This window comes from Gammaproteobacteria bacterium, from assembly GCA_029884425.1.
In the GTDB taxonomy this organism is placed as follows: Bacteria; Pseudomonadota; Gammaproteobacteria; order S012-40; family S012-40; genus JAOUHV01.
Map to the genome: position 1 here is coordinate 1 of JAOUHV010000021.1, position 44,522 is coordinate 44,522.

The window sequence follows — 44,522 nt, forward strand, 5'->3', positions numbered from 1 at the left end:
CAAACATCGCGTTGCCGGCAAAATGATTACCGGCGCCGTCGACCGTGTATGCCTTGCCGCTCAAATCCACGTTGTTGGGAAACACCACCGATGCATGGCGGGTCGGCATCATGCCCTGTTCACTGTCGCAGCCGTGCCCCAGGCTGATCTGCAGGTAGGCAGAGCTGCCCTCTTCAAACGAACGACCGCTGAACGCATCCAGATTGTCTTTGGGCACAATGCCAGCGTGTGCCCACACGCCATTGCTGCCTGCCAACATTGCCACTGTCATCGCTGCCCCAAACCACACTTTATTGCTGTACATCGTTACTTCCTCGCAAAAGAATCGCCTTCGCTAGGATAGCAGCACACATGCCAACTAAAATTTCGTTATTTTTCAGACAAATAGCCAACAACGACAACGACAAACTGCGTGAAACCACCCGTTCACTGTGTGGTTTCACACAGTTTTGCTAACGCCGCTTCACCAAACCCACTAGAAACACCAGCAGCGCTATCCCCAAACAGAGCGCAATGCCCGAGTACTTTGCCGTGGTGGCCACGCTGACGATGGTCGCCACGCTGACACTGGGCTGGGCATAAGATGTCAGCAGCACGATGGTGGCGAGGTTCTCCGTCATGTCCAGCAACGCGACAACTACAGGCAGCACGTTGAGGCGAGACCACGCCGACGACGGCTCAATGTTGGCGAAGGCCGCCGTAATCAGCAGCGCCAACGTCCAACAGTACAGCGGGATAAATACAAAATCCGCCCGCAGAAAATTCATGTACACCGCGCGACCTTCGTCACCGTACAAGGCCATCGCCGCTATCGCCTGCTGCGGCGAATAATAGGGCAGCGCGTCGAGCAACCCCACCGAACCAGTGATTTTCGCCAGCGTCGGCCCGGACAAAGGCAGCGTCGATACATTAAATGCCCATAAGAAAACCACCGACACCACCATCAATGACCATAAAACCCGTGACGAGTAATGGCGTTTAATCCAATCGCTAAATTGCGCAACAACCTGCATGACCAGCTCCCTTGCTTAGACTTCCCTAGAATAACGACTCAAAAAAAAACCTGCACAGCTCAGGCTGGCGATGTAGACCCAATATTATTCATGAAAAAAATAAGGAATTAAAACCCGTACCTGCCCCACATGAAACGATGTGTTAGCCTTCCAGCCAACAACCAGTTTTTTCGAGGTTTATGCTCTTTTATCGGAACAAACCGTGCGTGCGTGAATACAGCTTGCTCATAAAACGCTATTAAATATGTGCCAACCCACTACAGCCGATTCAACAACACCTGGCATAACAAATGATGATTTGAAACATTGGCGATACTTCATTTTCGTCAACGCAATCGCCATACAGGCCGATATAAACAGTGCAGTTCGGCAAACCTCAATTCCCCAAGGAGGACATCATGGATCAAGCACCGCAACAAAACCTAAAAGACGAAAACTTCCTTAAAGCATTCACCTACACCGTGGGCACTATTTTGGTCATACTCACCGTGTATATTTTCAGCAGCATTATTCAGATGTTTTAGCCCGAACGGGCAAACAAAAAACGCCGGCATGCCGGCGTTTTTTTTCAACTCGACAGTTCCATCGATAACGGCAAGCCCAATAGCTCACGCGCCCATCTCCGCAAAAAAACTCACCTCAAATCAATATCGGATCGTTGATCGCCCATGCATGGCAGTTGCTGCGAAAGATACCTGCTCGCCATATCGGGCAAATTTGGTTAGACTGGAAGGCAAATTCCCGTACTCATGACTGTCGAACACTCGTCAGAAGGAAATAGCTTTACATGTTCCGTATCCGCAAAATTTATGACACGACCTCCCACGCCAATCAGGATGCCATTCAGCAAGTCAAGCTGATCATGCGCAAACAATTTCCGCTCAGCAGTAAAGATGACTTGAGCAAAATTACCAAACAGTTGCTCGATCCTGTTCAATATCGCTATCGATCCATTTTATTCGTCGCAGAAAATGCCATGGGAAAAATCAAAGGCTTTGCCATGTTGCTGCACATGTCGGATTTGCACATCGGCTATCTCGAACTACTGTCTGTGGCTCCTGGAACCAGCGGCGGTGGCGTTGGCGGCATACTGTACGAACGGGTACGGCAGGAAGCCTGCAATCTGAAACTCAAAGGACTGTTTTTCGAATGCAGCATTGATGATCCTGCGATTATTGATGACCCAAAAACACTCAAGCAAAACCAACAACGCCTGCGTTTTTATGAGCGCTACAACACCTACCCCATCATAAACAACATCTACGCATCCCCCGCCCAGCCTGGCGATAAAGATTTATATTTTCTCATGTATGATGCGCTGCACGAAAACCCGCAGCCACTGCGCAGAAACCTGTTGCGCAAAGTCGTCAGCGCCATTTTGGATAGAAAATATGGCGAACTGTTTAATGCGCAACATATCGACATGGTGGCCAAATCATTTGTCGATGACCCAATCAAATTGCGCCCGCCGGTATACATCAAATCCAGACGCAAGGAGAACCGCGCATCTCACAAACCAGCGCACACTTCCCCGATCACGCTCATCGTCAACACCGGTCACGACATTCATCATGTGGCCGACAAGGGCTACGTCGAAGCTCCTGTGCGCATTTCCTCGATTCTGGATGAATTAAACAAAACACAACTATTCCGCCAAATAAACGCCGGAAACTTTCCCGAAAAGCACATCACCCAAGTGCACGACAGCAATTATGTCAGCTATTTCAAGCGAGCCTGCGCCAGCCTGCCAGAAGGCAAGTCTATCTATCCGATTATTTTCCCGTTGCGCAACACACTGCGCCCACCAAAAGATCCTGAATTGCAGGTTGGTTACTACTGCATGGATACATTCACGCCGTTTAACCACAACGCCTATCTGGCGGCACGCGGCGCGGTGAATTGTGCATTGACGGGGGCCACGCATCTGCTCGCCGGCATACACTTTTCCTATGCACTGGTTCGCCCACCGGGTCATCATGCCGAACGACGCGCGTTTGGTGGTTTTTGTTATTTCAATTCATCTGCCATAGCGGCACACTACCTGTCTAATTACGGGCGTGTTGCGGTATTGGATGTCGATTTTCATCACGGCAACGGCACACAGGATATTTTCTATAAACGATCGGATGTGCTAACCGTATCGATTCATGGCCATCCGGATTTTGCCTATCCGCATTTCTCTGGTTTTGTTGACGAAAAAGGTGAAGGTGATGGCTTTGGATTCAACATCAACTACCCACTTCCGGAAACCATTACCGCCGACCGCTATCACAAAACACTGAGCACTGCGCTCAAAAAAATAAAAATATTCAAACCGGAATATCTGGTTATTGCACTGGGTCTGGACACCGCCAACGCCGACCCTACCGGCACCTGGCAACTGACCGAAAACGATTTCTTTGAGAATGGCAGACTCATTGGCGCTACCAAACTTCCTACGCTGATCGTTCAGGAAGGGGGATATCTGACTCGCACTCTTGGCAAAAATGCGCGGCATTTTTTTGAGGGTCTTTGGAGTGGCTACAACGAATAGCCTTTTTTTCTTGCACCAAAAACAAAGCCGACGTTGATGCGTCGGCTTTGTTTTTTAAACCCTGATAAACAAATTACGGTATAAGCTCTGCCAGTCCGCCATCACCAACACTCGTCGACTGACCATACACATACAGCCTGGTTGTCAACGCCGAAGGCTTCAGCAACTTGATCCCGGTAACTCCCCAACTTGGCGCAGAGGTTGTGTGACCAATCCGTCGATTATTCGCGTCAAGCGTGTAAATTACACCTTCATCTTTATCAAAGTAAATCTTTCCATCCGAGGCAACCGCAAACACATTGCTGGTAGCCTCAGCCACAGGAACATCGATAGTCTGGTTTATCAAGTTCACTCGTTTAATCTGATTGTATTGATTTTCCGTAAGGGCATAATACGAATGCTCAGAGTAATACAAGTAAGGGGTTCCAGCTATGCTAATTGCCTGAAAATGTTTTATATAGTCAAACGTCATTGAAACCAGGTCAGTCACAATCCCCGTGCCATCTGCTAACGTACTGCGGATAGCCGCTGAACCAGCCGAATTGGTACAAGCGGACCCTGCTGCAGTTTTTTGTGACCAAAAGATCTCGCTGCCAAATGCCTGCAGATGACATATAGGCCCACCAGCCGTATTTTTCACCAGACGCGGATTGCTAGCGGTCGCACCATTCCAGTCCGCCGCCCAGATTTCACCTGCCGTATTTCCAACAAAAACAGTGCCCACCACTGCATCAATCGCTGTGATGTTGGAACTGAACCCATTGGTTGTGCTATCAAGTACAACAGTAGAGCCTACATTTGCAACCGTCGCATTATCACCCTGGGTAATGGCATACACCGCGCGCGTTGTCGCGTTATATCCATACATTTCGGCGCCATCCACCGTCGCCAGACCGTGCAGTACGGGCAGCGTTGCAACTTGCTCTGGGGTAGCCAGCGTGGAGTTATGAACACGATAGATAGCACCACCATTTAAACTCATGTAGATATAGGCTCCCACGTTAGCAATATCCGTCGGTTTTCCCGTTACAGGATATAGCGTGCCCGTTTGGAAAACGCCTGCAGGCGCAGAATTGCTCCAGGCCTCACTGCCAGCAACAGCGACAGCATCACTGATAGAGCCCGTTGCGTCTTCAGTCACCACCACATTGTAGAAAAACAGGCTGTCATTTGGCGTGGTATATGTCAGCATAATCGTATCGTCAGCTGGCCCAGCAAGCATGGACTTTGTCGCCGTCACGACAGGCGGCACGGTCATATTTACCGGCGTAGCACTGCCAACATAAAGCTTCGCCGTCACACTTCTTGCGTTCGCAGTTGGGTTATATACATGAGCCCAAATCGTCACCTGCCCTGCTTGTACCAATGCACTAGCTTTGTACACGCTTATTTTCGGCGTTCCATTAACCGCAGCAGAGGCAATGCCAACACCACTGACATTCGCCAGCTTCGCCGTTATCGCGTACGTGGTGCCGTTAGTCAAACCGGTAATATCAAGATTTCTGCCCTTATACACACCATCCGCAAAATAAAGTACGGCTTCAGCATCGTTAGCCGAATAGCTTCCCAACGACACATCCAATCGAGTGTCCATGACGCTAACGCCGGCAAGAACCGGACTAGCTGCAGGAGCCGTCGACGCATAGCTGTACCCTGCTGGCAGGAGCGACAATGGATTGAGGGTTCCACTGCGCAGCACGTACACTGAATGATCATCGTTCGCAGCCAGTGCAATAATACCTTTACCGCCACCAACCCTACGCTTCAGCGTGGATGTTGCTAAATTAAATTGGTAGACCTGGCTGCCCATCCAATACAGGCTGCCATTACTGAAATGAAAATGACTGAAAGAGAAAATATTTTCCTGAATAGGAGCCGCTGAAGTCGGGTTAGCCAAATTCAGTTCAAAAATCGCATCAGCGCCATAAGGAGAAGCCAAACTGGCAGCAATGTAATACAGCTTATTATTAACATCATCAATCGCCAGCGCCTTTACTGGATTAGTTGTACCAAACAGCAACGCAGGTGCCGTGGGCGTGGCATTCAGATTGTTGATTACCTCTATCCCTGATGATGTCGCCAGATACAGCGATGTTCCCTTCACCGCCATATCGGTCAACCCTGCTCGGGCGGCATCCAGCGTCGCAGAGGCACCAGTGATATCCGCCTGGGAAAAACGCATAACTTTAGTCGCATCGGCCACATACACGTAGGTACCATCAACCGATACCGCGACAGGAGCCGTCGGCGTGGAAACCGATGCACTCTGGTGCGCACCAGCACCACTAAGATCCGTTTTATGTAAGGCGAGTCCCGCTATGTGAAAGGCTGCGTTTGCCGCGTCTGCTACGACAATTTCCTTGGCTGAATTCGCACTGATGCCACCTACAAAGTTTCCTGTAGTCTTATTGATCGCAATGGTTGCGTTATTCGCACTCCACACCACATACTTCGCGGAGGTTGCCAGTATAGGCCAGTTTGCGTACGCGCTTCCCGAGTTAGCTATGGCTAGCGCATCCAGTGTCGGAGTCAACGTTTGTCTTTGCACAATACGGCTAACATAACTCGCTGTTCCTCCTCTTTGCCCATTGCTGGTGCCACTATACTCGCCAACATAAGCAAAATGAGAACTAAGAGGGGCGCCACTACTATCCACAAAAGAGGATATTGTTGCTGTCAGTGCTGACAGATTGGCATTGCTGTTTTGCAACGTAGTCGCAGAAAGAGCTTCAGTCGAGGTAGATGTCTGATGCAGCTCATGCTTTGTCGCCGCCACTCCAGAAAGGGTTCCAGTCACAGAAACAGTATTCCCTGACAAAGACAGCAATGGATTCGAATAGGTCACCTGCAAAGGTGCAACAAGAACAACAGGAAAACGACCAAAAGGCGCAGATTCACCACTTCCACTCACGCGAGTAATCCAAAAATATACTTGCGTTAAACCAGATCCAACGCTCATGTTCCCAGAGATCGTACCGGTTGTGACACCGGCTTGAGGGGTCAAGAGGGAACCCTGAACTCCTGGGTCAGCAGATGAGGAGTAATAAACACGAAACGCATCACCAGAAGACGCATCCCACGTTACGGTTGCGCTGACAGAGGCATCATCTCGAGTAACCGCAATATCCAGCGCCCCGGAATATGGAGGAATCGTTGGCGTTGAACCGGCATCACCTCCACCCCCACCTAAACAACCGCCAAGAGATAGTGAAAACAACAGCGCAATCGCTGTAAAAATGCGTTGGGTACGTTTTCTGATGACATCTGACATGGCCGATCTCCTGGATTCGTCATTCCACATTACGAATCGTATCGACCAATAAGACCATTTCTGATGCGGTATCTTTTAACTGCTGAGAACGCCATCACAACAACCAGACACCACCACACCATACCACCGGCATAAAAAACTAGACTGAATATAAAGCGCCCGCCCAATGGGGCTAGCATCCCCCCATTCAGCACTGAAATGCTTTGCAATCAATTTTTATCTCTGACCAACTCCGCATACACATCGGTAAACGCCGCAATCGCCTTATCCAAATCCTGTCGGGTATGCGCTGCTGAAATCTGGGTACGAATACGCGCCTTGCCTTGCGGCACCACCGGATAGAAAAATCCAACCGCATAAATGCCGCGCTCCAATAATTTTTGTGACATTTTCTGCGCCAGCACGGCATCGCCCAACATCACCGGCACGATGGGATGCTCGCCATCAGCAATGATGAAACCCGCCTTGCGCATGCCGCTGCGAAAATATCGGGTGTTATCAAACAAGCGATCACGCAACTCCGTGGAATGCGACAGCATCTCCAGCACTTTCAGCGATGCCGCACAAATCGCGGGCGCCAGTGTATTTGAAAACAAATACGGTCGCGAACGCTGGCGCAGCATATCGATAATTTCCCGTCGACCAGAAGTGTAGCCTCCAGAGCCACCACCCAGTGCCTTGCCAAACGTGCCGGTAATGATGTCAACACGATCCATCACGTTGTGATGCTCATGTACCCCACGACCGGTCTTGCCCATAAACCCCACGGCATGACAATCATCGTGATGCACCATGGCGTCGTAGTGATCCGCCAGATCGCAGATTTTATCCAGCTGCGCAACCGTGCCATCCATGGAGAACACGCCATCGGTGGTAATTAAAATTCGCCGCGCACCGTTGCTTTTGGCTTCCTTGAGCTTACTTTCCAGATCAGCCATGTCGTTATTTTTGTAACGGTAGCGTGCCGCCTTGCACAGCCGCACGCCATCAATAATCGAGGCATGATTCAGCTCGTCGGAAATCACCGCATCCTGTTCATTCAAAATGGTTTCAAACAAGCCGGTGTTTGCATCAAAGCAGGCAGCGTAGAGAATCGTGTCTTCCATGCCGAGAAACTTGCTGACTTCCGCTTCCAGTTTTTTGTGTATCGCTTGCGTACCGCAAATAAACCGCACCGAAGCCAGACCAAAACCCCAGTCATCATAACTTTCCTTCGCTGCGGCGATCACCTCCGGATGATTGGCCAACCCCAAATAATTATTGGCGCACATATTGACGACCTCTGCGCCAGAGGCCAGCGAAATATCATTGGCCTGTGGCGAGGCAATCACTCGCTCATTTTTCCACAATCCGGCTTTTTTTATATCTTCCAGATCCTGTGCCAAACTCTGCTTCGCGGTTTTGTAGCTCATATCATCCCTTTCGTTTAGTCCGCCCAGCTCAGCACCACTTTACCGGATTGACCGGAACGCATCACATCAAATCCCTGCTGGAAATCGGTGTAGTGGAAACGATGCGTAATCATTTTGTCCAACGGCAAGCCCGTCTGCACCAACATCATGCCCTTGTACCAGGTTTCAAAAATTTCGCGGCCGTAAATGCCTTTGATGAATAATCCTTTGAATACCACATCCGTCCAATTGATACCGGTATCGTTGGGCATGATGCCCAGCATCGCAATGCGTCCACCGTTGATCATGCGATCCAGCATGGTGCGAAATGCCTGCGGCGAACCGGACATTTCCAGCCCCACATCAAAGCCTTCTACAATGCCCAGGCTATGCATGAAATCTGCGCTCACCTGCTGCTGCGCAACATTCACCGCCGTAATACGCGGCACCATTTGTTTGGCCAAACCAAGACGAAAATCATTGATGTCGGTAATTACAATTTTGTGTGCGCCCACGTGATCGGCCACCATCGCCGCCATAATACCGATGGGGCCTGCGCCGGTAATCAGTACGTCCTCACCCACCATATCAAACGACAGCGCAGTGTGTACCGCATTGCCGTAGGGATCAAAACACGCCAACACTTCGGCAGGCAATTTGAACGCGGGGCGAAAAACATTTTTGGCAGGTATGGCTACGTACTCGGCAAAACTGCCGGTGCGATTCACCCCAACGCCAACGGTGTGCGGACACAAATGCCGGCGACCCGCCAAACAGTTGCGGCAACGTTCGCAGACAATATGCCCCTCGCCGGAGACCAGATCGCCCACGTTCAAGCCCGTCACGTTGGCTCCCATGTCGACAATCACGCCCGCAAATTCATGCCCCACCGTCATGGGCACCTTGATGGTTTTCTGCGCCCAGGCGTCCCAGTTATAAATGTGCACATCGGTGCCGCAAATGGCGGTGCGCTGCACCTTGATCAGTACATCGTTATTGCCCACCACAGGAAGTGGCACATCCTCCAGCCAAATCCCTTCGCTGGCGTGCTTTTTCACTAGCGCTTTCATGGTATTCATCCTGCACCTCACTCTGCCCAATGTCTCTTGGCTGCCAAAAGCATTCCGGTTTTGCCTCCCATAGCGGATCATTGGGCAATGCCATACAGTTTTTTTAAGTCCTGGGTGCCGCTGTCGATACCATCGATATCAATCAATTCGCCGGAGCCGTTTGGCTATGACCACCACCGATTCATCCCCCTCTGCCGACAAAATGGAATCCATGCTCAACGGCATTAAAATTCCACCTCAGCCCAAGGTGTTAAGCGAATTGCGCGAACAAGCCGGCAAAGGCTTTCCCAACATGCAGTTGGTGGCACAAATCATCAGCCGCGATGTCAGCCTGTCTGCGAGCGTAATCAAAATCATCAACAGCCCGTTCTATGGGCTCAATCAGCGCGTCAGCTCCATTCAGCAAGCTGTCATGCTGCTGGGAGCCGACAAACTAATGGGATTGGCCACCGCCGCCGCGTTGCGCCAGACCATCAAGGGCAAGGGTAGCATTTCCATTGAAAAATTCTGGGAACGCGCCGCCGATATTGCCAATTTGTGCATGGGCCTGGCGCGCAGTTGTCACTACAGCAAACTGGATGAGTTTTATGCCCTGGGATTATTTCATGACAGCGGCGTTGCCATGCTCGCCCAGCACTTCCCCAACTACAAGGAAATCCAGGCCGAAGCCAACACCACCCGTGAATCCATCACCGATGTGGAAGACAAACACTACCAAACCGATCATGCCACCATCGGCTACTTTTTGAGTAAGTCCTGGTATTTGCCCGATGCAGTTGCTCACACCATTCGCGACCATCACGATCTGGATCATCTGCTGCTGCCCGGCGCCGAAAACGACGAGCGCAACGGCATGATGTGCATCCTGCGCATGGCGACCAATATTCACTACTCCGCCAACCGCGTCAGCAGCGAACCGGATTGGGACATCATTGGTTCACAGATTTTGGGCTACATGCAAATCCAGGAAGAAGAATACGAAGATATGATTTTGGACATGACTGACAAACTAGCCGCATCACGTTAAAAAATCAGACACCCACAAAAAAACCGCCAGTCGGCGGTTTTTTTATTTCATGCATAACGTGATTATTTTTTATCGGGGTCGTGCTCTACCACATCCACGCTGTATTTCATCAACGCATCGCGATCCACCGATTTGTTATCCACTTTCAAATACGCGATCTGATCTTCGGGAATCACCACCGCCTCGGCCACACCGGGGATCTTGGTGAATTCAATCACCAACTGGTGGGCGCGCTCTTCATCCACTGGGCCAACACGTACCATGAAGCTGCCCAGATATCGTGGACTGCGCATGGTCGCAGCCAGACTCAGCCACAGCATCAACATCAAGGTGGCAAAAATAAATACGGACTCCACCCCGAAATGACCAAACAGCGTACCGCCCATGACGCCGCCACAGAATGCGCCCAAAAATTGCGAGGTCGAATAAACGCCCATCGCTGTACCCTTGATGTGCGATGGCGCCACTTTGACAATCAGCGAAGGCAGAATCGCTTCCAGCACATTAAACGCGACAAAGAACAACACCAGTGCCGCCAGCAAAAACACCATGGAATGCAACTCAGTAACCAACAGCACTTCGGCCAACACCATGGTTCCAATCGCACCGGCGAACACCTGTTTGATGCGGCGCTTGCCTTCGGCCACAATCACAAACGGCACCATGCCGATAAATGCCACCAGCATTACCGGCAGGTAAACATACCAATGACCTTCAGCCGCAATGCCCATCTGGTCACGCAGAACCAGTGGCATCACCACGAACGTTGACGTCAGCACCGAATGCAAAATAAAAATACCGGCGTTGAGACGCAACAACTCCGGATTGAACAACACGGTTTTGAACTGCGCGGGTATCGGTTGCGCGTCGCGATGAAATCGACTGCTGATCGGCGTGGGCACCACCGTGTACAAGGCCACGATCGCCAGCAAGGCCAGAATTCCCGTCATCCAGAAAATGCCTTGCACACCAATCAAGGTATTTAGAAACGGCCCGGCCACCAGTGATCCGGCGAACGAGGCACCAATGGAAATACCGATGATGGACATGGCCTTGACCCGATTTTCTTCACGGGTCAAATCCGCCGTCAGCGCCATCACCACTGCCGCAATCGCCCCAGCCCCTTGCAGCGCCCGCCCCAATATCACCCCCAGCATTGTGTCCGACATTGCGGCCACCACCGAGCCCAGGGCAAAAATCAACAGCCCCAAAGCAATCATCGGTTTGCGACCAAACCGGTCTGACAACATGCCAAACGGAATCTGGAACAGTGCCTGCGTCAAGCCGTAAATTCCCACCGCCAATCCCACCAGGGTCGGCGTCACGCCTTCCAGATGTTCTGCATACAGCGCAAACACGGGCAAAATCATAAATAGCCCCATCATGCGCAAGGAGTAAATTCCTGCCAAAGATACCGCTGCACGTCTCTCGGTCTTGGACATCGTGACTGTCGACGCTGTTGTTGTTTTTGATTTCACCTTAAGACTCACCTGTATTTCTTACTGAATTCAATTTTGCGTCTGCGACGCCAAACACCGTAATATAGCAAGTTTCGTTGTATAGCCGAAGCTGATATGGACAAGATAACCCTCAGAGGTGCTCGCACCCACAATCTCAAGAACATTGATCTTGAGCTTCCCCGCGATAAATTGATTGTTTTTACCGGTCTTTCCGGTTCGGGCAAGTCCTCGCTGGCGTTTGACACCATTTATGCTGAAGGCCAGCGTCGCTACGTCGAATCGCTGTCTGCCTATGCCCGGCAATTTTTATCGGTCATGGAAAAACCCGATATCGATCACATCGAAGGTTTGTCGCCGGCAATTTCCATCGAACAAAAATCCACCTCGCACAACCCTCGTTCCACTGTGGGTACCATTACCGAAATTTACGACTACCTGCGTCTGCTGTTCGCTCGTACCGGCGAACCCCGTTGCCCGGAACACGGCACCGGCCTGGCGGCACAAACGGTCAGTCAAATGGTTGATCAAGTAATGGCACTGCCTGAGGGGGGGCGGTACATGATGCTCGCCCCGGTGGTGCAGAACCGCAAGGGCGAACACCTGCAACTGCTGGCGGAGCTGCGCACCCAGGGATATGTGCGCGTGCGCATCAACGGCGAAATCGTCGAACTGGATGTGGTGCCTGAACTCGACCGCCAAAAAAAGCACGACATTGATGTTGTGGTTGATCGCTTTAAAATTCGCGAGGATCTGGCGCAACGTCTGGCCGAATCGTTTGAAACCACGCTGGGCCTGGCCGATGGTCTCGCCAAAGTCGTCAACATGGACGACAACAGCGAAATGGTTTTTTCCGCCAAGTTCGCCTGTCCGGTCTGCGGTTTCAGCGTGGCCGAACTGGAACCAAAACTGTTTTCGTTCAACAACCCCAGCGGTGCCTGCCCCAGTTGTGATGGTTTGGGCGTCGCTGAATTTTTTGATGCCAGCCGAGTTGTCTCCCATCCTGAACTGTCGCTGCGTGAAGGCGCGGTGCGCAATTGGGACAGACGCAATAATTTTTATTCGTCACTGCTGGAATCGCTGGCCAGTCATTATCGATTCGATCTGGACACGCCATTCAAAGATTTGCCTGACAACATCCGCAACATCGTGTTGTACGGCAGCGGCAAGGAAGAAATTGCCTTCAGCTATGCCGATGCCAAAGGCCGAACCACCCAGCGAGAACATCCGTTTGAGGGCATCATCCCCAACATGCAGCGCCGCTATCGCGAAACCGATTCCAACATCGTGCGCGAAGAACTGGCCAAGTATCTCAACACCCAACCCTGTCAGGATTGTTGCGGGGCGCGACTGAACAAAGCTGCGCGTCATGTGTACGTGGCCGAAACCACCTTGCCGGCGATCACCACCCTGTCCATCGGTGAAGCCGCACAGTTTTTCCAGCAACTGCAACTGCCTGGCAAGCGCGGCGAAATCGCCAGCAAAATCGTCAAGGAAATTAACGAGCGTCTATCGTTTCTGGTGAACGTTGGTTTGCAGTACCTGACCCTGAGCCGCAAGGCCGATACCTTGTCCGGCGGTGAAGCCCAGCGCATTCGTCTGGCCAGTCAGATCGGTGCCGGCCTGGTGGGCGTAATGTACGTGCTGGACGAACCGTCGATTGGTCTGCATCAGCGTGACAACAGTCGCCTGCTCAACACCCTGACCTTCCTGCGCGACCTGGGCAACACCGTCATTGTGGTCGAACACGACGAAGACGCTATTCGCTGCGCCGACTACGTGGTCGACATTGGCCCCGGTGCCGGCGTGCATGGTGGTCAAATCGTCGCTCAAGGCACACCGGAGCAAGTCGCTAACAATCCACTATCGCTCACCGGCCAGTACCTGTCAGGCAAACAGCGCATCGACATTCCCACGCAACGGGTGCCTGTTGATGAGGCTCGCCAATTGAGCATTCGCCAGGCTAGCGGTAACAATTTAAAAAACGCCAGTGCCAACATTCCGGTCGGCGTCATGACCTGTATTACCGGCGTATCCGGTTCTGGCAAGTCCACCCTGATCAATGACACCTTGTTCGCCCACGCTGCGCGCGTACTCAACGGTGCCACCACCGAACCGGCGCCCTGTGTCGCCATCGACGGATTGAGTCAGTTCGACAAGGTGATCGACATCGACCAGGCACCCATTGGCCGCACACCACGCTCCAACCCGGCCACTTATACCGGATTGTTCACACCAATCCGCGATCTGTTCGCCGGAACCCAGGAAGCGCGTTCACGCGGGTATTCGGTGGGACGTTTCAGCTTCAACGTCAAAGGTGGGCGTTGTGAAGCCTGCGAAGGCGACGGTCTGATTAAAGTGGAAATGCACTTCCTGCCTGACGTTTATGTGCAGTGCGATGTGTGCAAAGGCCATCGATACAATCGCGAAACATTGGACATTCGCTACAAAGGCAAAAACATTTCCGAAGTGCTGGACATGACAATTGAAGACGCACTGGAGTTCTTCGATGCCATCCCGGCGATCAAGCGCAAGCTCGCCACGCTCACCGAAGTGGGCCTGTCGTACATTCGCCTGGGGCAAGCGGCCACCACCCTGTCCGGCGGTGAAGCGCAGCGCGTCAAACTCGCCCGGGAGCTGTCCAAACGCGACACGGGCAAAACACTGTACATTCTGGATGAACCGACCACCGGGTTGCATTTTCACGACGTCAAAAAACTACTCGAAGTGTTGCATCGCCTGCGCGATCACGGCAATACCGTTGTCGTGATTGAGCACAACCTGGATGTGATCAAAACCGCCGATTGGATCATCGACATGGGCCCCGAAGGTGGCAGCGGCGGCGGCGAAGTCATTGCTGTCGGCACACCGGAACAAATCGCCCAGCATCCAGCGTCGCACACCGGCCATTACCTGCGCCCCATTCTGGACAGCTCGAAAAATTCCTAGCGCGCTTGTTAGGTTCAAAAAAACCGTCATCACGCGATGTGATGACGGTTTTTTTAATGGCAATTTCGCGATATAAATTTTTTCTGTGGTTCAAATCACAGTTTCCATTGACCACTTGTTGCAACATTTGTATAAGTGAGCCATTAAGTCGAGCGTTCAACGTTCCGATAACAAATCGTTTTGCAACAGTTCCCAAATTAATTACCCAGGAGGAAATATGGCCAAGAAGCGTGTAGCCAAGAAACGCGCTGCCAAGAAGGCAGCCCCAGCAAAAAAAATTGTCGCCAACACAGGCAAACGCCTGGCGGCCGCAGAAAAAGCCTTGAGCAAGATCAGCAAGCAGTTAACTGCTGCTGAAAAGAAAGTTTCCTCGGCGGAGGCAAAACTTAAGAAGGCGACAGCCAAAGCCAAACAAGGCAAATCAGCAACCGCCAAAGCCGCCGCCAAAACAGCTAAGGCCGCCGTTGCCAAAGCCGCTGCTACCGTTAAAAAACTGAAATCCAGCCAGGCAGATGCAGCGCATCAAGTCAGCTACCAAAAAGTAATGGCCGAACTGCAGGTTGAAAAGCAGCGTCAATGGGCCAAAGACGTGGCTGCGTTTGAAGCCAAATGGGAAAAAGACTACGACAAGAAACACGCACCAAAAGCTGGCAAGAAAAAAGCCGGTGCCAAAAAAGCCGTGGCTAAAAAGGCAAGCGCCAAAAAAGTCGCAGTCAAACCTGCTGCTCCAGCCGCAGCCAAGCCTGTCGCACCAGTTGCCCCCAAGCCTGCCGCACCAGTTGCGCCCAAGCCTGCGGCTCCCGTGGCTGCCAACCCTGTTGTTGCGCCCAAACCAGTAGTACCAACCGCGCCCGCCAAACCTGCGGCACCAAGTACTCCAGCGTCAATGACCAGCAACTCACCGCCCATGCCGCACAAGCCGGTGGCAAATGCGGTGCACGACAGTGTTGCCAAGCCAACAAGCAATGTCAGCGCCCCTGCTGGCAGCGGGTTTGGCAGTGTCAAACCCGGTGGCAACAATAACTCTGGGCAACAGTCTTAAACAGACGACACGACGTTAGTCATCCAAGGGAGGCAACCGCCTCCCTTTTTTGTTTTCGCAATCCACTTGAATCCATAGCAAAGCAGTCGTACACTTTTCTAACCCGTTGGTTAGCTAAGGAAAGCAGTTCATGGCATCAGCAGTTCGCTCTCAACGCAATCCCGTTGATAATCAAACCATCCTCGCCATTGCCGCCGATCAGTTTGCGCAACAGGGCTTTGCCGGCGCGCGCATGGAAGACATTGCACAGCACGCAGGCGTCAACAAGGCCACGCTTTATTACCGCATTGGTGACAAAGAGGCGCTGTACGAAAAAGTGATTATCTCCACCATGGATCGCGCACTCACCGACTTGCGCCAGGTGCAACACTGCACGACCGATCCCTGCCAACAACTGCGGCAATACATTCAGATTTTAGCGAACCACATCCAGACGCATCCCACATTTACATCGTTGGTTCTGCACGAACTGGCTTCGAGTTCAGAAAACATTTCGCTTCCCATGCTCGAACGCCTGCTTGAGGTTCGCGCCCTGTTTACCGATATTCTGCGCCACGGCGAAGCACAACAGCTGTTTCGATCCATCAATCCGGTCATCATCTACATGCAGACCATAGGCGCACTGATCTTTTACGCGTCCAGTCAAATGCTTCACCAGCGCATACCTCCGCTAAAAATGAAAACAAGCGGCATAGAGCCTGCATTACCAGAGGCCGCCATTGAACTCACTGAAACGATTTTGCGAGCAATTAAACTCTAACTCTATCCTTGGGAAAAATATGTCAATTCGCCACCAAATTGAAGCCAGCTTTGCCAATTTTGGCCTGTGGATTTATACCAATCGGCTCAAGACTCTCTTCACCGTATTGATCATCATCGTTGCGCTCTTCTCCAATTTGCCCAAGCTGACCATCGACACGTCCAGCGAAGGCTTTCTGCATAAGGAAGATCCCATACTGCTCCAGTACAACCATTTCCGTGACCAATTCGGTCGTGATGAAGTGGTGATGATGGCGATAAAAACCGATGATGTTTTCACGCAAAAAAACCTGGAAAAAATCAAGTCGCTGCATGAAGAGCTTGAAGCCGGCGTTCCTTATCTGGACAAGGTCACCAGCCTGTACAACGTCCGCAATACCCGTGGCGAAGGCGACCAGCTGATAGTTGAAGACTTGCTTGAGCACTGGCCACAAACCGCCGAGGATCTGGCCGCACTCAAGCAAAAAGCAATGAGCAGCAAGCTGTATCGCAATTTCTTGCTGTCCGAAGATGGTCGCTATACCGCAGTGATGATTCGTGCCAGTGCGTTTGCTGACAGCGTGTCACTCACCGAAGAAGATTTACTGGCCGGTTTTGAGGACAGCGGCCAAACCAACATAGAACAAAAGCCCCGGGCGTATTTGACCGATGCGCAAAACAGCGAAGTCGTTCAGGCTGTCAGCAAAATCGTCGACAAATACCGCGGCGCCGATTTCGAAGTTTATATTGCCGGCTCGCCCGTGGTCAGCGATGAGCTAAAGCAGTCCATGCAGCATGACATGCAAACCTTCACCAAATTTGCGATCCTGGCAATTGCTCTGGTGCTGCTGGTGCTGTTCCGCCGATTGTCAGGCGTACTGATTCCGTTATTGGTGGTCATTCTGACCCTGGCCTCCACCCTGGCCACCATGGCCACCAGCGGCGTTGCTGTCAAACTGCCCACCCAAATACTGCCCTCATTCCTGCTGGCCGTAGGCGTTGCCGCCGCCGTTCACTTGTTGGCGATTTTTTATCATCACTATGACCAGCACGGCGACAAAGCCAAAGCGATTAGCCATGCGCTAGGGCATTCAGGACTGGCGATTGTCATGACCAGTTTGACCACTGCAGCAGGCTTGCTGTCGTTTTCCACTGCCGAGGTTGCGCCGATCGCCGATCTGGGTATTTTCGCCGCCGCCGGTGTCATTCTGTCACTGATCTACACCTTGCTGCTGCTCCCGGCGCTCATTTCACTGTTCCCGATTCGTAAAAAGAATTCGCATCAGGCGGAGCATGGTGGCGCACTGGATAAAGTGCTGATCTGGCTCGCTCAGGTTTCCGTCCGCCAGGCCAAGCCCATCGTCTTTGTTTCGGCAATTTTGCTTGTTGTCGCTCTCATTGGCGTATTTAAAACCAGCTTCCACCATGATCCCTTGCGCTGGATGCCTCCCACCTGGGATATTCGTGTCGCCTCGGATTTGATTGACAAAGAAATGCGCGGCAGTGGCGTCACCGAAATTGTCATCAAAACCAACACCGAAAATGGCCTGTATGACCCTGACTTGATTCAGCGCATGGATGCTTTCGACAAAGAACTAAACCAGCTGGTTATGCCTGACATGTTCGTCGGCAAAACCTCATCGGTGGTAGATATTCTCAAAGAAAGCAATCGCGCCCTGCACGAAAACCAAGAAGAGTTTTATCAGGTTCCCAACAATCGTGATCTGATAGCCCAGGAGCTATTGCTGTTCGAAAACTCCGGCTCGGATGATCTTGAAGATTTTGTCGACAGCCAGTTTTCTCAAGCGCGCATTACACTGAAAACGCCGTGGATCGACGCGGGCACACATACCGAATTCATTCATCAGGTGGAAGGTCTGCTGGCCAAACATTTTGGTGATTCGGTCACATCCTATGTCACCGGCATGGGCACGCTGTTCAGTCGCACCATGGATGCATCAATCCACAGCACAGCTAAAAGCTATGTCATCGCCGCCGTAGCCATTACCATCATGATGATTTTGCTGCTGGGCAGTATCAAGATTGGCTTGATCAGCATGATTCCCAACTTTTTACCCATCCTCATCACCATCGGTTGCATGGGCTATTTCGGCATCCCGTTTGACATGTTTACCCTGCTGATCGGCTCGATAGCCATTGGCCTGGTGGTGGATGACACCATCCATTTCATGCACAACTTCCGCCGCTACTACCATCAATACGGTGACGTGGAAAAGGCGGTCAAAACCACCTTGCTCAGTACCGGTCGCGCCATTTTGGTCACGACCATCGTTCTATGCATCGGCTTCTTTATGTTTGCCGCCGCCACCATGAGCAATGTCGTTAATTTTGGCATTCTGACCGGCAGCACCATATTGCTCGCCCTGCTCGCCGATTTGTTGTTGGCGCCGGCATTGATGACCCTACTCTACAGCCGCAAAAATAAACAAGGAACCGCTCATGCTTAATTCCCGCAATTTCCGCCCTTGGATTGCAGCCTGTTCGTTATTCACTCTCGCCGGTTTGCCCGGCGCTGCCTTGGCCGATGATGCCAAAGCCCGGGCGATTATGGAAAAAGTCGATGCTGTCAACAAAGGTGACAATCGCGTCTCAGACATGGAAATGATTCTGATTGATCGCCACAACAATCAGCGTACACGTTCACTGCGCACCTTCTCCAAAGATTTTGGCAAGGATACTTATCGCATCATGTTCTTCCTTTCACCGGCAGATGTGGAGAACACGGGCTTTCTTACCTACGATTACGACGACGCCAACAAGGACGATGACCAGTGGCTGTTCCTGCCAGCCCTGCGTAAAAGCAAGCGCATCGCCAGCACCGACAAAAGCGGCAGCTTTATGGGCTCGGACTTTAACTACGCCGACATGACTGACCGCGATTTACAGAACTACGATTTCACGCTGAAAAAAGAAATGGATGTCGATGGTAAAAAAGTTTGGGCTATCGAAGCAGTGCCGCGTAGCAAAAAAATCATTGATGAATTTGGTTACAGCAAATCCTTGGCGTTCGTTCGCCAGGATAACCACGTCGTGATTCGCGCCATCAACTGGGAAAAGGATGGCGGCAAAATGAAATTCATGGAAATCACCAAGCTCGAACAAATCGATGGCATCTGGACGCCGCTGGAAATTTCCATGACGACCAAACAAGGTCAGCAAACCGAACATCGCACCATTTTGCGTTTCCATAACGTCAAATATAACCAGAACCTTGGCGATGATGCATTTACCCTGCGCCGTTTGGAGAAAGGTCTGTAAATGCGTAAAACCGTTTTGTTTACCGCCGCATTGCTCAGTATGGGCAGTGTTTGCGCCGAAGAAGATCTTGATGACCTGCTCGGCAGCTTTGACACCCCGACCCTGCAGGCCGCGCCTCCAGCCGAAACCAGTATCAATCAGGCCAGCGGCTTTCCCAGGCACGATTTCAACAGCCGACTCACCCTGCTGGCCACCCACAACTATCAGGCGCACAGTGATACGCCTGATTACCAGGATCTCAGCAGCGCCAAAACCAGCCTGCGCCTGGGAATAAAAAGCCAATGGAATAAAGCCTGGCGCAGCGAAGCACAGCTTGCCGGCTTTCATGACGCCGGATATGCCATCAAGGGACGTGATCAGTTCAATGCCGAAACACTCAAGCATCACGAACAGGAACTCGAGCTGCGTGACACTTTTGTGCAGGGCAAGCTCAGCGATCGGCTGGACATAAAAATCGGCCGGCAGATTGTCGTCTGGGGCAAATCCGACAGCCTGCGCGTGGTGGATGTACTCAATCCGCTGGACCTACGCGATCCTGGCATCACCGACATTGAGAACCTGCGCCTGCCGGTGGGCATGGCCAAGGCCGATTACTACCAGGGCAGCTGGCACGGCGAGCTCATCCTGGTCGGCGAAACCCGTTTCAGCAAACGCCCGGCCTTCGGCAGCCAATACAGTTTCTATCCCTCTGCACCACCGGCGGAAGACAGCCTGGACAGCGATGCCGAACACCTGCAATACGCTGCAGCACTGCACTTTCAATCGTCTGCCGCCGATGCCTCACTGCATCTAGCCAAGATCTACGACGATGACCCCTACATGACCAGTGGCCGGCTGCGCCACGCGCCGATCAACCTCGCTGGCATCAGCGCCAATGCTCCGCTGGGTGCCTGGTTGGTCAAAACCGAGTTAGCGCTCACTGATGGCAAGCGCTTTTCACCTCAGCCCAAGCAAACCTATCAGCAGGCCAAGGCCATGCTCGGTCTGGAGTACTACGGCATCAGCAATCACACATTTGCCTTGGAAGCCATGGCCAGCCAGATTCTGGATTATGACCAAGCCCTGGACAACGGCTCATTCGCCGTAGGTGAAACCGCCAGCCAAACTGCGTTACGCTACAGCGGTAAACTGTTGCGTGAACAACTGACAGTCAACGCCCTGGCCAGCCTTTGGGGCAATGGCGGTGACGGTGCCTTCTACCGAGGCTGGAGCAGCTATGAACTGGCCTCTGGCAGCAGCGTCAGCGCGGGTGTGGTCATCTACCAGAGCGGCGACCAACTGATGTTCAAACAAGTAGCCGACCGCGACAAGTTATTTGTCAGCTGGGATTGGTATTACTAACCGAGGCCGCCCCATGATCCATGGCCAGTGCTTGTGTGGTGAAGTAACGTTTGCGCTGGCAGTAGATGAATTGCGACTTTATCAATGCCACTGCTCTGAGTGCCGAAGGGTCAGCGGCTCCTCGGCCAATGCCGCAGCGCTTTTACCGCAAACGCAGTTTCGCTGGCAGGGCGACGCCAACAGCATTATTAGCTACCGCGCGCCCTCAGGTTACCGTAACGATTTCTGCAGCCAGTGCGGCTGCAGCGTACCCAATACCATCGGCGATGGGACCTGGATGTGGATCCCTGCCGGCCTGCTCGACAATATACCGAACATTCGGCGTACGGCGCATATTCATCTGACCTCAGCGGCCACCTGGGAGACCAGTGAAACAACTCATTCCTTTGACGACTCCCCAGGACTGGAAATGCTAAAGCAACTCCTGCATCTCGCTAAAAGCTGATCTTGTCGCCGATGCTGATACCCAGACGCTGCGCCACATTGAATTGATTGCCTGCAATCTCAATCAGGCCCTGACTGTTCTCGTACCAGAACGGTTGTCCCGCCAGCGCATAGGCAAACGTTGGCGCATAACGGATCGGCAACTGACCAAAGGTGAATACTTGCTCACTCATAAAGCCGGCCGCCCCCAGACCTGTCATGCAGTTACCGTAATGATCAATGTAGATGACCTCGGCCAAATCCCTGCCCCAGCCTTCGGTTTCCACCGTCATTGGCGTCGCCAGACTTTCGATCGGCTCACCCAGGGCCAACAGCGCCGCCACCGGCGCAAACAAATCCCGTCCGTGAAAACTATTGGACAGGCCTTCCGCCGGCCGCCAATGGATTTGGTACCAGCGAGAATCGGGGTCATCCAATGCCAGCGGAACAAACAAACCATTGCCCGGCCCCACGAACCAGCAATCACGAGCACGTAAAATAACAGGAGGCCGCGCATGATGGCCGACACCGGGGTCGATCACTGCACAACAGACACTGCCTCGTGGTAATGCGGCAGTAACCGCAGCCAACAAATAAGCCGAAGCATTGATGTTGAGTGCCGGCGCATCGTGCATCAAATCCACCACCGCCCGACCTGGCGCATAGTGTTGAAGGGCGAGCTTCATCTGGCCAACATACGGCCCCTGCCAGCCGAAATCGGTAAACAGCGTAATCATCGCCACCCTCCTTTTTTTCGGGCATAAAAAAAGCCGGTACGAAACCGGCTCTTTTTTATTCTGCAAAGCACACAGCGATTACTCGCCGGCTTCATCCTTCACCAACTGCACCAACGCCATAGGAGCGTTGTCGCCAGCGCGGAAACCGCACTTCAGGATACGGATGTAACCGCCAGGACGCGCTTTAAAGCGTGGGCCCAAGTCAGTGAACAACTTGCCAACCATTTCTTTGTCACGCATACGAGAGAAGATAATACGACGGTTATGTACGCTGTCTTCCTTCGCACGAGTGATCATAGGCTCAGCCACGCGACGCAATTCTTTGGCTTTCACCAAAGTAGTCTTGATCGTCTCGTGACGGAACAGCGAAGCAGACATATTGCTGAACATCGCATCACGGTGCGCGCTAGTGCGGCTTAACTTAACTCCAGATTTTTTGTGTCGCATGACTACAACCCTAATCTATCTCTATTGCCTAATCAGGCAGTTTCTCTCTGTTTGTCTTTCAATTGAGCAGGCGGCCAGTTTTCCAGGCGCATACCCAAGGACAAACCTTTGGAGGCAAGCACATCCTTGATCTCGGTCAAAGATTTCTTACCCAGATTCGGTGTCTTCAGCAACTCAACTTCAGAGCGCTGAATCAAATCACCGATGTAGTAGATGTTTTCGGCTTTCAAACAGTTCGCAGAACGAACAGTCAATTCCAAATCGTCAACCGGACGCAACAACACAGGATCAACCGCTGGCTCTTCTTCCTTCGGTTCTTCCTTAGCCATACCCTTCAGATCAACGAAATGTGTCAATTGATCTTGCAGGATGGTGGCCGCATTGCGGATCGCACCTTCGGGATCGATAGTTCCGTTAGTTTCCAGCTCCAGAATCAGCTTGTCCAAATCGGTACGCTGATCCACACGCGCAGCCTCAACATTGTAAGACACGCGCTTGATGGGGCTGAAGGATGCATCCACCAGCAGACGACCAATTGGACGATCTTCATTGTCCGCACGAGCCGTCGAAGGCTGGTAGCCACGACCTGTTGCAACCTTGATGATCATGTTCAACGAGCCTGACTTGGTCAGATTTGCGATAACATGACCTGGATTAACGATTTCTACGCCGTTAACCAATTGAATATCACCAGCGGTAACAGGACCAGGACCCTTTTTGTTCAGGGTCAGAGTTGCTTCACCATTGGTTGCCATACGGATGGCAAGTTCCTTCAGATTCAGCAGAATTTCGATTACGTCTTCCTGCACACCTTCAATTGCACTGTACTCGTGCAATACGCCTTCGATCTCAATTTCTGTGACCGCAGCACCGGTCATTGAGGACAATAAAATACGGCGCAAGGCGTTACCAAGAGTATGACCAAAGCCACGCTCCAGCGGTTCCAAAGTTACTTTCGCACGAGTCTCTGATAACTTCTGAACATCCACTAAACGTGGTTTTAACAATTCGCCTATCGCAGTTTGCATGAAGGGTCCTCTTCCCGCTAGCTAGGATTACTTAGAGTACAACTCTACAATCAACTGTTCGTTGATGTCAGATGGCAGATCAGAACGTTCAGGAACGTTACGGAACACACCTTCAAGTTTCTTAACATCAACGCTCAACCAGTCAGCGATGCCGCGCTGTTGCGCAGCGTCAGCCGCTGCTTTAACGCGCAGCTGTTCTTTAGAAGCACCCGTGACCGCAACAACGTCGTCAGCCTTCACTTGGTAAGAAGGGATAGTCACAGTGCGACCATTTACCAAAATACTCTTGTGACGGACCAACTGACGCGCTTCGGAACGAGAAGCAGCAAACCCCATCCGGTAAACAACGTTATCTAGGCGGCTTTCCAACAACTGCAGCAATCTCTCGCCTGTTGAACCCTTACCGCGATCTGCTTCTTGGTAGTACAGTCTGAACTGGCCTTCCAGGATGCCATAAATACGACGCACCTTCTGCTTCTCACGCAACTGCGTAGCATAATCAGAAAGACGACCACGGCGTTGACCGTGCTGACCAGGTGGGAATGGACGTTTCTCCATTGCACACTTGCTGGTGAAGCACTTCTCACCTTTCAAAAACAGCTTCTGCCCTTCACGACGGCACAAGCGGCACTTAGATCCTATATACTTCGCCACAGTGGACTCCCGGTCTATACTCGACGTTTCTTAGATGGACGGCAACCGTTGTGCGGAATGGGCGTCACATCTACGATGTTATTGATTTTAAAGCCAACGATATTCAGCGCACGAACAGCTGATTCGCGACCTGGGCCGGGGCCCTTCACCATGACGTCTACATTTTTGACGCCAAATTCTTGAGCAGCACGACCAGCACGCTCTGCGGCCACCTGGGCAGCAAAAGGAGTGCTCTTACGTGAACCGCGGAAACCGGAACCACCAGAGGTCGCCCAGCTCAATGTATTGCCCTGGCGATCCGTGATAGTCACGATTGTGTTATTAAATGAGGCATGAATGTGCGCTACAGCGTCAGAAACATTCTTCTTGACGCGTTTGCGGACAGGTTTGGTTGCTTTAGCCATAACTCGTTGACCCTAAGTCTATTATTGCTTCTTAACCAAGCGACGTGGTCCCTTACGGGTACGCGCGTTGGTACGGGTGCGTTGACCGCGCAGTGGAAGACCACGACGGTGGCGGATGCCGCGGTAGCAGCCCAAATCCATCAAACGCTTGATACTCATCGACACTTCACGACGCAAGTCACCTTCAACAGTGAACTTGCCTACCTCTGTACGCAAAGCTTCGACCTTCTCTTCGGAAAGATCACTGATCTTGACCGCAGGTTCAACACCAGCCGCTTCACAGATAGCTTTTGCGCGGGTGTGACCAATACCGTAAATATAAGTCAATGCGATAACCGCATGTTTCTTATCCGGAACGTTAACTCCAGCGATACGCGCCATTACTTCAATTCTCCTAAATCTTCCCGGCGTTCTTTGAGCCGCGGAATTCTACCTATCTTTGCCTAGTAAATCAAGTGGATATTATCCCTGACGCTGCTTATGACGAGCATCGGCACAGATCACACGGATTACACCCTTACGCTTAACTACTCTGCATTTACGGCAAATTTTTTTAACAGAGGCTCTAACTCTCATTGTTCCGACTCCAACAAACTGTCTAGGCTTAGCGAACCAAGCCGCTTCTGCCATGGGATTTCAGATTGGCCTTCTTCATGATGCCTTCATACTGATGAGACATCAGATGTGCTTGGGTTTGGGCCATAAAATCCATGATCACCACGACAACGATCAATAACGAAGTTCCACCAAAGTAAAATGGAACGTTCCAGTACAAAATCAAGAACTCTGGCAACAAGCACACCGCCGTAATGTACAACGCACCAACCAGAGTCAGGCGTGACATGATTTTGTCGATATACTGAGCAGTTTTATCACCTGGGCGTACGCCCGGTATAAATGCCCCAGATTTCTTTAAGTTATCTGCTGTATCTTTTGGGTTAAACACCAACGCGGTGTAAAAGAAGCAGAAAAACACAATCGCCACCGCATACAGCATGACATACATTGGTTGGCCCGGAGACAACGTAGACGCCAGGTCCTTCAACCAATCCATACTCTCACTGCTGCTGCCAAACCAGCCGCCCAGCGTCGCAGGGAAGAGTATGATACTCGACGCGAAAATCGGGGGAATAACGCCTGCCATGTTAACTTTCAACGGCAAGTGGCTAGTGCCACCGGCGTACAGCTTATTTCCCTGCTGTCTTTTCGCGTAATTCACGGTGATGCGGCGCTGACCGCGCTCAACAAACACCACAAAATAAGTGACCGCCAAGGCCAGCGCCAACAGCGCCAGAATGGCAAACCAACTCAATTCACCGGTACGACCCAGCTCAAGTGTCCCACCTAACGCAGAAGGCAGGCCCGCCACGATACCAGCAAAGATAATGATGGAAATACCATTACCTATGCCGCGCTCGGTCACTTGCTCACCCAGCCACATCAGGAACATCGTCCCGGCAACCAGCGTAATCACACAAGTAATCACGAACAAGGGACCAGGTTCAATGACAACACTAGCATTACCAATACGCTGCGATTGCAGGGCAATGGATACACCAATGGCTTGGAAGGTTGCCAATACCAGCGTCAAATAGCGCGTGTACTGGGTAATCTTCCGTCGACCAGACTCGCCTTCTTTCTTGAGCTGCTCAAGCTTCGGCCAAACCGAGCTCAGTAGCTGCACAATAATCGATGCCGAGATATAAGGCATTACGCCCAACGCAAATACCGACAAGCGTCCCAGTGCGCCACCCGAGAACATGTTAAACATGTCCAGAATGGTGCCCTTCTGCTGCTCAAACATTTGCGCCAATGCTACCGGATCAATGCCGGGCACAGGAATATGCGCACCAATGCGAAATACAATCAACGCCCCAAGTACAAACAAGAGGCGTTGGCGTAATTCAGTAAGTTTGCCGCCAGCTAGGCTGGCTGCCATCGCCTGGCGTGAGGACCCCATCAGGCCTCCACTTTACCGCCAGCAGCTTCAATCGCTGCTTTGGCGCCGCTAGTCACGCCCAACCCGCTTACAGTGATTGCACGAGCAATTTCACCAGCCAAAATTACTTTAACGCGTTCAATCTTCTCACCAATCAAACCAGCTGCACGCAGAGTTTCCATGCTTGCAACACTGCCTTCGATTTTGGCAATTTCGTGCAAACGAATTTCTGCAACAAACGGCTTGGAGCGTGAGTTAAAACCAACTTTTGGCAAACGACGCTGCAGAGGCTGTTGACCACCCTCGAAACCTGGGCGGATTTTACCACCGGTACGAGCAGTTTGACCTTTATGACCACGGCCACAAGTTTTACCCAAACCAGAACCAATACCGCGACCAACGCGTCTAGCGCGAACACGCGAACCAGGAGCTGGCTTCAATGTATTCAGTTGCATGATCAAGCTTCCTCTACCTTCAACATGTAGTTGACTTTATTAATCATGCCGCGATTCTCAGGCGTATCCATCACTTCAACGCAGTGACGAATGCGACGTAATCCGAGACCAGCAACGCACGCTTTATGCGCTGCCAAGCGACCGTTTGTGCTGCGTACCAGCGTAACTTTCAGCTTCTTCGCACTCATGATCTTATTCCAAAATTTCTTTAACGGTCTTACCGCGCTTGGCTGCAACATCTTCCGGAGAAGTCATTTCCGCCAAACCCTTAACAGTAGCGCGAACCACGTTAATCGGATTGGTTGAACCAACGCACTTAGCCAATACGTTATGCACGCCAGCAACTTCCAATACTGCGCGCATCGCGCCACCAGCAATGATACCTGTACCATCCGAAGCAGGCTGCATGTAGACCTTGGAACCACCATGACGGGAAAACACTGGGTGCTGCAGAGTTGTTTCGTTCAGTTTTACAGTAACCATGCTTCTACGTGCTTGGTCCATCGCCTTCTGAATGGCAACTGGAACTTCACGCGCTTTGCCTGTACCAAAACCTACGCGGCCTTTACCATCACCAACCACTGTCAGTGCGGCAAACGCAAATTGACGACCACCTTTTACCACTTTGGCAACGCGGTTTACCGCGACCAACTTTTCCAGCAAATCGTCTTTGCTTGGTGCTGCTTCGAAATTAGACATAATCAACCCTTTTTAGAATTTCAATCCGGCTTCACGCGCGGCATCTGCCAGGGCTTTGATGCGTCCGTGATACTTAAAACCTGAACGATCAAAAGCAACTTCGGACACGCCTTTCTCAACAGCGCGCTCTGCGATCAACTTACCAATCGCTGCGGCAGCATCAACGTTACCGGTGTATTTCATACCTTCGCGAACCGCCTTCTCGTTGGTTGATGCTGCGGCAATGACATTGCTGCCATCAGCTGCGATCAACTGTGCGTAGATGTGGCGAGGGGTACGGTGCACACACAAGCGAGCAGCACCCAGTTCGCGGATCTTAGCGCGAGGCTTAACTGCCCGGCGCAAACGTTTAATTTTCTTTTCCATGATTCAGCCTTTATTTCTTCTTGGCTTCTTTCATTACTACGGTTTCATCGTCGTAACGAACGCCCTTACCTTTGTAAGGCTCAGGAGAACGATAAGCACGGATGTTGGCAGCTACCTGACCAACCATATGCCTATCCACACCCTTAACCAGAATTTCAGTCTGACTGGGTGTCTCTACAGCAATGCCTTCGGGCACAACAAATTCAACCGGATGAGAAAAGCCCAATGACAAGTTCAACTTCTTGCCCTGAGCCTGCGCACGGTAACCAACACCTACCAGACGCAGCTTTCTCTCAAAACCTTTGGACACACCAACAACCATATTGTTAACCAACGCACGGGCGGTACCTGCTTGCGCAGATGCACCCTTGGAGCTGTTGCGCGGAGCAAAGGTTACTGTACCTTCCGCGTTAGCTACCGTGACGTCTTTATGAACATTCAGCGTCAACGCGCCCTTGGGGCCTTTTACCGCTACTACTTGCCCTTGGATACTGGCTTCTACGCCTTTGGGCAGAGTAACGGGATTCTTAGCAATACGTGACATCGCAAGTTCTCCTTAGGCTACGAAGCAAATAACTTCGCCGCCGATACCCGCTTTACGCGCAGCCCGATCGGACATAATACCCTGGGACGTAGACACAACTGCCACACCCAAGCCAGCGCGTACCTTTGGTATCTCGCCAGCGCCTTTGTAAATACGCAGACCTGGGCGACTTACACGCTTCAGCTCATCAATTACAGGCTTACCACCGTGGTACTTCAGTGCGATGGTAAGAATGCTCTTACCTTCAACAGAAGCGACCGCACAGTCTTTAATGTAGCCTTCTTGTTTCAACAGATCAGCAATGGCTTTCTTGGTCTTGGAAGCCGGCATGCTAACCTCGGACTTTTCAGCGGAATGCGCATTACGAATGCGCGTTAACATGTCCGCAATAGGATCTGACATTGACACAGCAAATACCCCTTTATCCTGTTACCAGCTCGACATTACCAAGCCTGGAATGTCGCCACGCATGGCGTGCTCACGCAGCTTGTTACGAGCTAAACCAAATTTGCGATAATAGCCGTGCGGACGACCAGTCACGCGACAGCGATTATGCATACGGCAACGACTTGCATCGCGCGGCAGACGTTGAAATTTCAGGCGAGCTGCATCACGTTCTTCCTGAGACAAGCTCATGTCGGACATAACTGCTTTCAACGCTGTACGCTTAGCGGCAAATTTTTCCACTGTGCGCTTACGCTTAATCTCGCGGTTTAGCATGCTTTTCTTAGCCATATGCTCGACCCTTAATTCTTAAATGGAAAGTTAAACGCCGCCAACAATGCACGACCTTCTTCATCGGTGCGAGCAGTCGTAGTAATGGTAATATCCATACCACGCAACTTGTCGATCTTGTCAAACTCGATCTCAGGAAACACAATCTGCTCTTTAACACCCATGCTGTAGTTTCCACGGCCATCAAATGAACGACCATTCAAACCACGGAAGTCACGCACGCGCGGAATCGCAATATTGATCAGACGATCCAAAAACTCATACATCTGTTCATTGCGCAGCGTTACTTTACAACCGATAGGCCACTGATCACGAATTTTAAACGCAGCAACCGACTTGCGAGCCTTGGTAATCACTGGCTTTTGACCTGCAATCTTGGTCATATCTGCCACAGCGAAATCCAGAACTTTCTTGTCGCCAACCGCTTCACCCACACCCATATTGAGTGTGATTTTTTCGATACGTGGCACAGCCATACTGCTGGAGTAATTAAACTGCTTCTGCAGCTTTGGCACCACGGTATCTTTGTAAACTTGTTTCAACCTTGCCATGGATCTACCCGTCAAATGTCTACTAGTTCGTTATTAGACTTGAAGAAACGAACTTTGCGACCATCTTCCAGGACCTTAATTCCAACGCGATCACCCTTGTTAGTCTTGGGATTAAAAATCGCCACGTTGGAAACATGCAAAGACGCTTCTTTCTCAATAATACCGCCTGGCTGATTCGCCATCGGGTTGGCCTTCACATGGCGTTTAACCATGTTTGAACCTTCGACGAAAACGCGATCATCAGCGGTAACGCGAGTTACGGACCCACGCTTACCTTTATCTTTACCTGCGGTGATAACGACGTCATCACCTTTACGAATCTTACGCATAGCCGAACTCTCTCTACCTTACAGCACTTCAGGCGCCAGGGAGATGATCTTCATAAAGTTGTCTGTACGCAACTCACGAGTCACCGGGCCGAAGATACGAGTACCAATGGGCTGAAGGTTATTGTTCAACAGCACTGCTGCATTTCCGTCAAAACGGATAACAGAACCATCAGCGCGACGCACACCCTTACGAGTGCGGACCACCACAGCATTAAAGACATCACCCTTTTTAACTTTGCCACGGGGCAAGGCTTCTTTGATGCTCACTTTAATAACATCGCCAATTCCAGCGTAACGACGCTTGGAACCGCCTAACACTTTTATACACTGAACGCGCTTGGCACCACTGTTGTCAGCCACGTCAAGTGTTGTTTGCATTTGAATCATGGACAGTCTCCAATCCCATTTGATTCACCCCGAAAAGGCGCAGGATTCTAGCACACCTATAATGCACTTGGAAGCCCATCGTTGAGCCACCGACATCCCGTTCGCTTCCGGAGGAATGTTGAAGAAGCAACACCTTCTTCAACACTTTGATTTATTTGGTCTTTTCTAAAACTTCAACCAAGCGCCATGTTTTCAATTTTGAAATCGGGCGAGTCTCAACGATGGCAACCAGGTCGCCTTCTTGACAGACATTGCCCTCATCATGAGCATGCAACTTGGTGGAGCGCTTAACAAATTTACCGTAAAGTGGGTGAGGCTCTTTGCGCTCAACCAGCACTGTAATGGACTTGTCCATTTTGTTGCTGACAACACGACCCACTACGGTACGAGTTTTTTCTTGAACACTCATGCAGCGCCACCTTCACGTTTCTTTGCATTGATCACAGTCTTAACACGTGCGATATCACGACGCACCTGTTTCAAGCTGTGACTTTGACCCAGTTGACCGGTTGCGTGCTGCATGCGCAGAGTGAACTGCTCTTTCAACAAACCATGCAGTTGCTCGGTCAGAGCATCAACGCTCTTACTTCTTAATTCATTCGCTTTCATCAGATCACCGTGCGACTCACAAATGTAGTGCCTACAGGCAATTTGGCTGCAGCAAGACGGAATGCTTCACGCGCTTCTTCTTCAGAAACACCTTCCATCTCATACAGCATCTTGCCAGGCTGAACCTCGGCCACCCAGTATTCAACATTACCTTTACCGGCACCCATACGAACTTCTAGGGGCTTTTCGGTAATGGGCTTGTCTGGGAAGATCCGGATCCAAATTCTACCGCCACGCTTGATGTGACGAGTCATCGCACGACGTGCGGCCTCGATCTGACGCGCGGTAATACGACCACGTCCTGTGGCCTTCAAACCAAAGTCACCGAAGCTGCATTTATTGCCGCTAGCGGCCCAACCACGGTTACGTCCTTTAAAAACTTTCCGAAATTTAGTGCGCTTAGGCTGTAACATGTGCCTTACCCCTGTGCCTTCTTAGCGGCAGCTTTCGCTGGCTTGGCTGGAGCCTCTTCAGCAACCACTGCTCCTTTATCAAACACCTCGCCTTTGAAGATCCAGACTTTTACGCCAATGATGCCGTAAGTAGTCAGAGCTTCAGCGGTGCCGTAATCAATGTCTGCACGCAGAGTGTGCAATGGCACGCGACCTTCACGATACCACTCCATGCGCGCGATTTCTGCACCGTTCAAGCGACCAGAAACATTGATACGAATACCTTCCGCACCCAGACGCATTGTGTTCGTTACAGCGCGCTTCATCGCACGGCGGAACATGATACGCTTTTCCAACTGCTGGGCAACACCTTCAGCAACCAGACGAGCATCCAGTTCAGGCTTGCGGATTTCTTCGATATTCAGGTGAACAGGAATCCCCATCATCGCAGAAACATCGCTGCGCAGACGTTCGATATCTTCACCTTTTTTACCAATCACGATACCAGGACGGGCAGTGTGAATGGTAATGCGCGCATTGCGAGCTGGACGAGAAATCTCGATTTTGCTCACAGACGCGTGCTTCAGTTTTTCACGCAGGAACCGGCGAACTTCCAAGTCGTTATTCAACAGGTTCGCATAGTCCTTGCTGTCGGCATACCACTTGGAGTTCCAATCGGTAACTATCCCCAAGCGGAAACCGGTAGGATGTACTTTCTGACCCATAATAATTCCTCTTAGCTGTCCGCCACAGTCACAGTAATGTGACTGGTTCTTTTCAGAATGCGATTCGCACGACCTTTGGCACGCGGCTGAATGCGCTTGTACGCAGGACCTTCATCAACCATGATGCTAGCAATTTTCAGCTCATCAATGTCGGCACCATCGTTGTGTTCAGCATTCGCAATCGCGGATTCAACTACTTTACGAATAACATGCGCAGCTTTTTTGTCGCTGAATGTCAGCAACTGCAGCGCTTTCTCTACAGGCTTTCCACGAACCTGGTCAGCAACCAGTCGCGCTTTCTGCGGAGAGATACGCGCAAAACGTAATTTAGCGTTCACTTGCATCGTCTAACCCTCTTAGCGCTTAGTGACTTTCTTGTCCGTCCCATGACCGCGGTATGTGCGGGTAAGGGAGAACTCGCCTAACTTGTGGCCAACCATATTTTCGTTTACTAACACAGGCACATGCTGTTTACCGTTATACACGGCGATCGTCAACCCAATCATGTTGGGCAGGATCATGGAACGGCGAGACCAAGTTTTGATTGGGCGTCGCTCGTTATTTTCAACAGCCTTATTAACCTTGTTCAACAAGTGCTCGTCAATAAACGGGCCTTTTTTAATTGAACGTGGCATAACTATTCCTCTTATCCGAATTACTTACGACGACGCACAATCATCTTATCTGTACGCTTGTTTGAGCGAGTCTTGTAACCCTTGGTTGGGGTACCCCATGGAGACACGGGATGACGACCACCAGAGGTACGACCCTCACCACCACCATGCGGATGGTCTACAGGGTTCATCGCTACACCACGTACAGTGGGACGAATGCCTTTCCAGCGTTTCGCACCGGCTTTGCCGATTGAACGCAAATTGTGCTCTGTGTTGCTAACTTCGCCCATGGTAGCGCGGCAATCTGCCAGCACGCGACGGATTTCACCGGAGCGCAGACGCAACATTACATGAGTATTTTCTTTAGCAACCAACTGCACTGATGCACCGGCGCTACGAGCCAACTGGGCTCCCTTGCCTGGACGCATCTCAACACAGTGCACAACGCTACCCACTGGGATATTGCGCAGCGCCATACTGTTACCAACTTTGATTTCCGCAGCTTCGCCAGCCACAACAACGTCGCCCGCCTGCAGACCTTTTGGCGCGATAATGTACGCGCGCTCACCATCTGCATAACAAACCAACGCAATGTGCGCCGTACGATTCGGATCGTATTCTAAACGCTCTACTGTACCCGCGATACCGTCTTTGGTGTTGCGCTTGAAGTCAACAACGCGGTAATGGTGCTTGTGACCACCCCCACGATGACGCACGGTGATACGGCCCAGGTTATTACGACCGGACTTCTGGATCTGCTTCTCAACCAAGCCTGCATGTGGCTTGCCCTTATGAAGCTCTTCACCTACGATCTTGACCAAAAAGCGGCGTCCAGGTGAAGTAGGTTTTGTTTTTACTACTGCCATTGTTAGCTACCTTTCGCTCTTATTCCGCGCCCATCAGGTCAATGTTTTGACCTGCAGCCAGCTTGACGTAGGCTTTCTTCCAGTCCGGACGACGCCCTGTACGAGCAGTGGCACGACCTTTGACTTTGCCCTTAACGTTAACCACACGAACCTGGTCAACCTTAACCTCAAACATTGCCTCTACCGCTTTTTTGATTTCCAGCTTGGTAGAATCAACAGCAACCTTCAGAACAAACTGATTCGCGCCTTCTGCCAATCCGCTAGACTTCTCGGAAACGTGAGGGGCCAAAATGGTTTTCATCAAACGTTCTTGATTCATCCCAGCATCTCCTCAATTTTCTTGATTGCACCTGCAGTGACAACCACTTGTGGGAAAGCCACCAAACTTACAGGATCAACCTTGGCTGCTTCGCGCACTTCGACATTAATCAGGTTGCGTGCAGACAGATACAAGTTCTCGTCGAACTGCTCTGTTACCAACAACGCTTCACCAATTCCATAACCCTTCAGCTTGCCAACCAAAGACTTGGTCTTGGGTGCATCCAGAGCCAAAGAATCTACTACTACCAGACGATCCTGGCGTGCCAGCTCGGAGAAAATTGCGCGCATTGCTGCGATACGCATTTTCTTATTTACTTTCTGACTGTAGTTCTGATTGGTCGACGCGAAGGTTTTACCACCGGTACGCCACAATGGGCTACGGATAGAACCTGCACGCGCACGACCGCCGCCTTTTTGACGGAATGGCTTGGCACCACCGCCAGCAACATCAGCACGGGACTTGTGACCACGTGTACCGGCACGACCGCCAGCCATGTGAGCCACAACTACCTGATGAACCAGCGTTTCGTTAAATTCGCGGCCAAACACTTCGTCGGAAACTTCTACGGGAGCAGCGCCACCGACTGTTTTCAATTTAATCGCCATCGCTTAATCTCCTTACCTGCTACCTTTAACGGCGGGACGGACAACCACGTCACCACCTTTGGAGCCAGGAACAGCGCCTTTGATCAACAACAAGTTGCGATCCGCATCAACACGCACTACTTCCAGAGACATAGCAGTACGGCGCACGTTACCCAAGTGACCAGACATTTTCTTGCCCTTGAATACGCGACCAGGCGACTGGTTCTGACCGATAGAACCAGGAGCACGATGACTCAAAGAGTTACCATGTGTGGCATCTTGAGCGGCAAAATGATGACGCTTGATTGTGCCTGCGAAACCTTTACCGATAGAGGTACCGGTTACATCCACTTTCTGACCCGCTTCAAACATACCCAGGGAGACTTGACCACCCAGCTCAAGACCTTCGCCTTCGCCTTCGGCCAAACGGAACTCCCACAAGCCACGACCAGCTTCTACACCAGCCTTGGCAAAATGGCCAGCAGCCGCCTTGTTTACGCGACTGGCACGACGATTGCCCACAGTTACCTGCACGGCACGATAGCCGTCGGAGTCTACAGACTTAATCTGAGATATGCGATTTGGCTCTACTTCAATCACGGTTACGGGCACAAATTCACCAGCTTCGGTGAACACGCGCGTCATACCGTGTTTACGACCAACGACACCTAAAGTCATTTTTCTATCCTCACCGCACCAATTTCGATTGATTGGCGCTGTTTAGCATTAAAAAATATATAAAAAATTCGCCACCCTAAATTCAGGGAGGCGAATATTACCAGAAAACCACCTAGAAAGTAAATTAGTTCAGTTTAATCTGAACATCTACGCCGGCAGCCAAGTCCAGTTTCATCAGCGCATCCACAGTTTTGTCTGTAGGATCAACGATATCCAGCAGACGCTTGTGGGTACGGATTTCGTACTGTTCACGTGCATCTTTGTCAGCATGCGGAGAAATCAACAGAGTGAATTTCTCGATTTTGGTCGGCAAAGGAATCGGGCCACGGACCTGGGCACCGGTACGCTTTGCAGTTTCTACGATCTCCTTAGTGGACTGATCAATCAGACGATGATCAAATCCCTTAAGGCGAATACGGATATTTTGGCTAGCGCTCATGATTATATTTACTCAACAACTTTGGCAACAACACCCGCACCTACGGTACGGCCACCTTCACGGATAGCGAAGCGCAGACCTTCCTCCATCGCAACCGGTGCGATCAGAGTAACAACCATTGCTACGTTATCACCAGGCATAACCATCTCTACACCCTCGGGCAGATCACAAGAACCCGTGACGTCCGTGGTGCTGAAGTAGAACTGAGGACGGTAGCCATTGAAGAATGGCGTGTGACGACCACCCTCTTCTTTGCTCAACACGTACACTTCAGCTTGGAACTTGGTGTGCGGCTTGATTGAACCTGGCTTACACAGAACCTGGCCACGCTCAACTTCTTCACGCTTGGTACCACGCAGCAGCACACCCACGTTATCACCCGCCTGACCTTGGTCAAGCAGCTTACGGAACATTTCAACACCAGTACAGGTGGTCTTGATCGTTGGGCGGATACCGACGATTTCAACCTCGTCACCCACCTTCACGATACCGCGCTCGATACGACCAGTAACTACGGTACCACGACCAGAAATAGAGAATACGTCTTCTACAGGCATCAGGAACGCGCCGTCAATTGCACGCTCTGGCTGTGGAATGTAGCTGTCCATGGCCTCAACCAACTTGTGAACCGATGGTACACCGATTTCAGACTGATCGCCTTGCAGCGCTTTCAGCGCAGAACCAACGATCACAGGAATGTCATCACCCGGGAAGTCGTAAGAAGACAGCAGCTCGCGAACTTCCATCTCTACCAGTTCCAGCAGTTCAGCATCGTCAACCATGTCCGCTTTGTTCATGAACACTACGATGTAAGGAACGCCTACCTGGCGAGACAACAGGATGTGCTCGCGAGTCTGAGGCATGGGGCCGTCAGCAGCAGAACATACCAGGATCGCGCCATCCATCTGCGCCGCACCAGTGATCATGTTTTTAACATAGTCAGCGTGCCCAGGGCAGTCTACGTGGGCGTAGTGGCGATTGGCAGATTCGTACTCAACGTGTGCAGTAGAGATCGTGATACCACGAGCGCGCTCTTCTGGCGCACCGTCGATCTGGTCATACGCCTTAAACTCACCGCCAAACTTCTCAGCCATACACTTGGTGATCGCTGCAGTCAGTGTCGTCTTACCGTGGTCAACGTGGCCGATTGTACCTACGTTAACGTGCGGTTTAGTACGTTCAAATTTACCTTTAGCCATGGGAGACGCCCTCTATGCCAAACTTTAAAAAAACAACAAGCCAAATATCAATTTCGTGGAGCCCATGCCCGGAATTGAACCGGGGACCTCTTCCTTACCAAGGAAGTGCTCTACCCCTGAGCTACATGGGCCTAAACCTTTTGGAGCGGGTGATGGGAATCGAACCCACGTCATCAGCTTGGAAGGCTGAGGTTCTACCATTGAACTACACCCGCAGCACTCTTAGCTGCGCGACCGCTCGGCAATTCAACTTGCGCAACTCATAATATGGTGGAGGGGGAAGGATTTGAACCTTCGAAGGCAGAGCCGTCAGATTTACAGTCTGATCCCTTTGACCGCTCGGGAACCCCTCCAAAAACAGCCGTGTATTCTCCCCAATGAGACAACCAGTGTCAATCATCTGGAGAAGAGAAAACCCTAGTTTTCCCATTCACGCACACCATCTACCCGCAAAAAACAACCTGCACAGCATTCAGATGGTGCAAAAAAGCCCCGCCACGCGGGGCTTTAAAAATATGGTGGGCCGTCTGCGACTCGAACGCAGGACCAACGGATTAAAAGTCCGCTGCTCTACCGACTGAGCTAACGGCCCGAGAAGTGCGCGTATAATACCCGTTTAAATTTAAAACGCAACCCCTTAAAACCCATTAAGTTTCTCAAAGATAAGCCAAGTGATGTGAAAACAATCAACTGCGCACAAAAAATCAGCAAACGGTGTTATTCGATCAAATTCAGCTCGGCCCGGGGCTGCAGTAATCCGCCTGTCGGTATTTTTTGCCAACACAGCCAGCAGCACAGCCTTTCCATGATAAAACACTGTAACTTATTGAAAAAATGGGGAGATACTGCAGATATCAGCCAATTATGGCTGGTAGTGGGTAGGATCCGGCACGCCGGCCTGCTCAAAGCCTACTCGACGCAGACGACAAGCATCGCATCGTCCACAGGCCCGCCCTGCCGCATCCGCCGCATAGCAGGAGGTTGTCTGGGAATAGTCCACCCCCAAACGCTGACCGCATTGGATGATTTCCGCCTTGCTCATACTGATCAGCGGGGTATGAATGTGAAAACGGCCACCCTCCACACCCGCTTTGGTCGCCAACTGCGCCAACGACTCGAAGGCAGCTATAAACTCTGGGCGGCAATCCGGATAACCAGAATAGTCCACTGCATTAACGCCAATGAAAATATCAAAACTCCCCAGCACCTCCGCCCACCCCAGCGCCAAGGCAAGAAACACCGTATTACGCGCCGGCACGTAGGTCACAGGAATCCCGACACCAGGATCGGTCGGCACCGCAATACTGTCATCAGTTAACGCCGAACCACCAATATCGCGCAAACCCAGCGAAACAACCTTATGCTGAACCGCCCCCATCTGCTGCGAAAGTCGCCCTGATGCCTCAAGCTCTGCCCGATGCAACTGACCGTAGTCAAAACTCAGGGTATAACATTCATACCCTTGCTCCTGAGCAATCGCCAAAACCGTTGACGAATCCAGCCCGCCAGACAAAAGCACAATCGCCTTTTTCATCTAGCGCCCCTTTTCGTCGCCCCAAATGAGCTTATGCAATTGCAGTTGCATGCGCACATTCAGCCCGGCATCCAAAATCCACTGCGCCAGCACTTTAGGCTCAATCAAGCCAAAACTGGGCGAAAACAGAACGTCGCAGCGCGCATCCAATTGATATTGCGCCATCATCGCAACCGCCCAATCGAAATCTTCTCGATGAGCAATAACAAATTTGACTTCATCAGCCGCGTTCAGGCATGCAATATTCGGCAGGTGATTTTTTTCCTGCTCACCGGAGGATGGCCCCTTCAGATCCATCACGCGATGCACGCGCGAATCAACCTGACAGATATCCAGCGCACCACTCGTTTCCAGCGATACAACATAGCCTTCGTCACACAAACGAGTCAGCAAATTCAGACAGGCCTTTTGCGCCAGCGGCTCACCCCCGGTCACACACACGTGTCGCGCAGGAAACTGCCGGACACGGGCCAGCACATCGTCCAACGCCAGCCACTCGCCGCCTTGAAAAGAATAAGTGGTATCACAATAGACACAGCGCAACGGACAGCCGGTCAACCGCACAAATGTTGTCGGCAACCCCACCGTGCGAGACTCGCCCTGAAGCGAATGGAATATTTCGGTAATGCGTAAACGCGGCGCTTCCGTCATAAAACGCGCTTAGAACTAAAGCTGGCCGTCCAGCTTCATCTGCTGGACGCGACGCTCGGCCAAACGCGCCGCCGAACTGGAGGGAAATTTCTGCAAAACTTGCGTCAGCGATTGCTGGGCCTTTTTCCAGTCCTTGAGCTCGTAATAGGCAAAACCGCTCTTGAGATAGGCATCCGATACTTTTGAACTGTCCGGGAAATTCTTGATAACTTTTGCAAACTCTTCAATCGCAGCCGGGTAATTACGCATCACGTAATAAACCTCACCCAGCCAATACTGCGCATTGTCAGCATAAGCGCCATCTGGATAGGTTTGCAAAAAACCCTGGAAAGTCGCCAATGCCTGCTGATACTGCCCGGCCTTCAGTTCGGCAAAAGCCTTCTGGTAAGTGCCCGCCTCATCCAGACTCAATTCGCTCACACTCTCTGCCGGAGCAGCTTCATCGCTCTGCACACCGACCGCAACACCACCCTTGCTACTGCCGCCACCGGATTCGAGCTGCTGCAATCGCTGATCAGCATCCATGTACAGATCTTTTTGCTGACGCTTGAGCTGCTCCAGAGCATGCCGCGCTTCATCCAGATCGCCCCGCAGGGATTCTGCTTCGCGTTCCAGACGATCGATAGACGCCTGTAATTGTGCTGCATTTTGATTTTCAGCCATCCGCTCAAGGCGCTTGATGCGCTGATCGATGGTCATGCTGGAAGTATCGACTGGAGGAGCCGCCAGCAAGCTGACGGAAACAAGGCAGCCTGCGGCAATCAAGCCGCAGGCCAACGCTCGCGTGGATGACCGAATCATAGACACTCCATCCACTTCAAACGATTAGTAAACAAAAATTGCGCGGCGATTTTTCACCCAAGCAGACTCATCGTGACCGTCAACTTCGGGATTTTCTTCACCAAAACTTACCGTACGAACCTGCGACGCACTCACGCCTTTGGCAGTCAGCATGCGCAATACCGAATTTGCACGACGCTCACCCAAAGCCATGTTGTATTCGCGCGTACCACGCTCGTCACAATGCCCTTCGATGGTCACCGTCGCATCTGGATTGGCCGCCAAATGCTTGGCGTGCGCGTCAATAACTCGACGATATTCTGGCTTGACATCAGAACTGTCGAAATCGAAATAAATTTTGCGCTGAGCCAGTGCATCATCCGCGACAGGCTTGGAGCTTTGGCTGCTACGGTCTTCGGCAGCCAGCGGAGTCGCTTCTTCTGCGAGCGGAACCGCACTGTCTTCAGCCTGCATCTGAACTTCAGGCTCTTTAGTTTCGACAGCAGGCCCTTTGCTACCACACCCGATCAACAGCACCAACGGGACCAGAGCTACAACTAGCTTGGCAACGTGTTTCATTTATCACTCCTCACAAAAAGTTCATACAAATTTCAACGTTTCGGAAACACCCAACTGGCGTGCCACCGACCTAAAGCTAATTCAGAAATGACGACCAAGCCGGCTCATACACCTCAATACCTCCCGGCGGAGCGGACAAACGCTGATGAATGCGCCCATCTTTAGAAACCACCGCCAGTACCGTTTTCTTCTTCCACACCGCCGAATAAATAATCATCCGACCATTTGGTGAAAAACTGGGAGACTCGTGCCAATACTCTCCCTGCGACCCGCGAGTCAGCACTTCAGTGCGGCCACGCTCAAAGTCGTAAATTGCAATATTGTGATTGCCGTCGTCGCTCAAAGTTACAAAGGTTATCATGCGACCGTCCGGGGCAAAAGAGGCACGCAGATTTTGTTTGCCTTCAAATGTCAAACGCTTCACATCCGAACCCGATAAATCCGTCATGTATATTTGTGGTCGACCACCACTGCGATCCGAGGTGAACACCAAGGTTTTCCCATCCGGCGACCAGCGCGGCTCGGTATCAATCGCCCAATGACGGGTAATTTGCCGCAATTGCTTGGTCTCCATGTCCATCACGTAAATATCGGAACTACCATTCGCTAACTTTACCATAGCCAACTGTTTTCCATCTGGCGACCACGCAGGAGCAGAAAATTTGTCGCTGGAACGCGTCAATCGGTCATAACGGCGATTATTCAAGTCGAACACATAGATCGATTGCCCCGTTCCACGCGCCACTGCATAGGCAAGTTTAGTGTTGTCCGGTGACCAGGTGGGTGAAAAGATGGGACTCTTGGATGCCAATACCGGAACTTCGTTTTCTGTGTCCGAATCGGCAATGTACAACCGGTAGCGCGCGCCCTGGAAGTTGGCCGGCATTTTTTGCACGTAGGCCAGACGCGTGGCGAATGCACCTTTTTCACCGGTAATCGCCTCGTAAATGACGTCCGCCACCTGATGCGCCGTCATCCGCAACTGCTTATCTGCCACCGCTGGCATACGAAAGCCCGCCATCTGCTTGGCGCGGAAAACATCGTACAAGCGAAACTCCACCGTATATGTTCCACCAGCCTGACCAATAACTTTGCCGATAACCAGGTAGGGAATGTTCATCATCCGCCAGTTTTCAAACCGAACCTGGCTCGGCTCGCTAGGCTTGGCCAGCATGTCTTTTTCAGGCATAGGCTTAAAATAGCCACTGCGATACAAATCAGCAGCCACCACCTGAGAAACATTATCCGTAGGCCGCACGGCACCTTCAAATGCAAACGGCACCACGGCGATGGGCTCTGCGGTTTCTATCCCTTCGGTGATCTCGATTTTTAAAATGGCGTGCGCGGCGGTTGAAAACAACCACATCAACATCACCGCCGACAAAAAACGTTTCATTGTCACTACTGTGTTCCTTAGTTATTAATGAATTCCAACTCTATTTCACGGAACTCATTTATCAGACTTCTGTCACTGGGCATCGGCAACGGCTGAGCACGCAGTATCGCATCTTGTACGGAATTATCAAACTTCGAGTCGCCACTGCTGGTTTTCAACACAACACCAGCCACCTGACCTGTCGGCAAAAGACGAATTCGCACAACACACGAAACCCCTTTGCGCAAACCAACCTTATTCCAGTGGCGCTCAATGGCAGAACGCATCATCTGCATCTGTCTGGCCATGGCTGTCGCCTTGGCTTTGTCGGCGGCCGCCCTAAGCTTGCTTTCCTCTTCCATCAACTGCTGCTGACGCATGCGCTCTTCTTCTTCGCGCTGTTTTGCCTCTAATTGACGACGCTCTTCATCTTTGCGCTTTTTCTCAGCCTCTTCAGCGCGTCGTTTTTGTTCTTCTGCCTTACGCTGCGCTTCATCGGCTTTACGCTGAACTTCGGCGACACGCTTTTCCTCGGCCTTGCGCTTTTCTTCAACCTTTTTCCGCTCCGCCTCTAGGGCGCGAGTGCGTTCGGATTCTTCTTTGTTTTTGCGCTCAATTTCCTTCAGGCGCTCTTGCTCTTTTTCCCGCTCACGACGAGCATTGTCAGCTTTTTGCTCCAAATCACGAACGCGGTTTTCTTCCGCATCTTTGCGCTTGCGCTCGTCATTGCGGATTTTTTCCAGTTCAGCCTGCACCTGCTGCTCATTCACCGCCACGGCCTGCACCACTTCAATTGGTGGCGGCGGCGCGACTTTCTTGCTCCAGTCAAAACTGAAAATAAAAAACGTCAACAGCACTATGTGCGCAATCAACGCAATCGCAAACGCTTTGGGATACTTTTGAATAATTCCGATCATTACTGCGGCCGTCTGATGGGGTCAGGTGCTTCGGTAATCAAGCCCACGGATGGCGCTCCGGCTTTTTGCAACAATGCCATTGCGGTTATCACCTTGCCGTACGATACATCCTTGTCACCACGCACCAACACCGGTGTTTTGGGTTGATAGCGCAACAACGCCGCCACCTTATTCACCAGCTCCTGATGATCGATGGCCTTCTTGGGAGCATCGCCGATATTCAGGTAATAATTTCCGTTCACGTCAACCGTCACCACGAGAGGTTCGATGTTGTCGTCACTGTTTTTGATTGGCTCAGCCGCCGCCTTGGGCAACTCCACCGTCACGCCCTGCGTCAACAGCGGGGCGGTAATCACAAATATCACCAACAACACCAGCATAACGTCAATGTAGGGCACCACATTGATCTCTGCCTTGGCGCGTCGCCGGTGCTTCCTTTGAGCCGCTACTGACATTTACTTATGCGCCTGCCGCTGCAAAATATTGGAAAACTCTTCAAAAAACGCGTCGCACCGGGTGGTCAAGCGATCAACGTCTGTCACGTAGCGATTGTAGGCAATGACCGCAGGAATCGCGGCAAACAAACCAATCGCCGTCGCAATCAGTGCTTCCGCAATACCGGGAGCCACCATCGACAAGGTTGCCTGCTTGGCATTACCCAGCGCACGGAACGAATTCATAATCCCCCACACCGTTCCAAACAGGCCGATGTAGGGACTGGCCGAACCCACCGTGGCCAAAAACGGCAGATTGGTTTCCAGCGCATCCACTTCGCGATTCAGCGCAACGCGCATACTGCGCTGCACACCCTCAATGACAACCTGGGGCGACAATGCATCATCCTTGCGCAGGCGAACGTATTCACGAAAGCCCGCGACAAAAATCGTTTCCAGGCTGTTTTCACCGAGCTTGCGCTGATTTTGTGATACCTGGCTAAACAGGCTGGACAAATCTGACGTGCCCCAGAATTTTTTCTCAAATTCATCCACCGAAATATTCGCCTGTCGCAACAAACGGAACTTGCCGACAATGATTGTCCACGACAACAACGATGCACCCAGCAACATCAACATCACCAGTTGCACTACGGGCGAAGCGCCCATGACCAGTCCAACGACGGACATATCGGTATTCACGAAATAATCTCCTCAAGCAATTCCACTGACATGCGCTTTGGCTGCATGCCATCTGCACTCAACACCACGATTTTGACCAGACCTTCACAGACCAGTTCATCCATACCGTCCGGCATATTCCAGCCAGCCTCAAACCCGAGCATTTCTGCGCGCATCCGATAAATTTCTTGGCGGAAATGTAAACTTAAACGATTGGAAGAGATCAATTCGGTTTTAACCGCCAGCAAATCATCGTATTTTGCCGTACGTTTAAATTCTAGCGACGCATGACGCACTGCAAACAACAGGGAGTGTTGTGCCACCCACTTCGCCT

Annotated in this window: 55 protein-coding genes and 4 tRNA genes; 10 read left to right on the top strand and 49 right to left on the bottom strand. The window is 51.5% G+C overall.

Features of this window, described 5'->3' with window-relative positions; genetic code table 11:
- Together OEW58_07365 and OEW58_07370 are read right to left on the bottom strand one after the other, a co-directional pair.
- A partial coding sequence (locus OEW58_07365) for a hypothetical protein (protein ID MDH5301164.1) occupies window positions 1-304 on the bottom strand: 304 nt, incomplete at its 3' end.
- 148 nt (window positions 305-452) lie between these two features.
- Window positions 453-1,013, bottom strand: coding sequence for a hypothetical protein (locus OEW58_07370; protein ID MDH5301165.1), 561 nt, complete (start codon window positions 1,011-1,013; stop codon window positions 453-455).
- Between the two features lie 398 nt (window positions 1,014-1,411).
- On the opposite strand from OEW58_07370, the gene OEW58_07375 reads away from it, so the two are divergent.
- Entirely contained in the window at window positions 1,412-1,537 is a 126-nt protein-coding gene (locus tag OEW58_07375; protein MDH5301166.1) for a hypothetical protein, read from the top strand.
- Window positions 1,538-1,800: 263 nt separating this feature from the next.
- On the top strand, window positions 1,801-3,546 hold the full coding sequence (locus OEW58_07380) for a histone deacetylase family protein (GenBank protein MDH5301167.1): 1,746 nt from the start codon (window positions 1,801-1,803) through the stop codon (window positions 3,544-3,546).
- Window positions 3,547-3,619: 73 nt separating this feature from the next.
- Here OEW58_07380 and OEW58_07385 read toward each other — a convergent pair whose 3' ends face one another.
- From OEW58_07385 to tdh, 3 genes are all read right to left on the bottom strand, one after another.
- Window positions 3,620-6,817 carry a hypothetical protein gene (locus tag OEW58_07385; protein MDH5301168.1) on the bottom strand — a complete coding sequence of 1,066 codons (3,198 nt, stop codon included), beginning with the start codon at window positions 6,815-6,817 and terminating at the stop codon, window positions 3,620-3,622.
- Between the two features lie 209 nt (window positions 6,818-7,026).
- Window positions 7,027-8,229: a glycine C-acetyltransferase gene (locus OEW58_07390; protein MDH5301169.1), complete on the bottom strand. Its 1,203-nt coding sequence runs from the start codon at window positions 8,227-8,229 to the stop codon at window positions 7,027-7,029.
- Between the two features lie 14 nt (window positions 8,230-8,243).
- Window positions 8,244-9,278 carry an L-threonine 3-dehydrogenase gene (gene tdh / locus OEW58_07395; protein ID MDH5301170.1) on the bottom strand — a complete coding sequence of 345 codons (1,035 nt, stop codon included), beginning with the start codon at window positions 9,276-9,278 and terminating at the stop codon, window positions 8,244-8,246.
- A 166-nt stretch (window positions 9,279-9,444) separates the two neighbouring features.
- Here tdh and OEW58_07400 point away from each other — a divergent pair, with 166 nt between their 5' ends.
- Window positions 9,445-10,305, top strand: coding sequence for an HDOD domain-containing protein (locus OEW58_07400; GenBank protein ID MDH5301171.1), 861 nt, complete (start codon window positions 9,445-9,447; stop codon window positions 10,303-10,305).
- 62 nt (window positions 10,306-10,367) lie between these two features.
- On the opposite strand, the gene OEW58_07405 is transcribed toward OEW58_07400, so the two are convergent.
- A complete protein-coding gene (locus tag OEW58_07405) occupies window positions 10,368-11,747 on the bottom strand; it encodes an MFS transporter (GenBank protein MDH5301172.1) in 1,380 nt (459 codons plus the stop codon).
- Window positions 11,748-11,879: 132 nt separating this feature from the next.
- Here OEW58_07405 and uvrA point away from each other — a divergent pair, with 132 nt between their 5' ends.
- The 7 genes from uvrA to OEW58_07440 all read left to right on the top strand — a co-directional run bounded on the left by uvrA (window position 11,880) and on the right by OEW58_07440 (window position 21,556).
- Window positions 11,880-14,711, top strand: a complete 2,832-nt coding sequence (gene uvrA, locus OEW58_07410; GenBank protein MDH5301173.1) for an excinuclease ABC subunit UvrA — start codon at window positions 11,880-11,882, stop codon at window positions 14,709-14,711.
- A gap of 217 nt (window positions 14,712-14,928) precedes the next feature.
- The gene (locus tag OEW58_07415; GenBank protein MDH5301174.1) at window positions 14,929-15,753 is read left to right on the top strand and encodes a histone H1; all 825 of its coding nucleotides are present in this window, start codon (window positions 14,929-14,931) and stop codon (window positions 15,751-15,753) included.
- Between the two features lie 130 nt (window positions 15,754-15,883).
- Window positions 15,884-16,513, top strand: a complete 630-nt coding sequence (locus OEW58_07420; GenBank protein MDH5301175.1) for a TetR/AcrR family transcriptional regulator — start codon at window positions 15,884-15,886, stop codon at window positions 16,511-16,513.
- Window positions 16,514-16,532: 19 nt separating this feature from the next.
- Window positions 16,533-18,959 (top strand): efflux RND transporter permease subunit, encoded by a 2,427-nt coding sequence (locus OEW58_07425; protein MDH5301176.1) that lies wholly within the window; start codon window positions 16,533-16,535, stop codon window positions 18,957-18,959.
- Window positions 18,952-19,770 (top strand): outer membrane lipoprotein-sorting protein, encoded by an 819-nt coding sequence (locus OEW58_07430; GenBank protein ID MDH5301177.1) that lies wholly within the window; start codon window positions 18,952-18,954, stop codon window positions 19,768-19,770. Before OEW58_07425 ends, OEW58_07430 begins: the two co-directional genes overlap by 8 nt.
- Window positions 19,771-21,111, top strand: coding sequence for a hypothetical protein (locus OEW58_07435; GenBank protein ID MDH5301178.1), 1,341 nt, complete (start codon window positions 19,771-19,773; stop codon window positions 21,109-21,111).
- A gap of 13 nt (window positions 21,112-21,124) precedes the next feature.
- Window positions 21,125-21,556, top strand: a complete 432-nt coding sequence (locus OEW58_07440; protein MDH5301179.1) for a GFA family protein — start codon at window positions 21,125-21,127, stop codon at window positions 21,554-21,556.
- On the opposite strand, the gene OEW58_07445 is transcribed toward OEW58_07440, so the two are convergent.
- From OEW58_07445 to OEW58_07655, 43 genes are all read right to left on the bottom strand, one after another.
- Window positions 21,546-22,271: an SAM-dependent chlorinase/fluorinase gene (locus tag OEW58_07445; protein MDH5301180.1), complete on the bottom strand. Its 726-nt coding sequence runs from the start codon at window positions 22,269-22,271 to the stop codon at window positions 21,546-21,548. The genes OEW58_07440 and OEW58_07445 overlap by 11 nt on opposite strands.
- A 78-nt stretch (window positions 22,272-22,349) precedes the next feature.
- On the bottom strand, window positions 22,350-22,718 hold the full coding sequence (gene rplQ, locus OEW58_07450) for a 50S ribosomal protein L17 (GenBank protein MDH5301181.1): 369 nt from the start codon (window positions 22,716-22,718) through the stop codon (window positions 22,350-22,352).
- 32 nt (window positions 22,719-22,750) lie between these two features.
- Complete coding sequence (gene rpoA / locus OEW58_07455; protein MDH5301182.1) at window positions 22,751-23,746, bottom strand: DNA-directed RNA polymerase subunit alpha; 996 nt, start codon at window positions 23,744-23,746, stop codon at window positions 22,751-22,753.
- A 27-nt stretch (window positions 23,747-23,773) separates the two neighbouring features.
- Entirely contained in the window at window positions 23,774-24,400 is a 627-nt protein-coding gene (gene rpsD, locus OEW58_07460) for a 30S ribosomal protein S4 (protein ID MDH5301183.1), read from the bottom strand.
- A gap of 14 nt (window positions 24,401-24,414) precedes the next feature.
- Entirely contained in the window at window positions 24,415-24,804 is a 390-nt protein-coding gene (rpsK, locus tag OEW58_07465) for a 30S ribosomal protein S11 (GenBank protein MDH5301184.1), read from the bottom strand.
- Between the two features lie 21 nt (window positions 24,805-24,825).
- Window positions 24,826-25,185 (bottom strand): 30S ribosomal protein S13, encoded by a 360-nt coding sequence (rpsM, locus tag OEW58_07470; protein MDH5301185.1) that lies wholly within the window; start codon window positions 25,183-25,185, stop codon window positions 24,826-24,828.
- Window positions 25,186-25,266: 81 nt separating this feature from the next.
- Entirely contained in the window at window positions 25,267-25,380 is a 114-nt protein-coding gene (gene rpmJ, locus OEW58_07475) for a 50S ribosomal protein L36 (GenBank protein MDH5301186.1), read from the bottom strand.
- A 28-nt stretch (window positions 25,381-25,408) separates the two neighbouring features.
- A complete protein-coding gene (gene secY / locus OEW58_07480; protein ID MDH5301187.1) occupies window positions 25,409-26,764 on the bottom strand; it encodes a preprotein translocase subunit SecY in 1,356 nt (451 codons plus the stop codon).
- Window positions 26,764-27,198, bottom strand: a complete 435-nt coding sequence (gene rplO / locus OEW58_07485) for a 50S ribosomal protein L15 (protein ID MDH5301188.1) — start codon at window positions 27,196-27,198, stop codon at window positions 26,764-26,766. Before rplO ends, secY begins: the two co-directional genes overlap by 1 nt.
- Window positions 27,199-27,200: 2 nt before the next feature.
- Complete coding sequence (rpmD, locus tag OEW58_07490) at window positions 27,201-27,386, bottom strand: 50S ribosomal protein L30 (protein ID MDH5301189.1); 186 nt, start codon at window positions 27,384-27,386, stop codon at window positions 27,201-27,203.
- 4 nt (window positions 27,387-27,390) lie between these two features.
- Window positions 27,391-27,897, bottom strand: a complete 507-nt coding sequence (rpsE, locus tag OEW58_07495) for a 30S ribosomal protein S5 (GenBank protein MDH5301190.1) — start codon at window positions 27,895-27,897, stop codon at window positions 27,391-27,393.
- 12 nt (window positions 27,898-27,909) lie between these two features.
- Window positions 27,910-28,263 (bottom strand): 50S ribosomal protein L18, encoded by a 354-nt coding sequence (gene rplR, locus OEW58_07500; GenBank protein MDH5301191.1) that lies wholly within the window; start codon window positions 28,261-28,263, stop codon window positions 27,910-27,912.
- Window positions 28,264-28,273: 10 nt separating this feature from the next.
- Entirely contained in the window at window positions 28,274-28,807 is a 534-nt protein-coding gene (gene rplF, locus OEW58_07505; GenBank protein MDH5301192.1) for a 50S ribosomal protein L6, read from the bottom strand.
- 12 nt (window positions 28,808-28,819) lie between these two features.
- Window positions 28,820-29,215 carry a 30S ribosomal protein S8 gene (gene rpsH / locus OEW58_07510; GenBank protein MDH5301193.1) on the bottom strand — a complete coding sequence of 132 codons (396 nt, stop codon included), beginning with the start codon at window positions 29,213-29,215 and terminating at the stop codon, window positions 28,820-28,822.
- A 21-nt stretch (window positions 29,216-29,236) separates the two neighbouring features.
- Complete coding sequence (gene rpsN / locus OEW58_07515) at window positions 29,237-29,542, bottom strand: 30S ribosomal protein S14 (protein MDH5301194.1); 306 nt, start codon at window positions 29,540-29,542, stop codon at window positions 29,237-29,239.
- A gap of 11 nt (window positions 29,543-29,553) precedes the next feature.
- The gene (rplE, locus tag OEW58_07520) at window positions 29,554-30,093 is read right to left on the bottom strand and encodes a 50S ribosomal protein L5 (protein MDH5301195.1); all 540 of its coding nucleotides are present in this window, start codon (window positions 30,091-30,093) and stop codon (window positions 29,554-29,556) included.
- A gap of 11 nt (window positions 30,094-30,104) precedes the next feature.
- Entirely contained in the window at window positions 30,105-30,422 is a 318-nt protein-coding gene (gene rplX / locus OEW58_07525; protein ID MDH5301196.1) for a 50S ribosomal protein L24, read from the bottom strand.
- Between the two features lie 18 nt (window positions 30,423-30,440).
- Window positions 30,441-30,809 carry a 50S ribosomal protein L14 gene (gene rplN / locus OEW58_07530; protein MDH5301197.1) on the bottom strand — a complete coding sequence of 123 codons (369 nt, stop codon included), beginning with the start codon at window positions 30,807-30,809 and terminating at the stop codon, window positions 30,441-30,443.
- Between the two features lie 151 nt (window positions 30,810-30,960).
- Window positions 30,961-31,218 carry a 30S ribosomal protein S17 gene (rpsQ, locus tag OEW58_07535; protein MDH5301198.1) on the bottom strand — a complete coding sequence of 86 codons (258 nt, stop codon included), beginning with the start codon at window positions 31,216-31,218 and terminating at the stop codon, window positions 30,961-30,963.
- Window positions 31,215-31,418 (bottom strand): 50S ribosomal protein L29, encoded by a 204-nt coding sequence (gene rpmC, locus OEW58_07540; GenBank protein ID MDH5301199.1) that lies wholly within the window; start codon window positions 31,416-31,418, stop codon window positions 31,215-31,217. The genes rpsQ and rpmC overlap by 4 nt, the downstream gene beginning before the upstream one ends.
- Window positions 31,418-31,831: a 50S ribosomal protein L16 gene (gene rplP, locus OEW58_07545; GenBank protein MDH5301200.1), complete on the bottom strand. Its 414-nt coding sequence runs from the start codon at window positions 31,829-31,831 to the stop codon at window positions 31,418-31,420. The genes rpmC and rplP overlap by 1 nt, the downstream gene beginning before the upstream one ends.
- Before the next feature lie 5 nt (window positions 31,832-31,836).
- The gene (gene rpsC / locus OEW58_07550) at window positions 31,837-32,535 is read right to left on the bottom strand and encodes a 30S ribosomal protein S3 (GenBank protein ID MDH5301201.1); all 699 of its coding nucleotides are present in this window, start codon (window positions 32,533-32,535) and stop codon (window positions 31,837-31,839) included.
- Window positions 32,536-32,546: 11 nt separating this feature from the next.
- Window positions 32,547-32,879, bottom strand: a complete 333-nt coding sequence (gene rplV / locus OEW58_07555) for a 50S ribosomal protein L22 (GenBank protein MDH5301202.1) — start codon at window positions 32,877-32,879, stop codon at window positions 32,547-32,549.
- 12 nt (window positions 32,880-32,891) lie between these two features.
- A complete protein-coding gene (rpsS, locus tag OEW58_07560) occupies window positions 32,892-33,170 on the bottom strand; it encodes a 30S ribosomal protein S19 (GenBank protein ID MDH5301203.1) in 279 nt (92 codons plus the stop codon).
- Window positions 33,171-33,190: 20 nt separating this feature from the next.
- Window positions 33,191-34,015: a 50S ribosomal protein L2 gene (rplB, locus tag OEW58_07565; GenBank protein MDH5301204.1), complete on the bottom strand. Its 825-nt coding sequence runs from the start codon at window positions 34,013-34,015 to the stop codon at window positions 33,191-33,193.
- Window positions 34,016-34,034: 19 nt separating this feature from the next.
- Window positions 34,035-34,334: a 50S ribosomal protein L23 gene (gene rplW / locus OEW58_07570; protein MDH5301205.1), complete on the bottom strand. Its 300-nt coding sequence runs from the start codon at window positions 34,332-34,334 to the stop codon at window positions 34,035-34,037.
- Window positions 34,331-34,936, bottom strand: coding sequence for a 50S ribosomal protein L4 (gene rplD / locus OEW58_07575; GenBank protein MDH5301206.1), 606 nt, complete (start codon window positions 34,934-34,936; stop codon window positions 34,331-34,333). Before rplD ends, rplW begins: the two co-directional genes overlap by 4 nt.
- Before the next feature lie 18 nt (window positions 34,937-34,954).
- Window positions 34,955-35,599, bottom strand: a complete 645-nt coding sequence (gene rplC, locus OEW58_07580; GenBank protein MDH5301207.1) for a 50S ribosomal protein L3 — start codon at window positions 35,597-35,599, stop codon at window positions 34,955-34,957.
- Between the two features lie 124 nt (window positions 35,600-35,723).
- Window positions 35,724-36,038 carry a 30S ribosomal protein S10 gene (rpsJ, locus tag OEW58_07585; protein MDH5301208.1) on the bottom strand — a complete coding sequence of 105 codons (315 nt, stop codon included), beginning with the start codon at window positions 36,036-36,038 and terminating at the stop codon, window positions 35,724-35,726.
- A gap of 8 nt (window positions 36,039-36,046) precedes the next feature.
- The gene (tuf, locus tag OEW58_07590; protein ID MDH5301209.1) at window positions 36,047-37,237 is read right to left on the bottom strand and encodes an elongation factor Tu; all 1,191 of its coding nucleotides are present in this window, start codon (window positions 37,235-37,237) and stop codon (window positions 36,047-36,049) included.
- A gap of 56 nt (window positions 37,238-37,293) precedes the next feature.
- A tRNA-Thr gene (locus tag OEW58_07595) sits at window positions 37,294-37,368 on the bottom strand.
- 10 nt (window positions 37,369-37,378) lie between these two features.
- Window positions 37,379-37,452, bottom strand: a tRNA-Gly gene (locus OEW58_07600).
- Between the two features lie 53 nt (window positions 37,453-37,505).
- Window positions 37,506-37,590, bottom strand: a tRNA-Tyr gene (locus OEW58_07605).
- Between the two features lie 163 nt (window positions 37,591-37,753).
- Window positions 37,754-37,829 (bottom strand) — tRNA-Lys (locus OEW58_07610).
- A 270-nt stretch (window positions 37,830-38,099) separates the two neighbouring features.
- On the bottom strand, window positions 38,100-38,771 hold the full coding sequence (gene queC / locus OEW58_07615; GenBank protein ID MDH5301210.1) for a 7-cyano-7-deazaguanine synthase QueC: 672 nt from the start codon (window positions 38,769-38,771) through the stop codon (window positions 38,100-38,102).
- Window positions 38,772-39,422, bottom strand: a complete 651-nt coding sequence (gene queE / locus OEW58_07620; GenBank protein MDH5301211.1) for a 7-carboxy-7-deazaguanine synthase QueE — start codon at window positions 39,420-39,422, stop codon at window positions 38,772-38,774.
- 15 nt (window positions 39,423-39,437) lie between these two features.
- Window positions 39,438-40,223: a tol-pal system protein YbgF gene (ybgF, locus tag OEW58_07625; GenBank protein MDH5301212.1), complete on the bottom strand. Its 786-nt coding sequence runs from the start codon at window positions 40,221-40,223 to the stop codon at window positions 39,438-39,440.
- Between the two features lie 24 nt (window positions 40,224-40,247).
- Window positions 40,248-40,781 carry a peptidoglycan-associated lipoprotein Pal gene (gene pal, locus OEW58_07630; protein ID MDH5301213.1) on the bottom strand — a complete coding sequence of 178 codons (534 nt, stop codon included), beginning with the start codon at window positions 40,779-40,781 and terminating at the stop codon, window positions 40,248-40,250.
- 76 nt (window positions 40,782-40,857) lie between these two features.
- The gene (gene tolB, locus OEW58_07635) at window positions 40,858-42,177 is read right to left on the bottom strand and encodes a Tol-Pal system beta propeller repeat protein TolB (GenBank protein ID MDH5301214.1); all 1,320 of its coding nucleotides are present in this window, start codon (window positions 42,175-42,177) and stop codon (window positions 40,858-40,860) included.
- A 17-nt stretch (window positions 42,178-42,194) separates the two neighbouring features.
- Window positions 42,195-43,073, bottom strand: coding sequence for a cell envelope integrity protein TolA (gene tolA / locus OEW58_07640; protein ID MDH5301215.1), 879 nt, complete (start codon window positions 43,071-43,073; stop codon window positions 42,195-42,197).
- The gene (gene tolR, locus OEW58_07645) at window positions 43,073-43,528 is read right to left on the bottom strand and encodes a protein TolR (GenBank protein ID MDH5301216.1); all 456 of its coding nucleotides are present in this window, start codon (window positions 43,526-43,528) and stop codon (window positions 43,073-43,075) included. The genes tolA and tolR overlap by 1 nt, the downstream gene beginning before the upstream one ends.
- Window positions 43,529-44,209: a protein TolQ gene (gene tolQ / locus OEW58_07650; GenBank protein MDH5301217.1), complete on the bottom strand. Its 681-nt coding sequence runs from the start codon at window positions 44,207-44,209 to the stop codon at window positions 43,529-43,531.
- The coding region (locus OEW58_07655; GenBank protein MDH5301218.1) for a hypothetical protein at window positions 44,206-44,522 on the bottom strand (317 nt) is incomplete at its 5' end. The genes tolQ and OEW58_07655, both read right to left, overlap by 4 nt.

Coding starts and splice junctions, on each gene's coding strand:
- OEW58_07390 (MDH5301169.1), bottom strand. CDS start 8,229: ATGAGCTACAAAACCGCGAAGCAGAGTTTGGCACAGGATCTGGAAGAT.
- OEW58_07415 (MDH5301174.1), top strand. CDS start 14,929: ATGGCCAAGAAGCGTGTAGCCAAGAAACGCGCTGCCAAGAAGGCAGCC.
- rplC (MDH5301207.1), bottom strand. CDS start 35,599: ATGACTTTAGGTGTCGTTGGTCGTAAACACGGTATGACGCGCGTGTTC.
- OEW58_07420 (MDH5301175.1), top strand. CDS start 15,884: ATGGCATCAGCAGTTCGCTCTCAACGCAATCCCGTTGATAATCAAACC.
- rpsE (MDH5301190.1), bottom strand. CDS start 27,897: ATGTCTAATTTCGAAGCAGCACCAAGCAAAGACGATTTGCTGGAAAAG.
- rplN (MDH5301197.1), bottom strand. CDS start 30,809: ATGATTCAAATGCAAACAACACTTGACGTGGCTGACAACAGTGGTGCC.
- rpmD (MDH5301189.1), bottom strand. CDS start 27,386: ATGAGTGCGAAGAAGCTGAAAGTTACGCTGGTACGCAGCACAAACGGT.
- uvrA (MDH5301173.1), top strand. CDS start 11,880: ATGGACAAGATAACCCTCAGAGGTGCTCGCACCCACAATCTCAAGAAC.
- ybgF (MDH5301212.1), bottom strand. CDS start 40,223: ATGATTCGGTCATCCACGCGAGCGTTGGCCTGCGGCTTGATTGCCGCA.
- rpsN (MDH5301194.1), bottom strand. CDS start 29,542: ATGGCTAAGAAAAGCATGCTAAACCGCGAGATTAAGCGTAAGCGCACA.
- tolR (MDH5301216.1), bottom strand. CDS start 43,528: ATGTCAGTAGCGGCTCAAAGGAAGCACCGGCGACGCGCCAAGGCAGAG.
- rpsK (MDH5301184.1), bottom strand. CDS start 24,804: ATGGCTAAAGCAACCAAACCTGTCCGCAAACGCGTCAAGAAGAATGTT.
- rpsS (MDH5301203.1), bottom strand. CDS start 33,170: ATGCCACGTTCAATTAAAAAAGGCCCGTTTATTGACGAGCACTTGTTG.
- OEW58_07380 (MDH5301167.1), top strand. CDS start 1,801: ATGTTCCGTATCCGCAAAATTTATGACACGACCTCCCACGCCAATCAG.
- OEW58_07385 (MDH5301168.1), bottom strand. CDS start 6,817: ATGTCAGATGTCATCAGAAAACGTACCCAACGCATTTTTACAGCGATT.
- rpsM (MDH5301185.1), bottom strand. CDS start 25,185: ATGGCGCGTATCGCTGGAGTTAACGTTCCGGATAAGAAACATGCGGTT.
- rpmJ (MDH5301186.1), bottom strand. CDS start 25,380: ATGAGAGTTAGAGCCTCTGTTAAAAAAATTTGCCGTAAATGCAGAGTA.
- rplE (MDH5301195.1), bottom strand. CDS start 30,093: ATGGCAAGGTTGAAACAAGTTTACAAAGATACCGTGGTGCCAAAGCTG.
- OEW58_07405 (MDH5301172.1), bottom strand. CDS start 11,747: ATGTCCAAGACCGAGAGACGTGCAGCGGTATCTTTGGCAGGAATTTAC.
- tolB (MDH5301214.1), bottom strand. CDS start 42,177: ATGAAACGTTTTTTGTCGGCGGTGATGTTGATGTGGTTGTTTTCAACC.
- queE (MDH5301211.1), bottom strand. CDS start 39,422: ATGACGGAAGCGCCGCGTTTACGCATTACCGAAATATTCCATTCGCTT.
- rplF (MDH5301192.1), bottom strand. CDS start 28,807: ATGTCACGTATTGCTAAGAATCCCGTTACTCTGCCCAAAGGCGTAGAA.
- OEW58_07370 (MDH5301165.1), bottom strand. CDS start 1,013: ATGCAGGTTGTTGCGCAATTTAGCGATTGGATTAAACGCCATTACTCG.
- rplV (MDH5301202.1), bottom strand. CDS start 32,879: ATGCAAGTGAACGCTAAATTACGTTTTGCGCGTATCTCTCCGCAGAAA.
- queC (MDH5301210.1), bottom strand. CDS start 38,771: ATGAAAAAGGCGATTGTGCTTTTGTCTGGCGGGCTGGATTCGTCAACG.
- secY (MDH5301187.1), bottom strand. CDS start 26,764: ATGGGGTCCTCACGCCAGGCGATGGCAGCCAGCCTAGCTGGCGGCAAA.
- OEW58_07445 (MDH5301180.1), bottom strand. CDS start 22,271: ATGATTACGCTGTTTACCGATTTCGGCTGGCAGGGGCCGTATGTTGGC.
- OEW58_07440 (MDH5301179.1), top strand. CDS start 21,125: ATGATCCATGGCCAGTGCTTGTGTGGTGAAGTAACGTTTGCGCTGGCA.
- tdh (MDH5301170.1), bottom strand. CDS start 9,278: ATGAAAGCGCTAGTGAAAAAGCACGCCAGCGAAGGGATTTGGCTGGAG.
- rpmC (MDH5301199.1), bottom strand. CDS start 31,418: ATGAAAGCGAATGAATTAAGAAGTAAGAGCGTTGATGCTCTGACCGAG.
- rplW (MDH5301205.1), bottom strand. CDS start 34,334: ATGAATCAAGAACGTTTGATGAAAACCATTTTGGCCCCTCACGTTTCC.
- tolA (MDH5301215.1), bottom strand. CDS start 43,073: ATGATCGGAATTATTCAAAAGTATCCCAAAGCGTTTGCGATTGCGTTG.
- rplO (MDH5301188.1), bottom strand. CDS start 27,198: ATGCAACTGAATACATTGAAGCCAGCTCCTGGTTCGCGTGTTCGCGCT.
- rpsJ (MDH5301208.1), bottom strand. CDS start 36,038: ATGAGCGCTAGCCAAAATATCCGTATTCGCCTTAAGGGATTTGATCAT.
- OEW58_07400 (MDH5301171.1), top strand. CDS start 9,445: ATGACCACCACCGATTCATCCCCCTCTGCCGACAAAATGGAATCCATG.
- rpoA (MDH5301182.1), bottom strand. CDS start 23,746: ATGCAAACTGCGATAGGCGAATTGTTAAAACCACGTTTAGTGGATGTT.
- OEW58_07430 (MDH5301177.1), top strand. CDS start 18,952: ATGCTTAATTCCCGCAATTTCCGCCCTTGGATTGCAGCCTGTTCGTTA.
- rplQ (MDH5301181.1), bottom strand. CDS start 22,718: ATGCGACACAAAAAATCTGGAGTTAAGTTAAGCCGCACTAGCGCGCAC.
- rplP (MDH5301200.1), bottom strand. CDS start 31,831: ATGTTACAGCCTAAGCGCACTAAATTTCGGAAAGTTTTTAAAGGACGT.
- rplB (MDH5301204.1), bottom strand. CDS start 34,015: ATGGCAGTAGTAAAAACAAAACCTACTTCACCTGGACGCCGCTTTTTG.
- rpsC (MDH5301201.1), bottom strand. CDS start 32,535: ATGGGTCAGAAAGTACATCCTACCGGTTTCCGCTTGGGGATAGTTACC.
- OEW58_07375 (MDH5301166.1), top strand. CDS start 1,412: ATGGATCAAGCACCGCAACAAAACCTAAAAGACGAAAACTTCCTTAAA.
- rpsQ (MDH5301198.1), bottom strand. CDS start 31,218: ATGAGTGTTCAAGAAAAAACTCGTACCGTAGTGGGTCGTGTTGTCAGC.
- OEW58_07425 (MDH5301176.1), top strand. CDS start 16,533: ATGTCAATTCGCCACCAAATTGAAGCCAGCTTTGCCAATTTTGGCCTG.
- rplR (MDH5301191.1), bottom strand. CDS start 28,263: ATGGAAAAGAAAATTAAACGTTTGCGCCGGGCAGTTAAGCCTCGCGCT.
- OEW58_07435 (MDH5301178.1), top strand. CDS start 19,771: ATGCGTAAAACCGTTTTGTTTACCGCCGCATTGCTCAGTATGGGCAGT.
- rplX (MDH5301196.1), bottom strand. CDS start 30,422: ATGCGTAAGATTCGTAAAGGTGATGACGTCGTTATCACCGCAGGTAAA.
- pal (MDH5301213.1), bottom strand. CDS start 40,781: ATGAAACACGTTGCCAAGCTAGTTGTAGCTCTGGTCCCGTTGGTGCTG.
- tuf (MDH5301209.1), bottom strand. CDS start 37,237: ATGGCTAAAGGTAAATTTGAACGTACTAAACCGCACGTTAACGTAGGT.